Genomic DNA, 57671 nt, shown 5'->3' on the forward strand with positions numbered 1-57671 from the left:
ACTTCCAAAGAGAAGCAAAAAGAACCAGATGGAAAATCGGTTAACAATAGAAAGTTTCATGTGTTTGGTTTTACAATAGCTATTTCTAAAATCTAATAAATTTCATTTTGCTCGTCATTTGACCTACCCTCGCACCTCTTTGATATTATGTGCTTTGACAGAGATTTGATTGTTCATAGCAGGCTTTAATTTATGTACATCATCGCACTTGTTCCTCATTTAAGCTCCAAAATTAAGTCCTTAGACAAGCTCAGCGTCGAATTTAATGGCGTTTTCGCTATCGAAATCATTTCATACTACTTGCGACCTAATACGCTTTACTCTAGTAATGATCTAGGAACTCCTCCCCACTTTTCTTGCAGATTCCTAGCCTCGGCCTTAGTGATACTGATCACACTCCCATGCCTTGGGTTAAAGTCTTTGGTGAATGTTCCAGTAGTATCTGAAAAATTCACCAAATCGTTACTGATTTGATATTCATACCGCTGACTGGTGTAGAGGTCATACATCAAGAAATATTCCTCCTTGCCATTAAGTTTAAATACGGAAGAACCCTCCACCAAAGTGGGTTCGCCAGCATAGGCATCCAAGTATTTGAAATCCTCTTTCCATGGTCCTTGCAAAGATGTGCTGGTGGCTTGCTGAATTCCATTTTCAAACTCATAGCCCGTTTCATCTTTTGTATTGCCCTTAAAAAACAAGTGATATATTCCATCTTTCTCCACAATATCACCATCTATGGCACCGTATTTTGCACTGAACATCAATTCAGGGGGTGATTCAAAGCCAGTAAAATCTTCATTGGCATAAGCACTGTAAAAATCCAGTTTGTCATTGGTATAAAATCGAACAGTAAAATAAATCAGGTACTTTTTCACCTCAGGATCGTAAATGGTCTGAGGAGCCCAAACCCACTTAATCTCTTTAAACCGCTCCGGATAAGTCTTCTCCAAATCTATCCATGAAGGTGTCCAGTCCAGTAAATTATCCGATTTCATCAAAACAATTCCAGGATTGCTGTCCCAACCATTTTTCTTGGTAAACATATCAGTCGCTACCATGTAAAAATACTGGTCATTTGTTCCCCTTAAAATATGGGGATCGCGGATTCCGCCGGTCTGGGAAATCTTATCAGAAGCGATGATAGGCTCATTGTTATTAAGTGCTTTCCAGTGAACCGCATCATCACTAACAGCAAACCGCAATTGCTCTTGCTTTTCAGCTTCACCTGATCCTTCAAAATAAGCAAAAAGATAGCCATCGTATTGCTCCTTAGGGTCTGAACATGAAAACAAGAAACAAAGCCAAAACACCATAAAGCCAATGCGACTCTTTTTTGAATACGTACTTTTCATTTTATGGTCATTTTTAGTCAAAGTTCATTTCCAATCCCCAGTGATCAGCAAGTTTTTTTGCTTCCTCTCCAGTCAAATGGATAACCGCACCATGCTTGGGTGAAGAGAAATTAGTAGCCTTCATCACACCTTCATTGAAATGCCCAAGATCTTCAAAATGCTTAAAATCGCTTGTTTCACGAAAGCCAAAATTATGGGGCTGAATGCCATATATATCATACATCAAAACCCACTTTTTCTCACCAATTCTTTTCCAAACATTGGGAGCCTCACTGGCTTTCGGTTCTGAATCATACCAAATAGAATCATACTCATAGCCTTCATGAACTTGATCAGAAACAGCTTGTTTGATTCCCGGAATCCCATCATGCGGAGTATAAAACATGTGATACAGATCGCCTACCTTTGTGATGTCCGCATCGATATAACTTACTTCCTTTGGATACTGAAAAATCAGCCTTGGTTCGGTGATTAATTGATCAAAATCATCATTAACAAAACTGTAGTACATCTTATTAAGACCGTTTTTCCAGCGCATGGTATAGTACAGCATCAATTTCCCCTCTTCTTCATCATAGGTGGTTTCTGGGGCCCAGGCACACCCTATTGAGTCATACCCTTCAAACGCATCCGATATAATCACATTGGCTTTTGACCAGTGAATCAGGTCACTGGATTTCATCAATACAAACCCTCTATTATTGCCCCAGCCAAACTCTTCGCCCGGACGCTGCCATTCGCTATCCCGTAGTCCATCTCTTTGCGCAAAAATATGTAGATCTGTCATGGCCAGATAAAAATCACCATCAGGGCCGCGATAAATATGTGGATCACGAATACCTTTTTGTTCTGCTATGGTGTCACCAGCAATAACAGCCTTTCCATTGTTGATATCCGTAAAGGAATAGCCGTCTGCACTCAAAGCCATATGAAGGCTGTGATCATCATCTTTAAAATAGACCATTAAATAGCTGCTGAGTGCTTGATCCCTTGAGATACCAGGCTTTGGTTGAGAAGATGCTTGTTGATTCCCTTCTTTAGAATTCTGGGATTGACATTGAAAAAATAACAAGAAGAATATGGATAGCCATAGCGACAATCTTTTCATTATAGTTGTATTAAGGGTTTACAGTTTTAATTAATCTGATTATCCGCTAAGATGCCCGTAACCATACATCCTTTGCTGAGTGGTCGGAAGCCTGTCTAACTGCCACGTAGAACTGAAGTCTGAAGACCGAAGCAGTTGATACTTTATTCAAAAGGGTAGTTTCTACGCGCTTTTAATCTTTACTGGTAGAATTACGGATATTCATATTAATTAATTGTCAATTTAACACTTTATTGCAAAATTTCGACCAACCATCGATTAATTTATTCTAAAACTCCTTTTAAAACACCCTGCTGTACTGTACTGTTCTTTGCTTTATGACAGGGAAGGCACTATTTTGGTTACTTATTCATTAATTTATTTCCATATGAAAAAAATGAGTCTATTGTTTACCTTATACCTTATCAGTTTGTTACCGTCCTTCGCACAATTAGATGAGGTTTATCTATTTTCCTTTTTTATGGGCAATGGAGAAGACGGCCTACACTTGGCCTTTAGTGAGGATGGACTTCACTGGAAAGCACTCAATGACAATAAAAGTATCCTTCAGCCTAGAGCAGGAGGGGACAAACTCATGCGGGATCCATGTATCATCCGAGGTGGAGACGGTAAATTTCACATGGTCTGGACGGTAAGCTGGAATGAAAAAGGCTTGGGCTATGCCTCTTCTGAAGATTTGGTGCATTGGTCTGAACAACAATTTATCCCTGTGATGGAACACGAAAATGGTGCTCGAAATACATGGGCGCCAGAAATCATTTACGATGACAAAAAAGACCAATACATGATCTTTTGGTCCACCACCATCACTGGTCGCTATCCTGAGACCCAGGACAGTTTGGAAAGTGCCTACAACCATCGGATGTATTACACCACTACCAAGAATTTCAAAGAGTTCAGCAAAACCAAACTATTCTATGAGCCAGGTTTTAATGTGATTGACGGCACCATCATCAAGCATAAAGATGAGTATGTGATGTTTGTAAAAGATGAAACCCGCACGCCCCCAGCCAAAAACATCAGGGTGACCAAAAGCGATAAACTGACGAAAGGATACCCGAAAGCAGGACCTCCCATCACTGGCAACTACTGGGCGGAGGGTCCTACTCCACTTATGGTAGGCGACCGCTGTATCGTCTATTTTGACAAGTACAGAGACCATAAAATGGGAGCCGTTTCAAGTACAGATTTTGAAAACTGGGAGGATATATCTGATCAAATACATTTTCCGAAAGGAACCCGACATGGAACGGCATTTAAGATCTCCAATGAAGAATTTGAGAATCTAAAATCTCTTTTAAAGAACTAAAACTTACCTAATAAAGCCTTCTATTAAAAACGGCTTAATTATACCCATCTAAAAAGTCACTTCTACCACTCATTTTCGCTTTTTGATTTAAAAAAGTTTCATTCCCTTTCACAACCAAGAGTCTCCAGACCTTAACACCTATATTTTTAGTAAAAAACCTTCTCTTTTAGTTCATGCGTAAGTTACGCAATCGATTCCGTAAGTTTTTCACACCATCCACTTGACACGTGTAATTATATTCCTGATTTTACGATTAAAGCAGAATCTAAATAACCAAAAACCAATACAAACAGCTTTTAATTCTGATATCTTATCATTAATTAAAACTATCAACCTTTCAGATTTTCGATTGCTTTTCTGCTTCATTAATAATATTTAACATTAAACCCTACAATTATGACAACAAAACTACTGAAGACTATCAGTCTCTGTATGTTCCTGTTATGCCTACATTGGGCAGCTTGGGCTCAATCAGCTAAAGTGACAGGAAAAATCACAGAAGAGAATGGAGACCCTATCCCAGGAGCCACCGTTCTCCTTAAAGGCGGCAATTCTGGTACCTCGGCAGATATCGATGGAAACTATGAAATCGAAGTTCCAAAAGAGGGCACATTGATCTTCTCCTTTATCGGATATGAAAGCCAAGAAATTTCTATTTCCAATCAATCTATCATCAACGTAACCTTAGTTTCTAACGTTTCCGATTTGGAAGAGGTGGTAGTCATAGGCTACGGTACGGCCACTAAAAGAGATATTACGGGAGCAGTATCATCTGTAGTGGCAGACAAATTGGAAAACGAAAACCCCAACTCGGTACAAGATATTCTCCGGGGTAACGTAGCAGGACTGAATGTAGGTCTCAGCACTACTGCCAAAGGGGGCGGAAGCTTACAAGTACGGGGAAGGACTTCCTTAAATGCCGGCACCAGCCCTCTTTTAGTATTGGACGGAGCCATTTATTACGGGGAACTAGCGGACATCAATCCAAATGACATCCAATCCATGGAAGTCCTAAAAGATGCCAGTTCAGCAGCAGTATATGGAGCCAAAGCCGCAAATGGTGTCATCATGATCACCACCAAAAAAGGAAAGAAAGGAAAACCCAGAATCAAAATAAACTCGAACGTCGGAGTGGCTTCAATCGCTGCTGAGGAAAAAGTATATGGTCCACAAGCTTTCCTTGACTGGAGAACCGATGTATTTGAAAGTGCCAATGCTGGTGGCTTTGATCCTTATGAATTTTCTAATCCATCCACCCTTCCTCCTGATATTTCTGTGGAGGAATGGATGGCATATGATGGCTCTACTGGTGATCCAGAGACCGTTTGGCTTCAGAGAATTGGGCTTCAACCTATTGAGATTGCCAATTATAAGGAAGGTAAATCCGTAGACTGGTACAACAAATTATTTCAAAAAGGGCTGCGACAGGATTATACTGTAAGCATGTCTGGCCAAGGGGATGACATCACCTATTACTGGTCATTAGGATACCTGAACAACGAAGGTGTCGTAATAGGCGATGAATTTGAAACGATCAGAAGCCGCTTGAACCTAGAAGCTACAATCACCAATTTTCTGACAGTAGGGATGAACACCCAATTTGCATATCAAGACCAAAGTAGTGCACCAGCTGGGACGGGCAGCTACAATGATAACGGAATACCTGACGGATTAGGTTACTACACGGATTTATCACCATGGGGGAGTGAATACAATGAAGATGGGTCATTAAGATTCCGTCCAAACGAAGAACAAAGTGGAGGACGCCACCCCCTTTATGCAAGAGAATATATTGACAGGTTGGACAAAAATTTCACCCTCAACTCCACTCTTTATGCCTCCATAGAGTTACCATTTGGGTTTAATTTCAGAACCAATTTCACTCCTCGTTTCACCTACTATGAAAGGTATAATCACCAATCATCCGAACATGAAGATTGGGGCAGAGAAGGAGGTCTGGCATCTAGAAGACAAATGAAAACCCATTACTGGCAGATCGATAATATCCTAACGTGGAAGAAAACTTTCAACGATATCCATGACTTCAACGCCACTTTCTTGGCCAATGCCGAAAAGTACCAAAGTTGGGACAATACCATGAACAATGAAGGTTTCCAGCCCCATGATCGTTTAGGCTATCATAAAATAGATTCAGGTATTTTGCCCACTATCTCCAGTAACGATGAATACTCTACTGGGGATGCGCTTATGGGAAGGCTCTTATATACTTATGATAATAAATACTCTACCACGCTTTCAGTGAGAAGAGATGGATACTCGGCTTTTGGCCAAAGTAACCCAAGAGCCACTTTCTATTCTGCTGCTGTAGCTTGGACTTTTTCTGATGAAAATTTCGTGAATCTTAACTGGTTAGATTATGGAAAGCTTAGATTATCATATGGTAGCAATGGAAATCGTGATATCGGTAGGTATGTGGCACTTTCTGACCTTAATACCGGCAAATACTTCTACCAGAACCAAAGTGGAGAACTATACTTGGTCAATCAACTCTATGTCAACCGAATGAGTAATCCTAACCTTAAATGGGAAAGGACCAATTCCATCAACTTAGGATTAGATTTCTCACTTTTCAATGGTGTAATTGACGGAACGCTGGAAATGTACAAAATGTACACCCAAGATCTTCTCGTGGAGCGAAGTCTTCCAGACATTGTAGGATTCAACTGGGTTTATTCCAATCTGGGTCAGGTGGATAACAAAGGCTTTGAGCTTTCTCTATCCAGTACCAATATACAAAGGGAAAATTTCTCATGGAGAACACACGCCAATTTTCAGCTAAACCGCAATGAAATAGTAAGTCTTTATGGTGACACAGATGAAGAAGGCAATGAACTTGATGATTATGAAAACGGCTGGTTTATTGGCCAAGCCATAGACCGAAACTGGAACTACAAAACCGATGGTATATGGCAATTGGGCGAAGAAGACCAAGCGGAGGAATATAACTTGCAGCCTGGTGACTATAGACTTATAGATGTTAATCAAGATGGCCAATTTACGGAAATCGACGATAAACAATTTCTGGGTTATTCTGAGCCACGATTCCGATGGAGTTTAAGAAATGAATTTAAGTATAAAAACTTCGACCTATCTTTCATGTTTTATTCTTACTGGGGACATGATGGATCATTTAACAACCTAAAAAATAGGGCTAGCTTTTTGGACAGAAGAAACTCCTATGTCACTCCTTATTGGACAGAAGAGAACCCAAACAATGAATGGGCTAGGTTAGCATCTGATGATGCGGGAGTACCCTTTGACGTGTACCGCAAAAGATCTTTTATCCGATTTGAAAACATCTCTTTTGCTTATACCATGCCAAAGGCTTTGGTTGAAAAAGCAAAAATCGAAAATGTAAGGTTCTACTTCAACGTGAGAAACATAGGCTACTATGCACCACAATGGGATTGGTTTGATCCAGAAAACAGTGGTGTAACACCACGCTATATGACGCTGGGTGTAGACCTGACGCTGTAATCCAACTCCTTTTCACTCAAATGAACTAACAATGAATATTCAAAAATATAAATCATTTTATAAATCTTTGGCTATAATGGCTACTGGCGCCTTGGTATTCACTGGTTGCAGTGAAGAATGGCTGGATCCTAAGCCACTTTCATTTTACGCTCCAGAAAACACCTTCAATGAAGCCAGCGGACTTTGGGGGGCTATGGTGGCCTGTGAAAGAAACCTCAGGCATGAACTTACTGGGGATGGAGCACCTATATTGACAGAACATATCTTTTCAGAGGTGGCGGTAGAAGGAACCACTGACAAATCAGGACCTGCACAGGATATGAACAAACTTATCACTCCTGATGCCAACCTTAACAGTGTTAATACCAACCGCATCGGGTGGTATTGGTATGAAGGATTTAAAGGCATCAAGTATGCCAATGTGGTCGTATCACGTATAGACGAACCCAAAGATTATGAATCTGAAGATGAGAGAAATCATATACTTGGCACAGCCTATTTCCATCGGGCCATGAGGTATTATCGACTTACGCACCAATTTGGTGATGTCCCTTTGATACTGGAAGAAATCAACAGCCCAAAGTTGGACTTCTATTCCACTGACAGAGATGTCATTTTACAGAAGCTCAAAGAAGACCTAGAGTTTGCGGAGCAATATGTTCCAGATTATATGGACAGGGGCAGGGTTCCCAAAGGCGCAGTACAGCATTTATTAATCAAAGTCAACCTTGCCCTTGGTGAGTTTGATGATGCCATTGCTGTGGCCAATAGGCTGATTGACGGAGGAACCTATGAACTCATGACAGAGAGATTTGGTGCGGTAGACAATTATCCAGATCGAAATGTAATTTGGGATCTTCATAGACCCGAGAACAAGTCCATTTCAGCCAATAAGGAGGCAATCTTAATGGTAATGGATAGAATTAATGTGGATGGAAATTCTGATGGAATGAGCTCTATGAGACAGGCCGTTCCATTTTGGGGGTCTAATATCAACACCCCTACAGGAAATAAAGGTACTTCTGATGGTGCTAATATTGCCATAGATCAGGTGTCTACTTATGGCAGAGGTATCGGTAGACTCCGAGGAACATGGTACCATCAAAGCATGATCTGGGATGATGAAAATGACCTGAGACACGCTCCTGGCAACTGGATGACTATGGAAGACCTGGTATACAACAATCCTAATATCAAAGATAGTGATCCTTACTACGGAAAGCCGCTGCAAATGAGAAATGACCAAGGTATTGTTCTTCTGAATGACACCATTAGAAGTTGGTTCGATTGGCCGCATTATAAAGTTTTTATCCCAGATCCGGAAAATCTGCAACCAAGAGGGGGAAATAGTGATTGGTATATTTTCAGATTGGCCGAATCCTACCTTTTACGTGCAGAAGCTTATTACTGGAAAGGAGACTTACAAAACGCCGCAGCCGATGTAAACGCGGTTAGAACCCGTGCTAAATGTGATCCTTATACAGCTTCAGACATCAACATTGGGACCATTTTGGATGAGAGAGCGCGAGAGTTATTTTATGAAGAACCCAGGAAAACGGAGCTGACAAGAATTTCCTACATCTTCGCCAAAACCGGAAAAGCGGCGTATAACGGAAAGTCTTACAGTGAAGACAACTTTGCTGATGATAACTTCTATTATGATCGCATGATGGAAAAAACAGATTATTACAACAAGGGCGTATTCACTATCCATGGTGACACTTATACACTAAGTCCCTACCACGTGCTATGGCCAATTCCTGCTGATGCCATTAATTCAAACACCAGAGGAAGAATCAATCAAAACGAAGGATATGCTGGTTTTGAAAATAATATACCTCCTCTAACCACTATCGAGGAAACAGAATAAATCATCAAATCATAAACTTGAAACCTCCATTGGCTTAATTTTATTCAGGCCGATGGAGTGTTTTCATTTTAATAGTGGATCAGGTTTAATGCCGCTCACATAAAACATCTTAGTTATATTGTAATAAGCTATTAAAAAAATTAATTTGAAGGTCTAAAGACCTAATATACTATAGACCACTACCATGTCAAAAGAAAATAACAACAATAGAAGACAGTTTCTTAAATCCAGCTCTCTGTTGATGGCCACAGGGATTCTCTTTCCCAATATCAATTTTGGAAAAGCCCTTGATCCTGCAAGAGAAATCATTGGGCATGGGGATTTTAAGTACCGTGTAAAAAAACAATGGGGTAATCAAGACCCTACAAAAATCCCTGTCAAAGATTGCCATGAGATGGTTCAGGATAAAAAAGGCAGATTGATTCTCCTGACCAATGAAACAAAGAACAATATTATTTTCTATGACCGTTCAGGAAAAGTGCTTAAAACTTGGGGACATGATTTCCCTGGCGCCCATGGCTTAACTTTACACAACGAGGGAGGTGAAGAGTTCCTATATATCACTGACCATGACCGACACCAAGTCTTTAAAACCACATTGGATGGTAAAATCCTACTGACACTCAACTATCCTAAAGAAACTGGCGTCTATGAGAAGCCAGAACAATACCGCCCTACCGAAATTGCTATTGGTCCCACTGGAGACATCTATGTAGCAGATGGATATGGATTAAGTTACATCACCCAGTATTCTCCAAAAGGTGAATATATCCGCCATTTCGGAGGCAAAGGGGAAGATCAAAGCAACCTCAAACAAGCCCATGGTATCTGTCTAGATACCCGAAAAACTGACCAACCAGAATTGATCATCACTTCCAGATTGGCCCATGAATTCAAAAGGTTTACTTTGGATGGTAATCATTTGGAAACTGTTCCTGTAACTGGTTGTTGGATCAACAGGCCAGTGATCAAAGGACAAAACTTATATTTCTCTGTACTACGTACCGTAAGCAGGCAAGATTATGATGGACTCACCGTCGTCCTCGATAAAAACAACAAAGTTGTCTCTGCACCTGGAGGCTCTGCTCCCGAGTACATTGATGGCAAACTGCAAACCATAGTTTACGATGGCCACACATTTATGAACCCTCATGATGTATGTATCGACAATGATGGAAACATCTACGTCCCTCAATGGAACTCTGAGCACACCTACCCTGTACAACTTGAAAGAGTATAGTATAGTTTATTTAAATAACCGATTCTAACCGTGATCAACTTTAAGTCCTTCAAACGAATCATTCCCTTCGGCTTTACAGGAGCCATGGCCATTTTGGTTTTGGGTCTTTCCTGTAATGATCAGGAAGATGAAAAAGTGGACTTTAATGCCGAAGTGAGGCCAATCATCAATAACAAGTGCATTTCCTGCCATGGAGGTGTAAAACAATCCGGAAAATTCAGTTTACTTTTTGAATCCGAGGCACTAGCCGCCACCAAATCAGGTGAGCCTGCCATCGTCCCTGGCCATGCCGATGAAAGTGAGATGATCAAAAGAATTCTCCATGAAGATCCCGAGGTAAGGATGCCACCGGAAGGCCCACCACTTGATCCCAAGGAAATAGACATTTTAAAAAAATGGATCAATCAAGGAGCCAAATGGGAAGATCACTGGTCTTTCATTCCGCCAACGGATAAAGAAATCCCCGAAATAAGCGAATCAGGATGGACAGATAATCCAATCGATGCCTTTGTGTTGGAGAAAATGGAAGAAAAAGGACTATCACCTTCTCCACAAGCTCCCGCAGCGACCCTGGCAAGAAGACTGAGCTTAGACTTGACGGGGCTCCCGCCTACACCAGAAATGGTAAAAAAATTAGAAGAAAGTCCTGAATTGACGACATATGAAGAATTGGTTGATGAGCTATTGGCCAGTCCACAGTACGGTGAACGCTGGGCAGCCATGTGGATGGACCTAGCCCGATATGCTGATACCAAAGGTTACCAAAAAGACCGTCACCGCCCTATGTGGAAATTCCGAGACTGGGTTATTGATGCTTTCAATGCTGACATGCCCTTTGATCAGTTTACCATAGAGCAGATTGCAGGTGACTTGCTTCCAAACCCAAACAAGGATCAATTGATCGCCACTGGCTTCCATCGTAACACCATGACCAATGATGAAAGTGGTACCGACGATGAAGAATTTAGGGTGGCAGCAGTCCTGGATAGGGTCAACACCACTTGGGAAGTTTGGCAAGGCATTACATTTGCCTGTGTGCAATGCCACAGTCACCCCTATGACCCTATCAAACATGAAGAGTTCTATGAATTCTATGCCTTCTTCAACAATACGTCAGATGCCGACACCTGGACAGACAGCCCAACCATGCCTGTTTATACCAAAATCGAAGAGCAAGAACGGGCAAATATCCTACACTGGATTGACTCCGTAAAGAGTGCATCTCCAAAAACCAATTATCAATTTGCCCATCAAATCGAAGAAAAAGAAGCCGAATTAAAATCCATTCGACCCGACCCCTTGCCTGTCATGGAAGAATTGTCAGCTGATGAGCGACGACAAACCTTTGTCTTTGAAAGGGGCAACTGGATGGAACATGGCAAAGAAGTACAACCTGGAGTCCCTGGTTCCATGCCTAAATTTTCAGACACCCTACCCAATAATCGCTTAGGCTTGGCCAAATGGATTGTGAGTGACGACAACCCACTTACCGCTAGGGTAACAGTCAATAGAATTTGGGCCCAATTATTTGGACGAGGCATTGTAGAGACCCAAGAAGATTTTGGTTCACAAGGGTTTGAGCCTACCCATCCTGAACTTTTGGACTGGATGGCGGTCAACTGGATGAAGGAGCAGCATTGGCAACTTAAACCATTGCTGAAAATGATGGTCATGTCGGCCACCTATCGCCAGTCCTCCGAACTTAGCAAAGAGGCCTTGGATAAAGATGCCGCCAATTACTGGCTCAGCCGTGGCCCAAGAGTGCGCTTGACTGCCGAGCAAGTCAGGGACCAAGCTCTGGCTGTGAGTGGTTTGCTCAGCAAAAAAATGTTTGGGCCATCTGTAATGCCACCCCAGCCAGATGGTGTTTGGCAAGTCATCAACAACCCAGAAAAATGGATAGAAAGCAAAGGTGATGACAAGCACCGAAGAGGAATTTATACTTATTGGAGAAGAACAAGCCCCTATCCATCCATGGTCAGTTTTGATAGCCCCAGTCGTGAGTTTTGCGTCAACCGAAGGATTCGTACCAATACGCCATTACAAGCTTTGGTGACCATGAACGACCCTGTTTATGTGGAAGCGGCACAGGCCCTGGCCCTCAAAATGAAAGCTGCTGGCAGCACATTGGATGAGCAGCTGAAAGAAGGTTATGAATTGGCCCTGTTCAAGCAGCCGAAGCCTCAAGTGCTCAACTCTTTGAAAGAGCTCTATCAGACCGCATACCTACATTTTGAGGCCAATGGTGAAGGACTGGAAAACTTAGGAAAGCAAGAAACAGATCCATCTATCAATGCCCTGACCATGGTTGCCAATTCCATCCTTAATTTGGACGGTTTCATTACAAAAGATTAAGCAAAAAACTCTAAACACCCTGTCATGAACTTGTTTGAAGAAGTTATTTATAAAAATGCAGAACTGAATACAAGAAGACATTTTCTAAAAAAATGTCTCTCAGGTATGGGAGGATTGGCGCTTGGTTCACTTTTGGGAAGTTCATTGACTAGTTGTGGCAGCAATGATCCAACAGGTCAAATGGCTGACCTGAACAATCCCATGAAAGCCTTGCCCAGCCATTTTATCCCCAAGGCCAAAAGGGTGATTTACCTGCACATGGCTGGAGCCCCATCACAGCTGGAGCTTTTCGACTTCAAACCTGAACTACAGAAACTCAACGGACTTGATTGTCCTCCTTCCCTTTTGGAAGGAAAAAGGTTCGCCTTTATTCAAGGCACACCCCAAATGTTAGGCCCTCAATATCAGTTCAAGCAATATGGCCAATCTGGTGCTTGGGTATCTGACCGCTTACCTTACTTTTCCCAAAATGTAGATGATGTGAGCTTTCTAAAGGCCATGCACACTGATGAATTCAACCATGCTCCTGCCCAACTTTTGATGCAGACTGGCAGCGCGAGACTAGGCAAGCCAAGTATTGGTTCTTGGGTCACTTATGGGCTGGGATCTGAAAACCAAAACCTACCGGGCTTTGTGGTTTTTGTATCAGGTGGAACAACCCCTAGTGCGGGTAAAAGTATATGGGGAAGTGGCTTTCTCCCAACTGTTTACCAAGGAGTACAGTGCAGGTCCAAAGGTGACCCAGTACTCTATCTTTCTGACCCAAAGGGAGTCAGCAGGGAGTTGAGAGAAAAAACCATTGACATCATCAATGATATTAACCGTCAGCAATATCAGGAAGTGGGCGATCCAGAAATCATGACCCGAATTTCACAATATGAAATGGCTTTTAAAATGCAAGTGTCTGTCCCCGAAACCATGGACATTTCGGATGAGCCGAAATATATCCACGAAATGTACGGTACGGAACCTGGCAAATCATCCTTTGCCAACAACTGCCTTTTGGCAAGAAGGTTGGCTGAAAAGGGTGTACGTTTTATACAGCTCTACCATTATGGTTGGGATTCCCATGGCTCCAACCAAAAAGAATCCCTCCACCACGGCTTCAATGACCGCTGTCAGGAGGTGGACAAGCCCATGTCCGCACTGCTACAAGATCTGAAGCAAAGAGGATTGTTGGATGATACCTTGGTGATCTGGGGCGGAGAGTTTGGCAGAACACCCATGCGCGAAAACCGTGGCGGGAAAGAAATGAAATTTCAAGGCAGGGATCATCACTTGGAAGCCTTTACCATCTGGATGGCTGGTGGTGGTGTCAAGCCTGGCCTTTCTTATGGTGAAACAGATGAAATTGGCTATTATGGAATTAAAGACCGCGTCCACGTTCATGACCTACAAGCTACCATACTTCACCTTTTAGGTATGGACCATGAAAAATTGACTTACCAATTTCAAGGTAGGGACTTTAGGCTAACTGATGTACATGGAAATGTTGTCGAAAAAATCATTGCCTAGATATTCGCAACGGGATTATTCAGTACTACAGACTTTATTCCCAACTAATAGAAAAAGAAAGTTTTCAAAAGAAAAATACTTATATTAACTATCGAAAACCCCATACGAGACTTGCTTATAATATATTTTTGTTAAATTGCTATATCAACCTTTTTGTAGTGTAAGTCACAGGCGTTTGATTGGACTGATTTGACCAAGGGCTTTTATCTTGACACGCGTGACTCCACTTCAAAATCATGAAAGTTGAAATGGCTTTTGCAAAGCCCAAATATACATGAGCAACAAGAAACAAATAACATCCTCTTCTCCCTACTTAAAGGCTGCGGTTCTTTCTGTACTAAAATGGTGTTTTTGTTTATTCTTCCTTTTTAGTTTCGAAGTCCAAGCTCAAAAACACCTGAACCTGTATCAATTGCCCCTGGAAGGCCTGAGCGATGTGGAAGTTCAATCCATTTATCAGGATCATTATGGCTTTCTTTGGTTTGGTACAGCCAATGGGCTCAATCGATTTGATGGGCAAAAATACATTCATTTTTCATATCAGGACGGAAATGAAAGCAGCTTATCCAGCAATCAGGTGAATGCCATCATCGAAGATGGAAAAAACAACTTGTGGGTTGGGACTAAATATGGTCTCAACAAGTTTGATCGGAACACCAACACCTTTAAAAGGTACTTACCAGCAACCAATGACTCAAGTTCCATTCCCGGAAAAAACATTAAAGTACTGTTTCTTGACCAGTCCCAAAACCTTTGGATTGGAACCAATGAAGGGCTTTCCCAATATGATGCGGATGCTGATCAATTCATCAATTATTTCCATCAAGAGGGGAACCCTAACAGCCTGAGTGGCAACAGTGTCAATCAAATCATTCAGGACTCCAAAGGACGGCTTTGGGTTGGAACCAACTATTCGGGTGTTAGCCTTTTTGAACCCGAAAAGAATATTTTCATCAATTTCAAACATGAACCTTCAGATCCCGAAAGTCTTAGTGGAAACACCATCATTTCCCTTTTTGAGGATAGCTATAAAAACATCTGGATAGGCACCATCAGAAATGGACTGAACAGGTTTGATGAAAGCACCCATACTTTCAAACATTATTCTCAAGGGAGTCACAGAGGAAGCCTTGCTACCAACTCTATCTATTCCATCACAGAAAATATGGATAGGAACCTGATTATTGGTGGAATGCAAGGCGGAATGAGTATTTATAACCGCAATACGGATACCTTTGTCAGGTACAATACCAAGGGACAAATCAACCTCAAAGGAAACACCGCCAGTGTACTGACCGACTTTATCACCAAAGAAAAACAAATACTGATAGCAACCAGCAATGGCGGAGTAAATATCTATGATAACCACCCTAGTAATTTCATTACCTATCAGCAAAACCCAATTAATGACCAGGGGTTGAGCATTGATCATGTCACCGCTTTACTGACTGATGATCGTGGACTGGTTTGGATCGGCACCAACGGCGGTGGACTGAACCAATTTGACCCTGAAAGTGAAAAGTTTACCCACTTTCTCAAAAGCAACCAAAAGGGTTCATTGATGGATAACACCATCCTTTCCATTTCAAAATTCAATGGTAAAGATATTTTATTACTCAACACCCAGTTGAACGGATTGGCCACCTACAACAGGTCCAATGGCCAGTTTAGCAATATCGATATTTCGCTTACTAATGCACAGGAAACTAATATCATATCCATCGTGATCGACCAATTAAATAAAATATGGATCAGCACTGCTGAACAACTTTTTGTATTGAAAGATCTCAAGGCAAGTCCTGAAAAAATCATTCAGTTAAAAGGAGAAGGAGACGAAACCTTCTCAAGCTTACTGGAAGATAAGAATGGGAACTTACTGGCTACCACCAACCTGGGCATCTACCAGATCGAAAACACGTCAGCTTACCCTAGTTCTTTCCTGCCTTTTCCAAAGTCTCCCAATCAAAACTTTAACATAAATGGAATAACAGAAGACCCAAAAGGACAAATTTGGATCTTCACTCAGCAAGCGGGAATTTGGCGTTTGGAGGAGAAAAAATTCATCCAAATCCCAAGTGGATCCCTTGCCCAAAAACAAATCAGCAACCTGTTTTTCATTGATGAGGCCCTATGGGTTACGGCTGACAATGGCTTATTTCGCTGTAAACTTAACAATGACTCCATCAACATTGTCAATCATTATACACCTACAGACGGTTTGCCCAATAGTGTTTTTTCCAGAGGAGCGGTGGCCGAAAGTAAAGATGGACATTATTTCTTAGGCAGTTTGGGAGGCTTGAGTTCCTTTCATCCTGACAGCCTTCAGACCAACCCCAACATTCCTCCCATTGTGCTGACCAGTTTATCCATTGACAATAAAAAAGTCCCACAGGGAACCAAGGGGATAATGGAAAGGGAAATCAACCAAATGGAACAGATCATACTTCCAGAAGGCAGCAATGATTTCAGTTTGTCCTTTGCCAGTCTGAACTATATCAAGCCTGAAAAAAACCAGTATGCGTATAAATTAGAAGGGATTGATGAAGACTGGACATATACTACCCATACTTCGGCCAACTATGTCGATTTACCACCTGGAAGTTATACCTTTACAGTCAAAGGCAGCAATAATGATGGTTTGTGGAATGAAAATGGCCGATCCATCATAATCAAAGTCCCGGGAAGCTCCTATTTTAGCTCTTTTTGGCTGGTAGGTTTATTTATCCTTTTAGTCCTTTCAGGTGCTTTTATCTTTATCACCAAACAAAAACTTTCTCAACCCGACATTATTGTACCTCAAAAACACCCAGTCCCAAGACCAGTTTTGGAAGAAGGTGAAATAAGATCATTGGAAAGCAAGGAAGAGTCATCAGATGACTTCTTTGAAAGGGCCAAAGCCATTGTTTTGGACCACCTTCAGGAGGAATCATTTGATGTGAATATGCTGAGTCGGGAACTAGGAACCAGTCGTACCCAGCTTTACAGAAAATTCAAAGAAAACAATGGGGAAACAGTTTCTTCCTTTATTAAAGAAATCAAACTCAATAAAGCCCATCAGCTCTTAACCACCTGTCAATTTACCATCACGGAAGTATTCCAAATGTCCGGCTTCAAATCAGCTTCTCACTTCAGTAAATCCTTCCAATCAAGGTTCGGACAATCTCCTTCTGAATTAATGACCCAACACAAAAGAAAAACCAAGCAAACAAGCCATTCCTAACCAAAAGCTCCCAAAAAGTACATTTGGAACAAATAAACAAGTGATTTGGGACAATAAGGAAAGCATTGAAGGGGAAAATTAAACATATTTGTTCTTATATATAAACTGTCAACATCAGGCAAGGTAAGTCCTTTTCTTTTGATGAAAATTGGATATCGAGCTTGGTAACGAGAGTGGCTAATCTTGATCATTCAAATTTTAAAATGACTTGACCTGATGCCATTTTCATCAATGTGTAGCAGACCGTTTGTAAAAAAAACATGCATCTTTTTCCCATGATATGAGAAGATATTTAATCGTACTGACTTGTTTAATTTATGCAGGAATGCTGAGTATAGCATCTTGTGATCATCAAGAAGAAAAAGTGGACTTTAATGCTGAAGTCCGCCCTATCCTAAACAGCAAGTGTATTACTTGCCATGGAGGGGTAAAACAATCTGGTGACTTTAGTTTGCTTTTTGAATCTGAAGCTTTGGCAGCCACTAAATCCGGACATCCTGCCATCATTCCAGGTGATGCAGAAGGAAGTGAGATGATCAAAAGGATTTTGGAGGATGACCCAGAGCAGCGGATGCCTCCAGAAGGTCCAGCACTTAGCAAAGATGAAGTCAATATTCTAAAAAAATGGATCAACCAAGGCGCGAAATGGGAAGACCATTGGTCATTTGTCGCACCAGAAAAACCTGAATTGCCTAAGGCTGACCTACAAGAATGGGAAGAAAATCCAATTGATCACTTTGTATTGGAAAAAATGGAAGAGAAAGGGCTTTCTCCTTCTCCACAGGCTGATGCCAACACTTTGGCAAGAAGACTGTCCCTTGACATTATTGGGCTTCCGCCTACTCCAGAGATGGTCCAAAAACTAAATAATGACCCTTCACTGGAGAATTATGAAAGTCTAGTGGATGAACTTTTGGATGCCCCACAATTTGGAGAAAAATGGGCTTCCATGTGGTTGGATTTGGCCCGATATGCTGACTCCAAGGGCTATGAAAAAGATATGCATCGAGATATGTGGAAATACAGGGACTGGGTCATTAAAGCCTTTAATCAAGATATGCCTTTTGATCAGTTTACCATAGAGCAGTTGGCCGGAGACTTATTGCCCAGCCCAAGCAAAGACCAATTGATCGCCACAGGTTTCCACAGAAACACCATGACCAATGATGAAGGAGGTACTGATGATGAAGAGTTTCGTGTTGCTGCAGTTTTGGACAGGGTAAACACTACCTGGGAAGTTTGGCAAGGTATCACCTTTGCCTGTGTCCAATGCCATAGTCACCCCTACGACCCCATAAAACATGATGAATACTATGAGTTTTATGCCTTTTTCAATAACACCGCCGATGAAGACAGTTATCCCGTTGAAAAACCTGTCATACCAGTATATACCGAGGTGGATAACCAAAAAAGGGAAAAGCTTCTCAACTGGATAGACTCAGTCAAATCCCACAAAGTGAATTACCAGTTCGCCTCTACAATCAAAGAAAAAGAAGCAGAACTCAATGAAATCAAGCAATACACCTTACCGATTATGCAGGAACTTCCCGAGGAAGAAAGAAGGAAAACTTTTGTTTTTGAAAGAGGAAACTGGACTACCCATGGGAAGGAAGTGACTCCAGGTGTGCCTGGCTCCATGCCCAATTTGGAATCCAATACCAAACCTGACAGGCTTGCCATGGCCAAATGGCTGGTGAGTGAAGAAAACCCATTAACTGCTAGGGTGACGGTCAACAGGATCTGGGGACAGTTATTTGGAAAAGGCATCGTGGAAACCCAAGAAGATTTCGGTTCTCAGGGAATTGAGCCTACCCATCCCGAGTTATTGGACTGGTTGGCCATCGAATGGATGCAAAAAGACCAATGGCACCTGAAGGCATTGATCAAAAGAATCGTGATGTCAGCCACCTATAGACAATCCTCAGAGGTAAGCCCGAAAACCCTTAAAATGGACGCTGCCAATGACTATTTATCCAGGGCACCAAGGGTGAGGCTATCTGCTGAGCAAGTCAGGGATCAGGCCTTGGCGGTCAGTGGCTTGTTGAGTGATAAAATGTACGGGCCCTCCGTGATGCCATACCAGCCAGAAGGTATCTGGCAAGCCGTATACAATGGTAGTTCATGGGAAAAAAGCAAAGGAGAAGACCAATACAGAAGAGCCGTCTACACCTACCTGAGAAGGACCAGTCCATATCCATCTATGACGGCTTTTGATGGGCCTAGCCGAGAGTTTTGTGTCAATCGAAGAATCGACACCAATACACCCCTACAAGCCTTGGTTACCCTAAATGATGCTGTATTTGTAGAAGCAGCACAAGAGGTTGCCAAGAAGATGTATAAAGCTGCAGACCAGACCAAAGATCAAATTATCTATGGTTACGAACTCGCACTTTTCCAATCTCCATCAGAAGAAGACATGAAGATCTTGATGGAACTTTATACCAATGCCCATTCTCATTTTGAGACTACTGGGGAAGGTCTGGAAAACATGGACAATAAAACCACTGACCCTGCATTGAACTCGCTTACCGTGGTGGCCAATGCCATATTGAATTTGGACAAGTTCATCACCAAAAACTAAACTCGCTAACAACTGATATCATGAATATATTTGAGGAAGAACAATATAGACAGGCCGAACTCAATACCCGTCGACAATTCCTAAGGAAATGCATCTCAGGAATGGGAGGAATTGCTTTAGGTTCCTTAATGGGCAGTGCCCTGACCAGCTGTGGAAGCGACTCCACCAGCTCAGGACTGGTTAGAAGCAGTGATAATCCAATGGGAGCCCTTCCCTCCCACTTTTTACCCAAAGCCAAAAGGGTTATTTACCTCCATATGGCAGGGGCTCCTTCCCAGTTGGAATTATTTGACTACAAGCCTGAACTTCAAAAACTGGACGGGCTGGATTGTCCTCCATCTCTTTTGGAAGGAAAAAGATTTGCCTTTATCAAAGGCACTCCTAAGATGCTCGGCCCTCAATTTAACTTTGCCCAGCACGGCCAATCAGGGGCTTGGATGTCTGACCGCCTTCCCCATCTTTCAGGCTGTGTGGACGACATGACCTTCCTCAAGGCCATGCACACCAATGAATTCAACCATGCTCCTGCCCAGCTGCTGCTCCAAACCGGCAGTGCCCGATTGGGTAAGCCCAGCATGGGGTCTTGGGTCACTTATGGGCTAGGTTCTGAAAACCAAAACCTTCCTGGGTTCATGGTCTTGGTATCCGGAGGGAAAACCCCTAGTGCCGGTAAAAGTATCTGGGGCAGTGGATTCTTACCTACCGTCTATCAAGGGGTACAATGCCGCTCCAAAGGTGATCCTGTACTTTATCTTTCTGATCCAAAAGGGATGAGCAAGGCTTTGCGAGAGCAGTCCATCCAGGCCATCAACAAGCTCAACCAAAAGCAATTTGAGGAGATCGGAGATCCTGAAATCATGACCCGTATTTCGCAGTATGAAATGGCCTTTAAGATGCAAACTTCTGTACCAGAAACCATGGATATCAAGGACGAACCAGAATACATCCATAAAATGTACGGTACCCAACCTGGCCAATCCTCCTTTGCCAACAATTGTCTTTTGGCTAGGAGGCTCGCAGAAAAAGGGGTCCGCTTTATCCAGCTTTACCACTGGGGATGGGATGCCCACGGAGCTGCTAAGAGTGAAGCGATCAACCATGGTTTCAAAGAGCGTTGCCATGAGGTAGATCAACCCATTGCAGCCCTACTGAAAGACCTCAAACAAAGAGGCCTTTTAGATGACACCTTGGTGGTATGGGGTGGCGAATTTGGCAGAACACCGATGAGAGAAAACCGAGGTGGTAAAGAAATGAAATTTGTAGGTCGTGACCATCACTTGGAAGCTTTCACTACTTGGATGGCCGGTGGCGGTATCAAACCAGGCATGACCTATGGTGAAACTGATGAAATTGGCTATTATGGTATCAAAGACCGTGTACATGTCCACGACCTTCAAGCAACCATCCTGCATCAGTTGGGACTGAACCATGAAAAGCTCACCTACCATTTCCAAGGTCGGGACTTTAGGCTGACCGATGTACATGGGGAAGTGGTGAAAAAAATCATTGCCTAATTGAACTATAATGACCTTGAATAGTATCTTCATCGACTGATAACAATATTCCCATAAGCATGAGAAAGACCGTTTACCTATTATTGATTTTTCAACTGATTACCATTCCTATTTTATATGCACAAGGTGTGGGTGCTGCTGCAGAAGAAACTTCAGACCTATGGTTGTTTATCGGCCGCTTCCACCCTTTGATCGTACATTTGCCAATTGGTTTTATCATGCTTGCTTTCCTGATGGAAGTCATGGCGAGGTGGCCCAAATTCAAACATTTGGAACAAAGTGTTTCCTTTGTCCTGACCTTGGGTATATTGAGTTCGGTCGGTGCCGCGGTCTTTGGCTATCTGCTTTCCCTCAGTGGGGAATACCAAGGCAGCACCTTGGATTGGCACCTATGGCTGGGCTTGTCCACCTTGGGTTTTGCTATTATTGCCTTGGTGTTAAAAGTAAAGCAGGCCAATACTGCCTACTTCACCTTTCTATCGGCCAGTGTCATTTGCCTGACCTTGACAGGTCACCTTGGCGGTAACCTCACCCATGGTTCGGATTATTTGGTACGCTACATGCCCAACAGCCTTAGGGCCATGACGGGTATGCCACCCAAGCCAGAGAGCAAGCGCAAACCCATTACCAATCTGGAAGAAGCCATTGTCTTTGATGACCTGATCAAGCCCATCACGGACAACAGCTGCGAAAGCTGCCACAATGCCGAAAAGACAAAGGGAAACCTTAGGCTGGATACCAAAGAAGGATTCCTTAAAGGGGGTGAAAATGGCCCATCACTGGTGCCCGGACAAGCAGCCCACAGTGAGCTGATCAAAAGGGTTAAACTCCCCAAAGACCATGAGGATGTGATGCCTCCTGAAGGTAAAAAGCCCTTGACCAAAGAGGAAATTGCCCTGCTGGAATGGTGGATCAATAATGATGCTTCCTTTGACAAAAAAATCGCCGAAGTGGAAGTCCCTGATGATATCAAGGAAATCCTTGATGCCTTGGTTAATCCACAGCAATCCAGCTTGAGCCCTCTTTATGCCATGGAGATCAAGCCTGCTTCTAAAGATGAGGTAGAAACACTAAAAGATATGGGTTTTTCCGTTTCTCCTATTTCTGCCGAAAGCCCATTTATCCAAGTGAGTTATTTGATTTCAGGACAACCTCTGAACGAAGAAAGCATAAAGGCCCTAAAAAAGGTGGCCAAGCAAACCACTTGGCTTAATCTGGGCAAGGCAGCCTTGGCAGATGGGCAGAAATTCACCTTCCTGAAAGACTTCAACCACTTGACCCAGTTGCATTTGGAAAAAACTGCCATCACGGATGAAGAAGTAAAGAACCTGGTCCAAATGGAATTTCTGGAATACCTGAACCTGTACAACACCGCCATTACGGACAAAAGTGTGGAACCTCTCACCGCTCTGAAAAGGTTAAGAAAGATCTACCTTTGGGAGACCCAAGTGAGTGAAGATGGAAAATCTTCCCTGCAAAAGGCCATCCCTGAGTTGGCCATTATCGCTGATGGACTTCCCCAAAACTTTGATGTCCCTTTGGACTCCCTCAATGACAGTACCGTCATTGCCGCCAAATAATTGAATACTTTGAATAGCGCTAATAGCCATTGATTACCAAAACATGAAGAAGAAAAACCAAGTTGACCGAAGGAATTTTATAAAATCCAGCTCTGCCCTAGTAACCTCCAGCTTTTTACTGCCCAATATCAATTTTGGAATGAGCAAAAACCCAGAAGATGAAATCATCGGGCATGGTGACTTCAAATACAAAGTCAACAAAAACTGGGGCACACAAGACCCCGCCAAGTACCCTGTAAAAGACTGTCATGAGATGGTACAGGACAAGCAGGGCCGATTGATCCTGCTTACCAATGAAACCAAAAACAATGTCATCTTCTATGACCGCTCCGGTAAAATCCTCAAAACCTGGGGCAATGACTTCCCGGGTGCCCATGGCCTGACCTTGCATGAAGAAGGTGGAGAGGAATTCCTTTATATCACCGATCATGACCGTCATCAAGTTTTTAAGACGACCTTGGACGGTAGGATCCTTTTGGTATTGGACTACCCCAAAGAGACAGGCATGTATGAAGGGCCCAGCCAATACAAACCTACCGAAACCGCTATCGGCCCCAATGGCGATATCTATGTCGCAGATGGTTATGGCAAAAGCTACGTCATCCAATACTCCCCCAAAGGAGAATATATCCGTCACTTTGCCGGACAAGGCAATGGAGAGGCGCAGGTCAAGCAAGCCCATGGCGTATGTTTGGATACCCGAAAAGGAACACCTGAGCTTTTGGTCACTTCCCGTGCAGCCCAGGAATTTAAGCGCTTCAACCTGAATGGTGAACATTTGGAAACCATCACCACACCCGGTGCCTGGATCTGTCGTCCGGTGATCAAAGGAGACAACCTTTACTTTGCCGTGATTGTCTCCAAAAGCTGGGAGAATTACGATGGCTTTGTGATGGTCTTGGACAAAGACAATAAAGTGGTGTCTTCACCAGGTGGTACCAAGCCTACCTATGTAGATGGCAAGCTTCAAGTCAGCGAACATGTAGGCCAGACCTTTATGAATCCCCATGATGTTTGCATTGACCAAGATGAAAATATCTATGTCCCCCAGTGGGCCTCCGAAAAAACTTACCCGATCCTATTGGAAAGGGTTTAAACCATTACTTATTAAAATAAGTTGGTCCTCGCTTGCAGCGAGGACCTTTTTATCATTGCGTTTGCAAAATCGGGTGAGAAAAAACCGGTTTAGCTTGGAGATACTGCATAGAGGATCAAGGGAGCTTCTTTTCCTTTGAGAGGAATACTTCCCATCTGCTCAAAGTGGAAAGTATTAGTTTCCAAGTCTTGCTTTAGCAGGCTTGAAATCAACAGTTCTTGTCCTAGGACATTGCATTGGCCTTGGATACGGGCGGCGGTGTTGATGGTATCACCGTGAAAGGCAATTTCTTTTTTAAATTTCCCTACCTCGGTCATTGTCACCACACCCGCATGAAGACCTGCTTTGAAATGGGGCAGGCAACCGTACTGTCGATGATAATAATCCTGCTTGGTCGCCAGTTGCTGCTTAAAGTTAAAAAAGGCTTTCAGGCAATTTTGGTATTTAAGCCCATCCTCTAGCTTCCAGAAGAGGATTGCTTCATCACCCACATATTGATAGATCTCCGCATCATTTTCAGCCACAATGCCCAGGTCATTGAAACAGTCCTGAATTAATTTGCTGTATTGAATATGCCCTAGCCTTTCGGCATGTGTGGTGGACGATTGAAGGTCCAAAAACATAAAGATCCGTTCTACTTCCCTTGGGGTATAGAATTTTCCCCGAAATAGTTGCCACAGGTTATCCCCTCCAAAATAAAGCTGGACTTGTCGAAGGGCAAACATCAGCCCATCGACCACCACAATATAAAAGTAGATGGCAAAGCTTCCCGGTTCGAAAGCAAATTCCAAATAGCTGATTTCCTCACCAAAAATCCAATAGGCCAAGGAAACCATAGCCCAAAGAAATAAGATGACATAACCGAGCCTTGCTGCCAAAAGGCCCTGCAGGGACATTTTCATATAGCCATGCTTTTCGGTTAAAATCTGGGCAAAACCTGAAAGAGCTCCAAAGATCATCCCACCGATCAAGGACACCCAAATGGCTTTGCCCAACTCAAATTTTACCGAGCCCAACTCCTCCGTACCTTCTCCCCGCACAATACTCAAAAAAATAAAGGCCAGACACCACCCCAATATATACTGTCTTTTAATGGCCCACTTTCGTTTGTTTCGAAATTTCATTTATTGTTTTTTTGGGTGGAGGAGAATGAAATGGGTTTTTAGTTGAATTTACTTTTAAAACTTTTCACCCCAAACCAGTGACCGTTCTTAAAAAGGTTTTTTAAATCAGTACATCTGAAAAGCTTCCCCCAGCAGGACACATTAATAATATAAGGATTTAAGCATCCGAGTTGCCAACTTGGGTAAACGAGAATGTGCTAGAGATAAGAATCATGGGGAATAATTCTAAATTTTAAACCTTGATCAAATGGACTTCTCATATGCCTCCTTGATCCAGCCCTTCAGTTCTGCATCTACCTCCGCCACCTCTAATAGCTGCACACGATGGGTGCACATGGTCCCAAAAGGGCCCGAATCGCCCAACCTCTCGGTGGTGGGCTGATCTTTTAACTTAAAGCCCAAATCAATTCTGGTTTTGGTAGCAGGCTTGATCAAGATAAATTGTCTTTTTCGAATGATGCTGACACTTCCCTTTTTGGGCGTGATGGTGACATCTTCTCCCAAGGTTTTGACATATTTGATTAGGGCCTGATAAATCGGCAACAATTCCTCTTTGCCTTTGTATTGGGCGGTAACCAAATCGTCTTCGGATGCCGCTTCATCTTTTGACAGCGTCACGATAGTATTGGCAAAACCATGTGTCACCTGATGTTCCTTCTTTAAGTATTGGACTGCTTCCGAATGTTTGGAAAAGGATTTGTCTTTCAAAATCTCCAACCATTCAGTCAGGGATTTGCCTGTTTTTTCAGGCATATTATCGATCATTGTTTGCAGGGCTTTTTCCATTACAGGTGTTTTTGTGCTACCAAAAGTCATTTTAGGTATATTAAAATTAATGATTTCGGTGAAAACCATAGGCTTTTGTGGTGATTAAAAATTTAAAAAAGCATGCCAATTCTTCTCTTTAAGATTTCAAAACTGGCCCTCATGAGTAAAAAGGATATTCAAATTTGTGTTTTCTTTTCGTTTCTAGAAAAAATACTGATAATCAAATAATTAGACTTCTTAAATTGAGGACTTTCTATTGAATCGATATAGTCTTGCCAATCTTGGTAAGAAAAAAACAACTTATAGTGTATTTTTTACACTTAAAATTTTATTTTCTCATTTCCTGTGCTAATTTTGGAAAGGTATTCGATTAACAAACCCCTATTTTCAAATAACCCCTAATCATGAAGATTAAACATTTTCTGCTTACAAGCTTAGCTGTGGCTGGTTTTTCCTTTCAGGCCACCGCCCAAAAAGCCAGTTTTGAAGTTAATCCTCCTCTTCCTGGCAATCCTGTCATCACTGAAAAATATACCGCTGACCCAGCTGCCATTGTTTATGGGGATACGGTGTTTCTTTATGTCGGCCATGACCAGGCACCACCAAGAAAAAATTTCTATGAAATGCATGAGTGGCTGATCTATTCTTCTACGGACATGGTCAACTGGAAAGAGAGAGCCGCTGTAAATGTAAAGGAAACCTTTGACTGGGCAGCGGATGATGCCTGGGCTGCGGAAGTCATAGAAAAGAATGGGAAATTTTATTGGTATGTGACTGTTTCCCATAAGGAAATTCACGGCAAGGCCATTGGCATTGCAGTAGCGGACAGCCCAATAGGGCCTTGGAAGGACGCCCTGGGACATGCTCTGATTACGAATGACATGACTACGGACGCCAAAATAAGTTGGGACGACATTGATCCTACGGTCTTTATCGATGACGATGGATCCGCCCACTTATTTTGGGGAAACACCATTTGCTATTATGCCAAGCTTAAGGACAATATGCTGGAATTGGACGGTGAAATCATGCAGGTTCCATTGCCTAATTTTACCGAAGCCCCATGGGTACACAAAAAAGGCGATAACTATTACCTTTCCTATGCCTATCAATTCCCTGAAAAAACGGCCTATGCCATGAGCAAGAGTATCAATGGTCCTTGGGAATATAAAGGCATTCTCAATGAGGTAGCAGGCAACAGCAATACCAACCACCAAGCCATCATAGAATACAAAGGAAAGGACTACTTCATCTACCATAATGGCAGTATCCCAACAGATGGTGGAAGTTTTAGAAGATCAGTGTGTGTGGATTATCTCTACTATAATCCTGACGGCACCCTGAAGCGGGTCGTTATGACCTCTGAGGGAGTGGAGCCTGTAGAATAATACTATATTAAGGCAGTATCCAAACGGGTACTGCTTCTTATTTATTTGCCTGAAATATATCCATAAATGACACTTTGCTTAAAGTTAGAATTGTCTTCATTGAGCCACTCTTCAAAAAGACGGCGGCAAAAGCCCCCTAGATCGTAACTCAGGATTTCTTCAGGCTTTACCCATTCAAATTCTTCCGCTTCATCATTCAGCACCACCTCAAAACTATCTGTCCTGCAGGTATAATCGATAAAAATAAAATGCCTTTCATCCTTAAAATGATCTTGAAGCACACTTTCCTGAATACTTAACAGCCTCAAATCATACACATCCAGACCAGTTTCCTCCTTGATTTCCCGCTTGAGGGCATCTTCCATCCTTTCCCCTTTTTCAATATGCCCCCCAGGGATCACATATTGGTTGTTCCATTTAGCAGATTTACAAAGTAAAATCTCATTTTTAGGGTTAATAATCACCGCTCCTACGGTCGGTTCCGGATATATTGACTCCATTTTTTATTGGCTTTAATACGCTTGCACAAAGCTAAAGCTTCTCAAAAAGAAAACCACAGCAAGGAGAAATTTATCTCCCTACTGTGGCTTATGGTTGGGTGGTTTTAAAAGCGGTTTATTTTACACCAAAGTGGTATTCGATTCTATGGGTATAAGTTTCTCCCGGATTCAACCTTGCAGAAGGGAAACTCTCTTCATTAGGGGAATTCGGATAAGTTTGTGGTTCCAGGCAAAGTCCATAATACTGGTCATATGTCACCCCATCTACGGTGATGGTACCATCAAGGAAGTTACCACTATAAAACTGAACTGCTGGAGAATCTGCATATAACTCCATTACCCTTCCTGATCCAGCATGATACAATTCCGCCATTTTGGTCATTTGACCATCGCTTTCACTTTTCAAGACAAAGTTATGATCATAACCACCTGGTACTTGATCAATACGCTCACCTATCTTATGTGGTGTCGTGAAATCAAAAGGAGTCCCTTCGACCGGAAGCACTTCTCCTGTTGGGATCAAAGTCTCATCCACAGGCGTATAATGATCTGCCCAGATCGTCAACTCATGGTCAAGGATCGTTTCCTTCAACCCACTAAGGTTAAAATACCCATGGTGTGTCAAATTCACGACAGTTGCTTTGCTGGTCACTGCTTCAAAATCCACAGACAGCTCATTGTCATTGTTTAACTCAAAGGTGACGATGGTAGTCAATTCACCAGGGTAACCTTCTTCACCATCAGCACTCACATAGGTCAAGGTCAAACCTGCCTTGGAATCATCTTTGACTACTTTTGCATCCCAAAAGACTTTGTTAAAACCTTTATCTCCACCATGAAGATGATTTTCGCCATCATTGGTGGCCAAGGTATATGCTTCACCGTCTAAGGAAAATTCACCCTTGGCAATTCTATTGGCATATCTTCCTACAGTAGATCCGAAATAATTGGTACTGCTGCTGTATCCTTCTAAGTCCTCATAGTGCAGCACTATGTTTTCCAACTTTCCATCCTTGTCAGGAACAACTAACCGTGAGATGACACCTCCATAATTGGAAATGTCCACTTCGATTCCATTGGCATTTTTCAGGGTATAGATTTGTGCTTCTTTGCCTTCCACAGTGGCATTGGAAACACTAACATTCAGGCCACTGACTTGGTCTACCACTTCTTCTTCCGAGGTAGACTCTTCATTTTCAGATGATTTTGGGGAACAGGCGTAAAAAGAAAGTGCTCCTGCAAGCACCATCACGCCAAGTAAGTTTGACTTTAATAGGTTCATAGAGTTTATAAGTTATTGATAATTAACAACCCTGCCCGTAATAGGCATCTTTTCCATGCTTCCGTTCAAAGTGCTTTTTGATCAAAGCATCTTTCAAACGAGGTGCATTAGGGTTAATTTGAAGGGTAAGATAAGCCATTTTTGCTACTTCCTCCAAGACTTTGCTATTATAAACTGCCTTATCAGCATTTTTGCCCCAAGTAAAAGGCCCATGGTTTCCTACCAAGATCATTTCCACTTCTTGATAGTCCAGTCCTTTCTCCGCGAAGCAGTCTAAAATCTGCTTTCCGGTCATGTGTTCGTAATCTCCCGCGATCAGCTCATCAGCCATGGGAGGGGCACACGGAATATCCTTGGTCAGGTGATCCGCATGGGTGGTACCAAAAATAGGAACGTCCATTTGTGCTTGCGCCCAAGAAACTCCATAAAGTGAATGCGTATGCACTATCCCTCCGATGTGCTCCCACTCCTTGTACAAGTAAGCGTGAGTTTTCGTATCGGAAGAAGGCCTTAGCACTCCCTCCACTATCTTAGCTTCAAAATCACAAATTACTATATCTTCTGCCTTTAGTTTTTCGTAAGGTACGCCACTGGGCTTGATGGCAAATACGCCTTCATTTCTGTCCACTGCACTAACATTTCCAAAAGTATATACCACCAAATCCAGCTTGGGCAGCTGCATATTGGCTTCGTAACATTCTCTCTTTAGCTCAATAAATTTACTCATTGGTTAATTGGTTTTTATGGGTTAATCCTGCTGTGAACCAACAGGTCAAACAGATGCTCAATTTAAAAATAATATTTGTATTTATTACACTTATTAATTTCAAAGATGCTTGCATGAAAGATAAACAAAATGAGCATTTTTATTTTGATGTGATTAAAACCGTTATCATCATTTAATTTACAGGTATAAATACATTAATTTAGGTATTGATTTTATTGCCTCCAATGACAAATTTTACACATGCTTATAACTTTAAGATTTGGTATCTTTTTTAGCCTTATTCTCTTTTATACTGGTGTACAGGCACAGGAAACTTTTCCTGTATTCAGAAAATATGGTGTTGATCAAGGTATCAAGCAACCCTTTCCTTATGACATCCTCCATAGCACATCTGGTTACGTCTGGATAGCAGGAGAAAATGGTCTTTGGAAATTTGATGGTAATTCCTTTCATGCTTATAGCCATGATGTGGAAGACAGCAGCTCCTTGGGCTATGATTTTATCTGGGTACTTTTTGAAGACAGCCAGCAAAACATCTGGGCAGGGACCTATGGCGGTGGAGTCAGTCGATACAATCCCAAATTGGATAATTTCACAAACTTTTCCTTTGACGAACAGGACTCTACGAGCATAAGTGATGATCAGGTCCGGGGGATTGCAGAAGATCCTCAGGGAAATATTTGGTTGGGCACGGATAATGGTCTTTCTATGTTTGACACCACCACCCATAGATTCACCAGATTTGGTGTAAAAGATGGACTTCTTAGTACTACAGTACGACAAATCAAACTTTCCAAGGACAAAAAGAGACTCTTTATTGCTACGGGTGGGGGACTGAATATACTGGACCTGAAGTCCAAGGAGTTCTCAAGTGTAATCCATGAAGAAAGCAATCCTAATAGCTTAAGCCACTTTTACCTTTACGACCTGCATGAATATCCACAAGGAACCCTATGGTTAGGCACTGGTGATGGCCTTGATAAATTAAACTTACAAAGCGGAAAAATAACACACTATAATTCCAGCTCCAGCCCAGAGACCATTAGCCATGATGTGATTTTTTCCATTAGTGACCACAATGATCACCCAGACAAACTTTTTGTAGGCACCCTTAGTGGCCTAAATGTGCTTGACCTAAAATCAGGAAAAACGGAACGCATTGTATCTGAACGAACCAACCCTAACAAACTACAGGGAGATAATATTTACAAAGTAGCTCCAGGAAGAGATGGCAGTATTTGGGTGGCAGTTTATAATGAAGGGATTTTTCAGTATCATCCCCATTACCATAAGTTCAAATCCGAGAAATTGGTCAAAGAAACTACGGACAAGTACTTTTCCAGGGTCAGCAGTATGATCAGGCATGATAAGGATGAATATATTTTTACGACCTATTCTGGTTTATTCGTCAAGAACTTTGATACTGGAAAGATGACACAATATACCATTCCAACAGGAGATCAAAACAGTGTCAACAGGCTGGCCATGATCACCCGCATTTCAGAGAACACCTACTGGATTTCTACTTGGGGGCATTTCATCTATGAATGGAACCACCTGACCAAGCAACTGAAACCCCTCCCACATGCAACACCTAAAGAGGATTTCTTGCCAGAATTTAACCTTCCTATTATGTGCGATAGTCAACAGCGTGTGTGGATAGGGAATTCTGAAAAAGGGCTGTTCCTCTGGAACCCGGAAACCAAAACCGCAGACCCATTTCCCATTCGTGAAAATTTGGTCAATGATGGTAACCATGATGAATTTATCTCTTATATATTCGAGGACAGTAAGCAAAGAATTTGGGTAGGCAGCCGTGGAGGGCTCAACTTGCTAAATGAGGATAAGACCTTTACCAAGTTTATCCACGAAGAGGGTAATTTCAACAGTTTGAGCAGTAATAAAATCAACCATATTTCCGAGGACCACAAGGGTAACCTTTGGATAAGTACTGAGCTAGGACTTAGCAAATTGGATTTCCGGGACAGTACCTTTAGCAATTTCTACCTCAAAGATGGGCTTCCCTCCAATGTTATCAGCTCCACTGTTGAGGACAATTTGGGAAACATTTGGATCGCCACAGCTGAAGGAATTTCCATGCTCAATCAAAATGGAACCTTCAGGAATTATAACAGAGAAGATGGTCTGATGGACAACTATTTTATTTTTAGAGCTGCGTATAAGGATACTGAGGGAAAGATTTTCTTTGGCTCTTCCAGTGGTTTGGAATATTTTGATCCTTTACAAATCCCTGAAAACACTCAAGAAAATAAGGTTAAAATTACAGGTATTGACTTGTTTAACAGCCCACTCTATCCATGTGATTCCACTGGAGTTTTATCACAAGCAGTTCCTTATACCGATGAAATAACACTGGACCATAAACAGTCCGTAATTTCTTTCCATTTTACAGCCATTAATCATATAAATGGACACAAAAACAAGTTCCGGTACAGACTCCGAGGCTATGATGAATCCTGGCGCCCTGTCACTGAAAGTCGCTCTACCACCTATACCAACTTACCATCAGGTGACTATACTTTCCAAGTGATGGCTTGTAATAATGACGGGATTTGGTCGGAGCAAAGGGCTTCTTTGGGACTCACCATTTTACCCCCCTGGTATGATACTTGGTGGTTCAAGACCAGCTTTACCGTTCTTTTTTTAGTGGGGGTTTTATATCAATACCAACGCATCTCAAGACACAAAGAAAGGCTTGAAAACCAAGTCGCACAGCGAACTTCAGAAATCAAGCTTCAAAAAGAGCAAATTGAAGCGCAACATGCGGTACTCCAAGATAAAAACATAAGGATTGAAAGCCTCTTGAGGGAGTTAAATCACCGGGTAAAAAACAACCTACAACTCGTTTCAAGCATCCTCAACCTTCAAAGCCGGAGTGTCAAAGACAAAAACGCAAAAGTTGCTTTGATCGATGGACGGATGAGAATGCAAGCACTTTCCTTGCTTCACCAAAAACTTTACGTTACGGATGTTGACTCACAGGTAAACTGCAAAAACTACATCAAGGATTTGTTTGACCAGATTGAAGCCGCTTTCAAAAGTCAGTTCAAATCTTTCAGTTATGACTTTGAGGGAGATGACTTTTCACTGGGACTGGACAAAGCTATTCCGCTGGGATTGATCCTAAACGAATTGATTACCAATTCTTTCAAGCACGTCCAAAAAGAAGAAATACTCATTTACCTTCGTCTAAAAATCAAAGGCGAAGAAATCGTTCATTTTACATTTTCCGATAATGGAGAAGGACTAACAGAACCCATTATCCTACAGTCTGAATCTTTCGGGCTGAGCATGATCCGGTCTTTGGTAGAACAGCTTAATGGAAAATTGGACATCGCAGAAGGTGATGACACTCAAATTCATATTATATTCAAAAAGGCATAATTAGATGACAAGTACCAGAAAAGTTTTAATCATTGAGGATGAGGTTTTGATCGCCAAGGACCTTTCCTATATACTCGAAGACATAGGCTATGAGAATGTGGGGATTGCCAGTACTGGAGCCAAAGCTTTGGAGCTTTTTAGAAACCATAAGGTAGACTTGGTCATCAGTGATATCAATATCAATGGGGACATGGACGGTATCGACACGGTGAAGGCCATCCTTGAATTTAAAGAAGTTCCCATTATCTACATTTCTGCCTTCTCAGATACCAAGACTGTCCAACGTGCCATCGAGACCTCTCCCTCATCCTTTCTTACCAAACCCTATAATGAAAGAAGTGTCCAAATTGCCATCGATTTGGCTATGGCGAATTTTAACAAGACCCAACAAAATTTGGAAAACAACGAGGTCTTTCAGCAGCTCACCCAAAGGGAAAGGGAGATTATTTTGTTGATTGCAGAAGGAAAAACCAGTGCAGAAATAGCCGATCAGCTGTTTATCAGTCCCACCACTGCTGCCAAGCACCGAAACAATATTCTTGCAAAAACCGGCTGCAACAACACCTCGGAAGTCATTAAATTACTTTACAGTTGATTGATGTATTAGAAAAATTTACTCCTTCAACTCCAGCTTCAAATACTTGATACGCTTTCTCTTCCATGTATAACTGATATGAACTTCCCCATTCGCCCCTTGGATAATGGCAGGATAGCTAAATTCCCCTTCAGCTTCTTTTTCCAAAGTATAGATATCTTCCCAATTCACCCCGTCGTCGGACATTGCCAAGCGAAGTTCATTTCTTCCATCCGACCAGTGTTCTCCGCTGGCCGTTGGGTTATAAACCAATAAAAACTTACCATTGGATAGGGTAACGGCGTCAGTACCACTGTTGGGGTTAAGGACTTTGGTTTTTTCTAATGGTGTCCAGGAAGCTCCCTGATCGGAAGACCAAGCTGTGATGATATAATCCTGTTTACTTCTACACAACACCTGCAAGCGACCATCCGCATGTTCTAAAATACTGGGCTGGATCACATCATATTCTCCACCTTGGTCAATATCCACCTTCTTCCATCTTTTTCCTAAATCCTTGGAAATTTCAATATGAGCCCTCCATCCCTTTCCATCCTCCACACTCGATGGCGACAATACAGTCCCATTAGCCAATTGAATGGGCTTATTTTTTATAGGCCCCAGAAATCCATCTGGTAGCTTTACGGATTTGGACCAAGTCTTCCCTTGATCTGAGCTGGTTTTATACCTTCCCCACCAGGTTTGAGGAGAAGGTCCCTCTTTATAAAACAACATCAGCTCGTCGGTTGAAAGCTTAAAAAGGACTGGATTCCAGGTAGGGTAGCTCAAGGTATCATTTACTTTTCCATCTGCTACTTTCTCCGGAAAGGTCCATCCACCTTCTCCCCTTTTCGCTGTCCAGATAGCTACATTAGGATGACGCTCATATTCACCCCCAAACCATGCAGCCATGATTGCTCCATTGGAGAGTTCCACCAAAGTGGAAGCATGGCATTCTTCAAAAGGTACCTGATCAAAAATAAACTCTGAATGTATAATTTTCACTTGACTTTGACTGTAGCCCACTATTGATCCTAAGAAGAACAGCACAGTCATTAAATGTTTTTTCATCCTTTAATTTAATATAAATCAGGGAACTACCATCCAAGTCAGTTATTCGGCTTTCTAAATTATAAACTCACCATCGCTTTGATCACTTTATTGGCAGGGTCTAGCCAAGAGGAAAAATCTTCTTTCACCTGATCAAATGTCACCCTATGAGTAATATAAGAAGCCGCTTTCACCTGTTGGTCTTTCAAGGCTTTCAACACCGCATCAAAGTCTTCCCTAGTGGCATTTCGGCTACTCATCAAAGTGGACTCTCTTTTATGAAATTCTGGGTGGCTGAACTCTATTGGGCCTTTTTGCAGCCCCACCAGCACATACCTTCCTCCATGGGCCATCAGTTCAAATCCATTGTGAATGGCAATAGCGCTGCCAGTAGCATCAATCACCGACTCTGCAAAGCTTCCACCAGTAATCTTGGCAATTTCGGACTTATAATCTCCTTTGGCATTGACCGTATGGTCTACCCCAAGAACTTCTCTGCAAAAGGCCAATCGATCCTCATTGATATCCATTGCAATGACTTTTCCTCCTGCAATTCTAGCAAATTCCATCACGCCAAGTCCAATTGGACCTGCTCCCATCACAATAACAAACTCCCCTTCAGAGACTCCTGCCCTTCTCACACCATGCGCCCCAATGGCCAAGGGTTCCGCCAAAGCCAATTGATCTAAGTCCAATCCTTCTTGCTTCACCAATGCAGTAGATGGTACAGTGATAAATTCTTTCATTCCACCATCTTCATGGACCCCAAAAACACTGATTTTGGCACAGCAGTTAGGCTTTCCTGCTTTACAAGCTACACACTCCCCACAGTTAAAATAAGGAATAATGGTCACCAAATCTCCAGGAGAAAAGCCCTGCACTCCATCAACAGCTACCAACTCACCAGCCAACTCGTGCCCTAAAACCCTTGGGTAGCTAAAATAAGGTTGGGTACCTTCAAAGGCATGTAAATCCGTACCACAAATCCCTATTCTTTTGATCTTAATAATGGCTTTCCCGGGGCTGATTTCAGGCTGAATTCCTTCCCCATACTCAAATTCCCCAGGCTCTGTGCATGTCAAAATTTTCATTTCTGTTCTTGTTTAATTCTTTCGATTACCTCTTCATCCTTTAACGTGATGCAAAGTTCAGCGAAATTAAAGCAATACTATCCTGTGGCTTCAGGCTTATAAAGTACCTGAAGCTATTTCTTTCTTGTGTTTATAATGGTAAATCCCATATGCCACCACTACCAAATAACAACAAGCCGGCACAAAAAATGAAAGGTGGATACTGTCCAAACTATCCGAAACCAAACCTTGGATAACTGGGAAAACGGCCCCTCCAAGAATGGCCATAATCAAGCCAGAACCTCCTAGTTTGGTATCTTTTCCCAAACCTTCGGCTCCAAGTCCATAAATAGTAGGGAACATCAAAGACATGCAGCCGGAAATCAATACCAACGCAATAGCACCAACCATTCCATGACCAAAGATCACCACTAACGTCAGCGATATGGCCAACAATGCCGAAATCGCCATCAACAAACTAGGCCTCACATATTTCATCAGTGCCGTAAATACAAAACGGTTTACCGTAAAGAGGATGATTGCTGCCATATAATAATCTGAAGCATCACTTTCATTCAGGTCCAACTCCAGCATAATGTACCTGATCGTGTAAGACCAAACACCGATTTGCGCCCCTACATAGAAAAACTGGGTAAGCACACCAAAAACATAGTTCTTGTTCGCCATCAATCGCTTAAAACCATCTTTTAAAGAATCCTGTCCCTCATTCTCTGAGGCAGTTGGCATTTTAGTGAATTTGATCAGCACCCAAACCAGTACTAAAAAAAGAGCCACTCCAACATAGGTACTCATTACCGCATCCAGCTCAGCCTGACGCACTTGCTGAAGCTGATCGGCGGTCATTTTACTTCGTTCATCCGCCTCCGCTACATTAAGCTGCGACAGGATAAAAAGCTTGCTGAGCAACACCCCTATGATTGACCCTACTGGATTAAAAGACTGCGCCAAATTCAGTCTCCTGGTAGCAGAAGACTCTGGCCCCATCACCATGATGTATGGATTGGCAGAAGTTTCCAAAATGGACAAACCACCTGCCAGCACATAAAGGGCGAAAAGGAAGAAACCATAAGACATCAAAATGCTAGCAGGATAGAACAACAATCCTCCGACAGCGAAAAGCCCTAAGCCTAAAAGGACACCAGACTTATAAGTATATTTTTTGATGTAAATGGCAGCTGGTAAAGCCAGACAGAAATAGGCCCCATAAAAAGCCATTTGAATCCAGGAAGTCTGGGTATCTGTCATGCTGAGGATTTTCTTAAAAGCCGCCAATAGCGTGTCCGTCATGTTATTGGCTAATCCCCAAAGTAAGAAGAGACTGGTCAGCAATATAAATGGCCAAAGTGTCGCTTTTGATACTAAAGCCGTTTTTGATTGGTTATTCATCGTATAAATTTATAAATGGGTAGATTGATAATTATAAGTTAAACTGGACTGTAATCGTGCAACAAACCTCTATTTTTTAGCTCCGCCCAAAATTCATTAGGAAGCTTATTCATGGTTGAATCCACATTTCTCTTCACCTTTTCAGGTTCAGTGGTACTTAAAGCGACGCTTGTAACTCCAGGAGCTGAAAGTCCAAATTGTACGCAGGCATGCGCTGGAGTAACTCCAAGTTCTTTGCAGGCCGCAAAAAACTTTTCCCTCCATTCAAACTTGGCTATATTTTCAGGGCTATCCGGCTTGATTAACTGATAGTCGTAGTAGTCTCCTCCAACCAAGAATCCGGATTGGAAGACTGCTGAATTAAGAATTCCAACACCATCATTTGAAAGCTGCTGCATAAAGGCCAAAAGGTCTTGCGGATGCGAGATAATGGTCATACTATTGGCAAACATCACCCAATCCAGCTTGATGTGCTGATAGATTCTTGGAATCACCTTCCAATCTTTAGCGCCTACACCGATCCCTTTGACCAAGCCTCTTTTCTTCAGATCTTCCAAAGCCCTATAGGCTTCCAGAATATCTTCAAAGAGCGCTTCTTCTTCTTCTTTGTTATTAGCTTTAGCCAAGTATTCATCTGGATCATGGACAGAGGCCAATTGGGTGGAATAACCTTGCAAAAGTTCATTCCCCTCTTCGAAGCACTCTAAAATACCCTCGTAGCTGATTTTTTGCACCGCATCATGCTTCAGGTCTCTCCAAATTCCTTTCTCAAACTGGGGTTCATCACCGACCAATGGCGCTCTGACCCAGCCTAATTTATTGCTTACCACAACCTGATCTTTGGGGACTTCAAGGGCATTCAAAGCTGCTCCCAAGGATTCCAATGCCAGGCCGGCACCATATTTTCCTGCGGAATCAAAAAATGTCTGGGGTTGCGTATAGCGGATGCTTTCCTTTACAATTTCTTGTTTTACTTCAGGGGCCAATGCTGTAAACAAATTGCCTAATGCACTGGTGCCGAAAACTATTGCAGGGACTTTTATCCCGGTATTACCTAATGGTTTTAATGTCATTCTTTTTACTCGTTATCCTGGGAAAAGGAATCCAAGATAAATAATATTTCCGTCAAAAAAACACTTCTAAATCTTTGCATAAGCCTTACATTACCTGCAAAGGTTTGTGCAAAGCTTTGCAGGTAAAATTAATTTTGAATTTATTTGAAAGATGAAAAAGAAAAGGGTCACTTTAAAAGATATTGCTGCTGAACTTAAGGTCAGCATTTCTACAGTGTCCAGGGCACTAAAAGACCATCCGGATATTGACAAAACCCTGACAAAAAAAATCAAGGCACTGGCCCAAAAATGGAACTATATCCCCAATCCCTTGGCCATGGGACTATTGAGACAGCAAACTCAGGTCATCGGTGTAATCGTGCCTGATTTGGTAACCTATTTCTTTTCCTCAATCATTTCAGGGATAGAAGACGAATTGCAGCAGGCCGGATATTACATTATCATTTCTTCCTCCAAAGAATCGATGGAAAAGGAAATAGAATGTGTCCACAATCTTTTAAACCTTAGAATAGATGGCTTGATTGTTTGTCTGGCTCAAGACAGTAATGATACGGCTCACTTTGAAAAGGTGTTGGATCACGATGTTCCTTTGGTGTTTTTCGACAGGGTTTGTTTGGAAAAAAAGGTATCTACAGTGGTTGTGGACAATGTATCCATGGCCAAGGATATCACTACTCACTTGTTTGAGAATGGAGCTAGGAAAATCGCCCATATCACCGGACCAAAGCATTTGAATATTGTGAAGGAAAGAACTGAAGGATATTTAAAAGGGCTTGAGCAAGTAGGTTTACTACTAGATAAAAAACACCTTATCCATACAGATTTATCTCCAAATAATGCCGCTAAAGCCATCCGTGGGCTCTTGTCCTTGCCTAGTAGACCTGATGCGATTTTAGGAGTCAATGATACGGTCATCTTCGCAACTATGAAAGAAATCAAAAACCGCAATTTGAAAATTCCAAAAGATATTCTTTTAGCTGGCTTTTCTGATGAGTTTCATGCAACCGTAGTTGAACCTAACTTGACTTCTGTGGCTCACCCTACCCATGATATCGGCCGCAATGCAGCCAAGTTAATCTTAGAACAAATTCAAGAAGGGAGATCAATCCAGAAAAAAATCATCCTCAATACGGAGCTTCATGTCCGGGAATCCTCAACTCGGCATTAAAATAAATCGGGAATAATCCCTCATAATATAACTATTAATAGTCGAAACCAAACTGAACATAAACTACTGAATATCAATAAACAAAACCCTATTGAATTTGAGGAATTTTATGTAAATTCAATTGCCTTTTAACCTATGCTTTCATTCTTGTACTAATCGAATTTTCATCCACAAAATGGTACAACTATGAAAAAATCACTTTCTCTGATCGGACTTTTACTATACTTCTCTTATGCCCTAGCAGTGGACTTCAGGCCAGGATCAAGCATATTCGTTATTAATTATCAAGGAACTGAACTAAAAAATCGACCTAACCAAAATGCCAAATCCATTACATCCCTTCATGTGGGTGATCAAGTGGAAATCATTCAAAACACACTCAAGTCGGCTGATTCCAGATATTTTGCTATGATGAAACTCAACGGAGTTTGGTTAGAGGTAAAATCAAACAATGGCCTGAAAGGATATATCTTCAGCGGTGATGTAAGTAACATTCCTCCTATAGTTAAACCTGCAAGCGATGAGCTGCTCAATATTGATTTGCTTGGCCAAATCATCAATACTTACAATGAGATCAATCAAGTTAATCTATATGGAAAACAATATCAAATTGAAAGTGAAGTGACGCAGTTTGAGCATTGTACATACACTGTTTCCAATTATGATGGCTGCTATTCACTTATCTATTCTTTCTCTACAATGTCCTTTCATGAGGTGTTTCATCAAATGAGAAATATGTTTTTGGACTATAATCAAGAAACAGGAAAAATCCTCTTCCCCAAATTGATACGCAGATCGGAGTCAGAGTTTGTTTTTAACCAGCCAGGATCAGCTAATGAAATTAAGATTGTGCTGCAAAAAAATGGAGTGATTGACATTCAGCAAATTCTATGTTCATGATCTAATATTAAGGCTCTACAACCCCCTACCACTGGTTCAATATATTTTTTGTATATTGAATCAAAGGACATTGTGTCCTTTCACCAAACTATTATTTTTCCGCCTGCTTGTTACTTCTCAGGAAGTCTGCTGTATTCAATTGGTCAGTCATCTGATAAATTAAAGCCTGTTTTTTCAATCATCACATAAAATCATGAATCATCCAGGTACAAATTCGAATAAGAGTTATGATCAGCAAAAATTGATCAACATGGCCATTGGCTTTGCATTACTGGTGGCTTTGATCGTTGGGGCATGGCTGTTGTCCAAATATGTAATTGATGCCATAGAAAGCCAAAACATGAATTTACTCTTTAAAATCATTGGCTTTATCGTCTTTTTGGTACCGGGTATTTTCTTCTATTTGTACTTGGCCAAGGCTGGCAAAAAGGATAACCTGGAGCTTAAAAGTATCCATGAAGAACGGCAGGAAATCAAAGGAGAAATCAAAGATAAAAGCCAAATCAATGTCATTGACTCCATCAGGTTAAGTTTAAACAGACTTCAGGAATATTATACCATCAACACCAGTCAGGCCAGAAGGAGCTTTACTTTCATTTTGATAGCCATAGTCACGGGTTTGGGCGTTTTGATCATTGGCATCTTGTATTTCTATGTCGATTCTAAAAATGTAACCCTTACCGCCATCAGCTCTATCTCAGGTGTCTTGATCCAGTTTATTGGAGGGGCTTATTTTTTGATGTACAAAAAGAGTCTGGCCCAGCTGAACTATTTCTACCAGCAATTGATCATCAACCAAAATACCATGTTGGCCATAAACCTAACGGACTCTATTTCTGACGAGGCCAAGTCCATAGAAATGAAACAAAAGATCATTGAGGCCTTACTCAAAAAAGGTATTGATGAAATTGAAGCGATGAACACTACAACCATGCAAAATAAATAATCAAAATATCTTTTTATAATATTAAGATCATTAGCTCTTTATTTTCCACAGTAGACAAAAAAACTTAATGGAAAAATCCAAAACCCTTGTTCCCCATAAAGATATAGAACATGCAGAACCTTCCAAACTAGAGAAATACCTAGGCGAATTTGTATATGGGGGAATAGATGGTTGTGTGACTACTTTTGCCGTGGTAGCAGGATCTGTCGGAGCAGGATTGGACAGCGCCATTATTATCATCTTGGGTTTTGCCAACTTATTGGCAGATGGATTCTCCATGTCAGTGGGAGCCTATCTATCCTCCAAATCTGAACGGGACAATTATTCTAAACATCGCAAGCGAGAATATTGGGAAATCAAACATATGCCAGAAGACGAAAAAGAAGAAATCCGGGTCATCTACCAAGAAAAAGGTTTTGATGGAGAATTACTGGACCAAGTAGTAGAAACCATCACCAGTGACCGGGACCGCTGGGTCGATGTCATGATGAAGGATGAGCTAGGGATGATGAAAGACCATAAATCACCTTTGATCATTGGTTTTGTCACTTACATTTCATTTATTTCTATTGGGCTAATTCCCTTATTATTTTATGTCTGGGATTATTTCCAGCCGATTGAACAAGACTTATTCCTACTGACTTCGTTGCTCACGGGACTTGGGTTTATTATTATTGGCTTACTCAAAACCTATGTCAACGAAACCAAAATGTGGAAAGGAGCATTGGAGACCCTATTTCTAGGCGCCATTGCAGCTGTAGTTGCTTATTACGTAGGGGACATTTTAGAGCAGCTTCTCTCTAAATAAATAACAGCCAGCGCTAAATTCACTCCTCTTGAGCTAGGATATGGGTTATGCTTGCTAAGATTAGTAAAGGAGGATAAATCAACCACAAAGACTGAGTGTGGGCTTTTTTTGATACCTTTGCATGTTGGTCATTTCCATTATCAAGCGATGCTTTTTTCTATAGACAAAAAAGCTCCCAAACTCCTAGGATTTTGTTGATTCAAACACAAAAATGGAAGTTGCCCACTACTATTATTATACATCAACGGAGAATCTTTAAGATCCTCCCTATATCAAAAAGCATGAAATTTGACGACCTGAGGATCATTCCTCCCATATTAAAAGCATTAAAAGAAAAAAACTATTCTGAGCCTACTTCTATCCAAGAACAGGCCATTCCATTGATCCTAAATGGAAATGATGTCTTGGGCTGTGCGCAAACCGGAACCGGAAAAACCGCCGCTTTTGCAATCCCAATTATCCAACACATCCACCAAGCACCCTATGCGACCGACCCATGGCCTAAGATTCGCTCCCTAATAGTAACGCCTACCAGAGAACTTGCGATCCAAATTGGAGAAAATATTGATCAATACGCCAAACATACCAAAGTCAAGCATGCGGTAATATTTGGTGGGGTCAAACAAGGTAAGCAAGTAGAAAAACTAAAAAAAGGAGTTCATATATTGATTGCAACTCCAGGTAGGCTACTTGACCTCATTGACCAAGGGCATATCAGTCTAAAATCCATTGACCTGTTTGTGCTTGATGAAGCTGACCGAATGTTGGACATGGGATTTATCAATGACATTAAGAAGCTGTTGAAAATCCTGCCTACCAAAAGACAGTCCCTCTTCTTCTCGGCCACGATGCCGGACAATATTTTGAGTTTGTCCAAACAGATTTTGCAGCAACCTCAAAAAGTAGAAGTTACTCCTGTCTCAAGCACCGCAGAGACTATTCAACAATACATTTACTACACCAACAAAAGCAGCAAAAAAGCCCTTCTTCTACACATTTTGGAAGAAAAAGAAATGAACCAAGTGCTGCTATTCTCAAGGACAAAACATGGTGCAGACAGGATTGTAAAAGACCTTAAAAAGAAAGATATACATGCCGCAGCCATCCATGGCGACAAGGCCCAAAACCAAAGACAGAAAGTCCTCAAGGATTTTAAAGGGGGCAAAATCAGGGTTTTGGTGGCCACAGATATCGCTGCTAGGGGCATTGATATTGATAAACTCAAATATGTGATCAACTTTGATATTCCTGATGCTGCTGAAACTTATATTCACAGAATCGGCCGATCAGGCAGAGCCGGAGAAGAAGGGATCGCCATTTCAATGAGTGAGCCAGAAGAGAACGGCTATGTGAAAGACATTGAGAAATTGGCCAATATGCGCATCAAGGTGATCGATAAACATCCATTCCCGCAAACGGAAAAGCCCATGTCGGCCCAAGAGAAAAAAGAATTCAATAAAGAAAAACAAAGACGAAAGCAGGAATTCTTTGCCAACCGTAAAAAGAGTGGTGGAGGTTCTGGAAGAAGATAAACAATAGACATGCTTCTACGCAAAAGTCAAGGGCTAGTCCTTTCGAACTTTATCGATTGGACTAGCCTTTTTTAGTTTCACTGACTCCATAAACGATGGTCTAAAGATAATTTCAAGTATAATCTACCCTCCTTTTTCCAAAAAAACATTACATTAGGTTAAGCTAGCAAAAACCTATGAATCAAGAAGAAGGAGACATTTCTACGATTTTATCATCCCTCCAGAAATCCTGGGAAAACTTTCTAGAAAACATTCCAGGAATCATTCTAGGGCTCATCATTATTATTTTAGGTTACCTCATTGCAAAAAAAATCGGCATACTGACCCAACAAAAAATCTCCCGAAAATCCAGCGACCCCTTGATGAGTAAATTTTTGGGCAATGCGGTCAAGCTTGGTTTATTTACATTGGCCATCGTTTGGGCCATGAACATTGCTGGACTTGGGGCAGTCACCACTTTCTTGCTGACCTCCCTGGGAGCTTCTGCGATTATCATTGGCTTTGCTTTCAAAGACATCGGTGAAAATTTCATCAGTGGTATCATCCTCGCTTTTAACCGCCCCTTCAATGTCAACGATACGGTAGAAATCGGTGAACTCTTTGGCAAAATCAAATCACTGGAATTCCGGTACACTAAACTAAAGACCTTTGATGGTCGTGATGTTTATATTCCCAATAGCGATGTGCTCAAAAAGCCCGTGATCAACTACACTGAGGACGGTTTCTTCAGATGGGATTTTGTGGTGGGCATTGCCTATGAAGATGATGTAGACCGAGCCAAAACCATCATCATGGAAACTGTCAACAGCCATCCTTCCATTGTGCAGGATGGTGTTCATGAAAATTACGTCGCAGAAGATGCCTTGGCCACCAGCACTGTAAACCTCAAAGTCTTTTTTTGGGTCAACACTTTTGAATTTAGAAAAGAGGCCGTTATGGTCAAAGGAGAAATCATCAAGCGTGTCAAGCAGGCATTAGAGGCCAATGGATTCTCGCTGCCAAGCGATATTATTGAAGTGAAATTATACGGCAGTCAAAAAGAGCTGCCTATCAAACTGCTAAAAGACGAAAACGGCAAGTCAATTTAACCTCTTTATGCAATAGGAATCGTTATAACCTGTCCCGTTCACTGTCGGTAAGAACTGAAACCACAAGAAAATCAGGCTGTTTGGAGATTGAATCATCCGCCGCGGCGGATGGTGAACCTGTCCACCACTAGGCATAATCGAAAACAGCAGCAAAGCGACTGATTTTGAAGTAGTTTCAGATCGAAATACTTGTACGCCGCGGCGTAGATAGGCTAATGCTCAATGCAGATTTAAAAAAGAATAACCCATCTTGATTAAAAATAAAAATCCCATTGCTTCAAACACAACGGGATTTTTTTACTATTTGGCGAGCAAAAGTCATTAATTTTAATTGACCAATGCTTCTGACTTTTTACCTTCCACAAAGTCACCGAAATCTGCATATTGTTGATACAGTTTTTCGTACACTTTTACATTTTCCGCAATAGGCTCATAGACTGCATCGAATCCATTGGTCATCGCCGCAATTGCCGCTTCGGTGGTAGGATGAATACCTGCAGCTACAGCAGCATACATCGCTGCGCCTAAAGCAGGGGCCTGATCAGAAGTCGCAATTTTAATAGGCATGTTCAAGACATCCGCCATGGTCTGCATAACCAATTTGGACTTTTTGGCCACACCGCCCATACCGATGACCGCATCGATTTGTACACCTTCTTCCCGGAAACGGTCTACTATCTTTTTGGATCCAAAACAGATAGACTCTACCAAAGCTTTGAACACCCTAGCCGCGTCAGTTCCCATACTCAATCCCATCAAAGCTCCTTTCAATCCTTGATTGGCATCAGGAGTCCTTCGGCCATTGACCCAATCCAAAGCTACTGGAGCCGTATCAGTCAAAGGGATTTTCAATGCTTCTTCGGAAAGTTTGATCAGTAATTGACTGTAAATTTCTTCAATTAATGCCTCTTTTTGTTCTTGATCCAATTGTTTACTCTCAAGGATCAGATCCGCGGTAGGCTTTACCACCAAATTCTTGAACCATGCCAAGACATCTCCAAAGCCAGACTGTCCCGCTTCCAAACCAACCGTACCGGGAACCACAGAGCCATCCACTTGGCCACAAATCCCCTTTACCAAATTATCTCCTATCGCATCATAGGAAGCTACCATAATATCACAGGTAGAAGTACCCATTACTTTTACCAAAGTATTCTCCGTCACTTCTCCACCAACTGCTCCTGCATGGGCATCGAAAGTCCCTACTGCCACCACAGTATCAGTATTTAAGCCCAATTTCTTAGCCCATTCAGCACTGAGCTTTCCAGCTGGTAAATCAGATGTATAAGTTTCGGTGTAAAGCCTATCTCTCAACTCTGCTAATCTCGGATCCAATTTGCCCAAAAACTCTTTGGGAGGCAATCCGTTCCAGCTTTCATGCCATAAGGCTTTGTGACCCGCCGCACATCTGCTTCTCATAAAGGTCAATGGATCGTCCGAACCAATCAATTCCGCAGTAATTACATCGCAATGCTCCATCCAAGAGTAGGCTGCCTTGGCAACTGCCTCATCCTCTCGAATGACATGTAGAATTTTTGCCCAAAACCACTCTGATGAATAAATACCACCTTCGTACTTGGTGTAGTCTTCTCCTCCCCAAGTTCTCGCCAACTCATTGATTTCATTAGCCTCTTTAATGGCAGTATGGTCCTTCCAAAGCACCATCATGGCATTCGGGTTTTCTGCAAAATCGGGAGTAAATGCCAGCGGCTTTCCCTTTGAATCCACCGCCATTGGTGAAGAGCCGGTTGTATCTACACAAATCCCTTTAATTTGAGAGGCAGGGACAGCAGACTCTTTTACTACTTGCTTAATGGTTTCTTCCAAACCCTCCAGATGATCCAATGGGTGTTGGCGAAATTGGTTGTGCACCGGATCGCAATATTTTCCTTCTTTCCAACGTGGATACCAGAATACATGACTGGCCTTCACTTCACCGTTTGCCGTATTGACAATCACTGCCCTGACAGAATCAGATCCATAGTCCAGGCCAATGACAAAATTTTCACTCATGGTTTTATTATTTGAGATTATTACCAATTGATGGATAACAGATGAATCGAGCCTTAAGCATTTCCATCTATTTACTGATCCAAATTAACCTATTTTACACGAAGCACTATCACGGACTTTGCTGGTACTTTTACTTTAAGTACATCTTTACTCCATTTAAAATCATCAAAGGCCTTGATGCTAACAACCTCTGTTTTCTCAAAAGAATTATGAGAACTTAATGCAGGAGCAGTCAAATATCTTCCGCTAACATCCTTCGCATCGGTTCCGTGAAGGAATACATCCAAATCTATAGCCTTGTCCGGGTCTATGTTTGCAATGCTGATATTTACGGTTCCATCTTCTGAAAGTGAAGAGGAAACATTCAAGGCTTCCATCTTAGTATTTCCTGCTTCAACCATATCTGACTGCACATAACTAGGTAATAATGTAGCGTCCATGTGTGGCTTGTACAAATCAAAAACATGATAGGTTGGTGTAAGCAACATCTTATCTTCCTCTGTTAGGATAACAGCCTGAAGTACATTTACCGTTTGAGCCAGATTGGCCATATGGACGCGGTCAGCATGCTTGTTAAACGTATTCAGGGTAATTGCAGCGACAAAAGCATCCCTTAAGGTGTTTTGTTGATACAGGAAACCAGGATTGGTGTTAGGTTCCACATTATACCAAGTGCCCCACTCATCCACGATCAACTTAACTCGCTTACGCGGGTCATATTTGTCCATGATCGTTTCATGTCTGTTCAGCAACTCATCCATAAAGGCTGCTTTTTGCAAGGTCACCAAGTATTCCTCCTTGGAGAAATCGGTAGAAGAACCTTTGTCCCCCCAGCTGCCTGGAACAGTATAATAGTGCAATGACATGGCATCCATCATGTGCAATGGGATATTTTGCATCAATACTTCTGTCCAGTTGTAATCTGTTGAATTGGCACCGCCCGCTATTTTATACAGATCGGCTCCTGGATAGTCTCTTGCAAAGGTAGCGTACCTTCTGTATTCATTGGCATAATATTCTGGCGTCATATTACCTCCACAGCCCCAACTTTCATTCCCAACGCCCCAGTATTTGATTTGCCATGGTTCTTCTCTTCCATTTTTCTTTCGTAAATCTGCCATTGGACTTACTCCATCGAAGTTGATATATTCTACCCATTTCGACATTTCTTCTACTGATCCGCTTCCGACATTACCGGTGATGTATGGTTCAGTTCCTAAAAGTTCTACAAACCCAAAAAATTCATGGGTTCCGAAAGAGTTGTCTTCTGTAACGCCTCCCCAATGCGTATTGATCATTTTTGGTCTTTCACTTTTCGGGCCAATGCCGTCCGTCCAATGGTACTCATCAGCAAAACAGCCTCCAGGCCATCTCAGATTGGGGATATCCAAATTTTTCAGGGCTTCAAAAACATCCTTTCTGTAGCCATTGATATTTTCAATTTCCGAGTCCGGCCCTACCCAGATCCCACCGTAAATACATCGACCCAAGTGCTCACTAAAGTGGCCATAAATATGCCGGCTTATTTGGGTTTTTCCCTGGTCAGCATTAATGACCAGCTTGTTTTGAGCCAATACTGTGAGACCAGGCAGCATCATTGTTGCCATCATCAGTCCTCCAAGTAATGTTTTCTTCATGATATTATGAGGTTTATTGGTTATTAAGTGTCTAAATTACATTTTTTATTTTAATTGAAAAAGTACTCTTCAGAGTACCATTCAAAAACAATAGGGATATCTGTGTAAAATCATCCCATTAAATAGGCTTCGTAATTTCTATCAGCCTATTCTCTCAAGGTCAAATTTTAAAGAGAATTGTAACAAGCCATAACGATCAATCAAAAGAAACCTTAGGCCAACCCTCATCATCCCAAGAAATGGACTTGATAAATAACCGTGGACGACCATTTTCCTTTGCATCATAGCCATGAAAAACCAAGTAGTCTTTGTCTCCAAAAGTATAGGTTGAATTGTGTCCCACACCATACCAGTTATCATTCCCCTCCAACAAAAGTGATCCTCCACCATTATACATACTTCTCCCCTCTTTATCCAAATAAGGTCCTTTGATGTCTTTTGATCTTCCTACCACCATTTTATAGGTACTCTTTTCACCTCTACAGCATAGATCAAATGATACGAAGAGGTAATAATAACCATTTTTTTTAAAGATAAAAGGCGCTTCTGCTGCCGCGTCTCCGGGATCTCTTTCATCCATTTCAAAGGTTCTTTGCCTTCTCACCAAGGTGTACCAGTCCTCTGGTCCATTTTTCATAGACAACATGTCTTCACTAAGCTTTACCAATTTCAACCCTTCCCAAAAAGAGCCAAAAGTCATCCATCTATCACCTTGCTCATCCGCAATGATATTCGGATCTATGGCATTCCACATATCACGTCCGGGTACACTTTCAATCACAATTCCATGGTCTTCCCATTTGAAATCCGAAGCATCAGGATCCAGGGTTTTAGTGGTGGCCACACCGATGGCAGAAGTATTCTTGGCAAAAGAAGAAACTGAATAATACAAGTAATACTGCCCATTGTGAAAGGATATATCTGGGGCCCAAATGTGGTTTCTAAAATCTGGGACAACATCATTGGCCCAAGTAGGTGCTTCTGCAAAAACCGACTCCCTTCTTTCCCAGTTTTCCATATCTTTTGAAGACCATACAGCAATACCCCTTCCGGTACAGAAAAGATAAAAAGTATCCCCTTCTTTGATCATGACCGGATCATGCACCGATATCGTCTGGGCATTTGCATTAAAAAAGGTCAATACGACCCAAATCATTCCTAAAATATACTGTTTCATATCATTAACTTTTAAAAAAGGAATTCAGCCCCTCAATAAAAAGAGACTGAATTCTTCATTGGTTAAATAGGTATGTACAATGGTTGACATTTATAGTCCAACATTTCCCACCTGAGAATAAAGTTGCTCTTGAATACCTATGGTTTTCACCCCTACCCGTACGTAAACATCGCTACGACCTGCTAAGCCACCGGGTATGGGCACATCAACACTTACTGGAGTACCTAACGTTATATCTCCTCCAGCAACGATGGATGCCCCTTCATTTCTCACGGCGTCAGTCAGGGAAGTTCTTCCCAAATATATCCCAGCAAATTCCAAAGCATTATTGGTATTGACACCATTCACTGTAAAATTCACCGTCATGGTACTTCCATTGACGGTATAAGTAGGCTCTGAAACAGTATAGTAGGGATCCACCTCTACATCAATCATTTGTGAACCTCTCACCTGCACATCAATGGAATCCGTTCTATCCAACCACGGTCCATTGCCCCGTATCAAAGTCATTTTGTAATCACCATCAAACAAAACGGCCGAAAACGTGCCATCTTGCGCTACATAAACTGGAATCTTTTGGAAAAGATCATATCCATGTTGCCACAGTTCTAGCTGTACACCTTGGCTTCTTAGGCCCAAAGGCTCTCCTTCATAAACGATTCTTCCGCTCAAAGTAGACTTGGGTTCTTCAAAGTTGTCATAATCACAGCTGATGGCTACAATGCCCAAGAATAGCAGAAGGCATGATTTTATTATATTTAATTTCATAGTTTCTACGGTTTAGTGGAATGGATTTCTAACTAGTTTTGGATTGGCATCGATCAAGTTCTGGCCAATAAGAGAATAGTAATTCCCTAATTGAAAGAATCTAGGAGCCCTAAACCTTGGTGCCACTGATTTCACAAAGATATATTGACCATCCCTTGCATCTCCAGGTCTTATCACCCTATAAGGATACAAACTGTAAATCATACTTTCTGGATTGGAGGTATTTCCAGACCATTTTTCATGGGCTACTCTCCATCGTTTGTAATCCCAGACTACATGATCCTCGAATGCCAGTTCCACTCTTCGTTCATGTCGGATATCTTCCATGGTCAAACTTGTTAAACTATTCGCACCAAAACCAGCTCTTACTCTCAAAGTATTGATGTATCCCAATGCTTCTGCAGACTCTCCTAATTCAAACGCAGCTTCTGCCCCATTGAGGTAAATTTCAGCCAAACGGAATCTAACCCACCACACATCACTTCGGATACCTCTTGTACTTGCCCCCGCAGCATTATCCACATATTTTCTCAAGTAGAAGCCTGTGTTGGTGACTTCTTGAATGGATCGGTGGGGACCACCTGCCGCAGTAAACAATTCACCATCGGAATATTCAGTACCCAATCCACTTGACTCCATCAAATCATATCCACTTCCATTCCACACAGCCACACCTGCTTGCATAAACACTTCCTGACCTCTAAAGCTAGCGCCTGGATAAATGATGGTTCCATAAAGCCGTGCATCCTTATTGGCAAAGATATCTTCTACATTATCATAATAAATATAATCCGAATCGTCATTGGTCCTAGTTCTCAATTCTCCAGAACTTCCATCCAAATATTCATAATCCTCCACTAAATTCAATGAAGGAGTTATCGCTGAAGACCCTAGGTTATCCTCCCGTACAGAACGAGCAATATTATCATAGGTAAAGCCGTGTCTTTTGTCAGCAGCAATCAGGAAGTCTTGTGCCCAAATTACTTCTGGGTTACCATTCTTATTGATAATGGCCTCGTAGAAATTTTCACCCAAATCTGGATTGGCATTGTAAAGGCTATAGCCACCTTGTTGGAGTATCTCTCGAGAAGCATCCAGAGACTTGCCAAAATACTCGTTTGCTCTACTTGGAGAAATACCTACCTCTCCACCAGGCAAGGTAATAGGAGTAGGCATTTGCCCATTGTATTTCGCCAATGACCCAGCGTACAAAGCGGCCCTACTGATTACAGACAATGCTGTAAACCTATTTGCCCTGGTAGCTGAACCACCATTACCGATAGTGGGAAGAATCGCTTCCATTTCACTAATTATAAAGTCATAAACTTCCTCTTCTTTGTTTCGAGGAAATTGCAAATAGCTTGGATCTCCACTAAAATCATAAATTAGTTCTTCGGTGATAATCGGCACGCCGCCCATCCTTTTAACATGTTCAAAATAAACATAGGCTCGGATGAATCGAAGTTCGCTGATAAATTGGTTCTTTTGATCTTCTGGTAGTTCGGAAAGTTCTTGAAGTTTATCTATAGCCAGGTTAATGTCCCGGATAAAACCGTAATCCCATAAGCCCCATCGACCATAATCATAAGTCACCAAGTTATTCAACCAGTCATTACCGGAATAGCCTGACCACATGGCTTCATCATAAGCGGCATAATCTACCCATCCTCCCGTCAAAGTAGTATGGGCGGGCAATCTGTCGTAATAATTTGAAATTACCCCCAACACCAAGTTGCCGTCATTCCATACTTGATCATCTGTCAAGATATTGGTCGGCTCGCGATCTAACCAATCTGTTTCACATGAGGTAAGCAGTAATCCAACCATTACCGCCGCCAGTGTATATAATTTAATTATTTTCATTATTTCGGGGTTTATAGGGTGATGCTAAATCCAAAGTTAAACAAACGCTGCTGAGGATATACCAAACCATTGGCTGCTCCAATTTCCGGATCTACACCAAATTCCTTGGTATTATCAATTGAGAAAAGATTGGTTCCATTGGCATACACTCTCAATGCATTGATTCCATACTTTTCAAGGAACGATTCCGGCACTCTGTAACCAATTTCAAGATTACGCAACCTTAGGTATTTCACATTGGTCAACCAGAATGTATTATGTCTGTACAAGTGATCTGCGCCAAATCTTCTGATGGCAGGATAAGTACCGGGCACCCACTCGCTATCAGCATTATAAAGGTCTTCATGATGCCATCTGTCCTCAAACATAAAATCAGGTGAAACACCATTGTTTTGGAAAGGATACCTCAACTCCCAGTTTCTGGTAAAAGTCTGCATGGAAGCTCCAGCAAAGCTAAAGTACAACTCAAAGCCCTTATAGCTCGCTGAACCATTCATACCAAAACTCACATAGGGATTGGATCCTTCTGCGTAACCTATTGGTCGCTCGTCCATACCATTAATCAAACCGTCACCGTTAACGTCTTCATAGATAAAATCGCCCGGTAATACATTTCTGTTTCCTTGACCATCAATATCCACGGGATAGTTTTCGATCTGCTCTTGACTTTCAAATCTGCCCATCACTTGATAGCCCCAATTGATATTGGCCCACCTACCTTCCTGATCAGTTCGATATTCATTCCAGGAATTACCAAATCTAGGTTTATACCTTTCGATAATTTTTAGCCTGGAGATAGTTCCATTGGCACTTAAAGAGAAATCTACTGCTCCCGCTTTTCCAGTATAGGTAACGATACCTTCTATACCTCTGTGCGCATCTGATTCTAAGTTTTCGGAGGGAAGGGTATACCCTACCTCTGCAGGTAAAAGCACATCATACCGGCCTGCTGGAAGCCCCGTTCTTCTCCTTTCAAAAACATCACCTTGAACAAAGAGTTTACTATTGAATAAATAAGCATCCAGTCCAAAGTTAATGTTGGTATTGGTAATCCAGGAGAGGTTCGTCACCGGTAAGCCCCTTGGATCAACACCCGGCACAAACGAACCATTCAATACCGCACTACCACCGGCAGTCGGAATAAAGTTGTAGCCCGCATAATAGCTAAAAGGATCTACGATAAAGTTATTGCTGCCAATAAATCGATCATTACCCGTTTGACCATAAGAGGCCCTTATTTTTAAATCGCTTAATACTTTTCCTTTGGCATTGGTCATGAAAGATTCGTCAGAGATTTTCCATCCTGCTGAAATACCTGGAAAGAAGCCAAAGCGTTTTCCCTCAGCAAACAAAAAGGATCCATCATACCTACCCAAAAGCTCAACCAAGTATTTTTCTTTGTAGTCATAGTTAATCTTTGCCAAATAACCCTCTCTAGCTTCCTGATAAATTTCATCGATCAACAGATCCTGATCGGCAAATGACATGATCGGAATATAGTTGTTTGGTGGCACCGTATGAACAACCATATAATGTGACTGCTGATCCCAACGTTCGTAACCAGCAATAGCGGAAACACTATGATCTCCAAAGTTCTTTCCATAATTAATTTGGAACTGGCCGACGCGGTCTACCGTATTACGCTTTCTTCTTTCCCTCCATGGGTTTTGGTTTCCCCACTCAGGACGGGTTTCATAGATACCTGTATCTTCATTATAGATATACCCATCATAGGTATACTCAAAACCATCAAAATCCAAAGTGGTGTAATTGTAGGAATAAGTTCCCTTCATGGACAGCCCAAAATCAAATTCGTACTGCGCATAGAAATTACCTTTGATTCCTCTCCAAATTTCGTCTACATACCCCGTGACATCTTTAGTGTAGGTAGCAGGATTCACATTGATGTTATGAACATCCCCGTTCACATAATTTGGATTGTCATTGGCATAAGGACGTTCGGTTGGCCACATGGTGAAAATACTTAGGAACGGATTGAAATAATCATCCAACCCTGGTACTCCCACTTGCTCCCTATTTTCAATTCTACCACTGATCTGTGTGCCTACTGTTAAACCATCGGCCAAAGTCATGTCGATGTTCGACTGAAAGTTCGTTCTTTGGAACAAATAATCATCGATCAAGGCATCCTGGTTCAAATGGGACAAAGAGAAGTAATACTTCGTGTTTTCAGAGCCTCCTATTGCACTACCATTTAGGGAATACTGAGGCACATTTGGTTTCATGATAAAATCATAAAAATCAAAACTCTGGTAACCTTTCTCTGTTCCTTGTTGCCACTTCTGTAATTCCTCTGGCGTGATGCTCGGCGAACCTCCCAGATTTACTTCTGACTCTGCATTAGCACGTAAAAACTGGTAAGCATTGGCTGGCTGAGGATATCTGGTAAAATTCTGAAGGCCATAATAACCTGATAAGTTGATCTCTGCTTTTTGGTTGACCTTACCCTTTTTTGTGGTTACCAAAACCACACCATTAGCTGCTCTCATTCCGTAAATGGCGGCAGAAGCATCCTTTAGCACGGTGATACTTTCTATATCGCTCTGCCCGAGGTTGTTGAATTGAGCTGCATCGGAAGGAATCCCATCAATCACAAATAAAGGTTGCCCCATATTCCGGATTTGGATGGAAGCACTGGAACCTGGCCGGGCATCACCTTGCCTTGCCGTCACACCTTGGATTTTACCTACCAAAGCCTCAGAGGTAGTTACTGATGGGGTCTTGATCAGATCATCAGCTTTCACTTCACCAACAGCACCTGTAATGGTACCCTTTTTCTGTACACCGTAACCTACTACCACTACCTCACCCAAATCACTTAGGTTTTCGACCAAGGTAATGTTAATGTTACTTCGATTACCGACTACTGCATCTTGAGGTTCAAATCCCAAATAGGAGAATACTAAAACACTTTCTGTAGAGGGCACATCCAATTGGAAATTACCATCCAAATCAGTGGCTACTCCAATGGTTGTACCTTTGACAATCACTGATACTCCAGGTATTGCATTGCCTTGTTCATCCACCACGGTACCTGAGACAGTGATTTCTGCCGATTCTTTGAAAGTAAGTTTTGATTTTGAAACGAAGGAATTGTCGACGGACGTCGACCCAAAAGCTGGTACTTGCTGGAACAAGAAAATGCTCAGCAAAAGAAACACAGCAAGATTTCTGTGTAAATCTTCATAATTCATATTAAAGGGGTTTATTGATAATTAATTTTAACGAATAAAATCACTCACCTGCCTAAAGCAGATACCGGACGCAACGAACTTAACACTAACCACTTATATGTCTTGTCCAGAAACAAAAAAACGGTTAAGTGTATTAATTACACCAATTAATTTTTCGAATATTAGACAATAATCAGCATCAATGCAAAATTTAAATGTAAATTTTACACTAAATACTACTGGACATTAAAAACAAGGATTTCAAAAAAGAAATTAAAACCGGCTTATTGCATTATAATCATTAAAAAAAACTTTAAATTTTAACAATAACCTATCACACAGGGCCATATATTGAAAAAACATAAAACAGATTCATTTCCGCAATCGATTGAAAAAATCATTTTTTTAAAGCTCAAAAAAGAGCAGGAAAAATTCCTGCTCCAAGAAAATGAAATAAAAAAGGGAGCTAAAAGCTCCCTAAATATTACTCTTCAGAGTAAATCTGACTCGGCCATTTATCATTGCTGATGTTGATGTCCGGTATCACTTTATCTGGGTCAATTTCAATGCTCTTAACCTCTTTATCGGTTTTGTACAAATGGTTCCACTGGTCACCTCTTTGCCAAATCTCTACAGGAAGGGTAAATCTTTCCGTGCTATTATCTACAAACGTCACTTCTATAACCACTGGCATTGGGATTCCGCCTTTGCTTGACAATGCTAACACATAGTTTCCTCCGTAAGGATAGACACCGTCTAATGACAAGTCAATATTTTCATTTCCATAGAACCAACCTTTCCAGAACCAGTTCAAATTCTCTCCAGCTACATTCTCCATATGATTAAAGAAATCAGTCGGCTGTGGGTGCTTGAACGCCCAAGTGTTGATGTATGATTTGAATGCATTGTCAAATCTCTCATGTCCCAAGATATATTCTCTTAACATGATCAAACCAATACCAGGTTTCATGTAAGCTGTCATACCAAGATTATTGACATTTACCACATCTGGATAAGTATCTATCCCCTCTCTGGTTTCTCTGTTGAAATAAGCGATGTACTTTCTGGTTTGATTCAGGTCTGAAGGATATTCTCCGTCATTGAAAGCCAAAGTACTGTAATGGTTGATAAAGGTATTGAAACCTTCATCCATCCATGGGTACAATCTCTCATTGCTTCCTACAATCATCGGGAACCAATTGTGACCAAACTCATGGTCAGTCACACCCCAAAGAGACTCTCCTTTGCTTTTATATCCACAAAAGTTAAAGCCAGGATATTCCATTCCTCCGATATCAGCCGCTACGTTGGTTGCAGTTGCGTAAGGGAATTCATACCACATTTCGGAATAATGCTCGATTGAAGCTTTGCTGTATTCTGTGGACCTTGTCCAAGCTTCAATGCCATCACTTTCCTTTGGATAAGCAGATTGAGCGAGAATGGTTTTTCCACTTGGCAAGTTGATTCTTGCCGCATCCCAAATAAACGCTTTAGAAGAAGCAAAGGCTACATCTCTTGAATTCTCAATTTTAAACTTCCAAGTCAATGTACCATCCTGCTTCAACCTTGTAGATGGGTCAGCAACTTCCTCCGGCTTCAAGATATAAACAGTAGTATCACTCTTCATGGCTTGATCCATCCTGTTCTGCATTTCCTTTGACATTACCTCAGACGGATTCAACAGCTTACCAGAACCTACTACGATATGATCGGCTGGAGCAGTAACTGCATATTCAAAATCCCCATATTCTAGATAGAACTCGCCTGCACCCAAATACGGTTCTGTATTCCATCCTTTTACATCATCAAAGACTGCCATTCTTGGATACCATTGAGCCAAAGCATAAATAGTTCCTTCCTCCACGTCCAATCTCCCCATTCGATCCATTCCTTTTACAGGGATTTTGAAGCTGAAGTCCATTTTAATGGTAGCTTCACCGCCTTTGGCAGGTAGTGGCTCCGAAAAGA

General features: G+C 41.8%; 39 protein-coding genes (2 of these 39 cut by a window edge). 20 read left to right on the plus strand and 19 right to left on the minus strand.

Annotated elements, in window-relative coordinates; translation table 11 throughout:
- The 3 genes from IFO69_RS05400 to IFO69_RS05410 all read right to left on the minus strand — a co-directional run.
- Window positions 1-60, minus strand: the 5' end (the start) of a protein-coding gene (locus IFO69_RS05400) for a glycoside hydrolase family 43 protein (RefSeq protein ID WP_192009066.1). It extends 921 nt beyond the left edge of the window; the window shows 60 of its 981 coding nt (coding positions 1-60); its start codon is at window positions 58-60; the stop codon falls past the left edge of the window.
- 257 nt (window positions 61-317) lie between these two features.
- Window positions 318-1355, minus strand: a complete 1038-nt coding sequence (locus IFO69_RS05405; protein ID WP_192009067.1) for a glycoside hydrolase family 43 protein — start codon at window positions 1353-1355, stop codon at window positions 318-320.
- Window positions 1356-1368: 13 nt separating this feature from the next.
- Window positions 1369-2463 (minus strand): glycoside hydrolase family 43 protein, encoded by a 1095-nt coding sequence (locus IFO69_RS05410; protein WP_225444014.1) that lies wholly within the window; start codon window positions 2461-2463, stop codon window positions 1369-1371.
- A gap of 367 nt (window positions 2464-2830) precedes the next feature.
- Between IFO69_RS05410 and IFO69_RS05415 the strand changes: the two genes are divergently transcribed.
- The 11 genes from IFO69_RS05415 (at window position 2831) to IFO69_RS05465 (ending at window position 24241) form a co-directional block, all read left to right on the plus strand.
- Entirely contained in the window at window positions 2831-3772 is a 942-nt protein-coding gene (locus IFO69_RS05415; RefSeq protein WP_192009068.1) for a glycoside hydrolase family 43 protein, read from the plus strand.
- Between the two features lie 396 nt (window positions 3773-4168).
- Window positions 4169-7270 (plus strand): SusC/RagA family TonB-linked outer membrane protein, encoded by a 3102-nt coding sequence (locus tag IFO69_RS05420; protein ID WP_225444015.1) that lies wholly within the window; start codon window positions 4169-4171, stop codon window positions 7268-7270.
- Window positions 7271-7301: 31 nt separating this feature from the next.
- Window positions 7302-9140: a RagB/SusD family nutrient uptake outer membrane protein gene (locus tag IFO69_RS05425; RefSeq protein ID WP_192009069.1), complete on the plus strand. Its 1839-nt coding sequence runs from the start codon at window positions 7302-7304 to the stop codon at window positions 9138-9140.
- Window positions 9141-9324: 184 nt separating this feature from the next.
- Window positions 9325-10380, plus strand: a complete 1056-nt coding sequence (locus tag IFO69_RS05430) for an NHL repeat-containing protein (RefSeq protein WP_192009070.1) — start codon at window positions 9325-9327, stop codon at window positions 10378-10380.
- A 30-nt stretch (window positions 10381-10410) separates the two neighbouring features.
- Window positions 10411-12735 carry a PSD1 and planctomycete cytochrome C domain-containing protein gene (locus tag IFO69_RS05435; protein ID WP_317173430.1) on the plus strand — a complete coding sequence of 775 codons (2325 nt, stop codon included), beginning with the start codon at window positions 10411-10413 and terminating at the stop codon, window positions 12733-12735.
- A gap of 24 nt (window positions 12736-12759) precedes the next feature.
- Window positions 12760-14250, plus strand: coding sequence for a DUF1501 domain-containing protein (locus tag IFO69_RS05440; protein WP_192009071.1), 1491 nt, complete (start codon window positions 12760-12762; stop codon window positions 14248-14250).
- 274 nt (window positions 14251-14524) lie between these two features.
- Window positions 14525-17470: a two-component regulator propeller domain-containing protein gene (locus IFO69_RS05445; RefSeq protein ID WP_192009072.1), complete on the plus strand. Its 2946-nt coding sequence runs from the start codon at window positions 14525-14527 to the stop codon at window positions 17468-17470.
- Between the two features lie 280 nt (window positions 17471-17750).
- Window positions 17751-20051 (plus strand): PSD1 and planctomycete cytochrome C domain-containing protein, encoded by a 2301-nt coding sequence (locus tag IFO69_RS05450; RefSeq protein WP_225444016.1) that lies wholly within the window; start codon window positions 17751-17753, stop codon window positions 20049-20051.
- Window positions 20052-20071: 20 nt separating this feature from the next.
- On the plus strand, window positions 20072-21565 hold the full coding sequence (locus IFO69_RS05455; RefSeq protein WP_192009073.1) for a DUF1501 domain-containing protein: 1494 nt from the start codon (window positions 20072-20074) through the stop codon (window positions 21563-21565).
- Window positions 21566-21624: 59 nt separating this feature from the next.
- Complete coding sequence (locus IFO69_RS05460; protein WP_192009074.1) at window positions 21625-23145, plus strand: c-type cytochrome domain-containing protein; 1521 nt, start codon at window positions 21625-21627, stop codon at window positions 23143-23145.
- A 43-nt stretch (window positions 23146-23188) separates the two neighbouring features.
- Complete coding sequence (locus tag IFO69_RS05465) at window positions 23189-24241, plus strand: NHL repeat-containing protein (protein WP_192009075.1); 1053 nt, start codon at window positions 23189-23191, stop codon at window positions 24239-24241.
- An 89-nt stretch (window positions 24242-24330) separates the two neighbouring features.
- On the opposite strand, the gene IFO69_RS05470 is transcribed toward IFO69_RS05465, so the two are convergent.
- Both IFO69_RS05470 and IFO69_RS05475 read right to left on the minus strand, forming a co-directional pair.
- A complete protein-coding gene (locus tag IFO69_RS05470; protein WP_192009076.1) occupies window positions 24331-25365 on the minus strand; it encodes an adenylate/guanylate cyclase domain-containing protein in 1035 nt (344 codons plus the stop codon).
- 243 nt (window positions 25366-25608) lie between these two features.
- Window positions 25609-26151, minus strand: a complete 543-nt coding sequence (locus IFO69_RS05475) for a DUF4287 domain-containing protein (protein WP_192009077.1) — start codon at window positions 26149-26151, stop codon at window positions 25609-25611.
- Between the two features lie 386 nt (window positions 26152-26537).
- Between IFO69_RS05475 and IFO69_RS05480 the strand changes: the two genes are divergently transcribed.
- The gene (locus IFO69_RS05480; RefSeq protein ID WP_192009078.1) at window positions 26538-27521 is read left to right on the plus strand and encodes a glycoside hydrolase family 43 protein; all 984 of its coding nucleotides are present in this window, start codon (window positions 26538-26540) and stop codon (window positions 27519-27521) included.
- A gap of 41 nt (window positions 27522-27562) precedes the next feature.
- Here IFO69_RS05480 and IFO69_RS05485 read toward each other — a convergent pair whose 3' ends face one another.
- The 3 genes from IFO69_RS05485 to IFO69_RS05495 form a co-directional block, all read right to left on the minus strand.
- Entirely contained in the window at window positions 27563-28021 is a 459-nt protein-coding gene (locus IFO69_RS05485; protein WP_192009079.1) for an NUDIX domain-containing protein, read from the minus strand.
- A 115-nt stretch (window positions 28022-28136) separates the two neighbouring features.
- A complete protein-coding gene (locus IFO69_RS05490; protein WP_192009080.1) occupies window positions 28137-29303 on the minus strand; it encodes an aldose epimerase family protein in 1167 nt (388 codons plus the stop codon).
- A 22-nt stretch (window positions 29304-29325) separates the two neighbouring features.
- A complete protein-coding gene (locus IFO69_RS05495) occupies window positions 29326-30030 on the minus strand; it encodes an L-ribulose-5-phosphate 4-epimerase (RefSeq protein ID WP_192009081.1) in 705 nt (234 codons plus the stop codon).
- A 240-nt stretch (window positions 30031-30270) separates the two neighbouring features.
- On the opposite strand from IFO69_RS05495, the gene IFO69_RS05500 reads away from it, so the two are divergent.
- Window positions 30271-33435 (plus strand): ligand-binding sensor domain-containing protein, encoded by a 3165-nt coding sequence (locus tag IFO69_RS05500; protein WP_192009082.1) that lies wholly within the window; start codon window positions 30271-30273, stop codon window positions 33433-33435.
- A 4-nt stretch (window positions 33436-33439) separates the two neighbouring features.
- Window positions 33440-34030, plus strand: coding sequence for a response regulator transcription factor (locus IFO69_RS05505; RefSeq protein ID WP_192009083.1), 591 nt, complete (start codon window positions 33440-33442; stop codon window positions 34028-34030).
- 18 nt (window positions 34031-34048) lie between these two features.
- On the opposite strand, the gene IFO69_RS05510 is transcribed toward IFO69_RS05505, so the two are convergent.
- The 4 genes from IFO69_RS05510 to IFO69_RS05525 all read right to left on the minus strand — a co-directional run bounded on the left by IFO69_RS05510 (window position 34049) and on the right by IFO69_RS05525 (window position 38609).
- Complete coding sequence (locus IFO69_RS05510) at window positions 34049-35080, minus strand: sialidase family protein (RefSeq protein ID WP_192009084.1); 1032 nt, start codon at window positions 35078-35080, stop codon at window positions 34049-34051.
- A 59-nt stretch (window positions 35081-35139) separates the two neighbouring features.
- Window positions 35140-36150, minus strand: a complete 1011-nt coding sequence (locus tag IFO69_RS05515) for a zinc-binding alcohol dehydrogenase family protein (protein ID WP_192009085.1) — start codon at window positions 36148-36150, stop codon at window positions 35140-35142.
- Between the two features lie 96 nt (window positions 36151-36246).
- Complete coding sequence (fucP, locus tag IFO69_RS05520) at window positions 36247-37536, minus strand: L-fucose:H+ symporter permease (protein ID WP_192009086.1); 1290 nt, start codon at window positions 37534-37536, stop codon at window positions 36247-36249.
- Window positions 37537-37574: 38 nt separating this feature from the next.
- Window positions 37575-38609: an aldo/keto reductase gene (locus IFO69_RS05525; RefSeq protein WP_192009087.1), complete on the minus strand. Its 1035-nt coding sequence runs from the start codon at window positions 38607-38609 to the stop codon at window positions 37575-37577.
- 151 nt (window positions 38610-38760) lie between these two features.
- Here IFO69_RS05525 and IFO69_RS05530 point away from each other — a divergent pair, with 151 nt between their 5' ends.
- From IFO69_RS05530 to IFO69_RS05555, 6 genes are all read left to right on the plus strand, one after another.
- Window positions 38761-39777 (plus strand): LacI family DNA-binding transcriptional regulator, encoded by a 1017-nt coding sequence (locus tag IFO69_RS05530; protein WP_192009088.1) that lies wholly within the window; start codon window positions 38761-38763, stop codon window positions 39775-39777.
- A 186-nt stretch (window positions 39778-39963) separates the two neighbouring features.
- Complete coding sequence (locus tag IFO69_RS05535) at window positions 39964-40677, plus strand: SH3 domain-containing protein (protein WP_192009089.1); 714 nt, start codon at window positions 39964-39966, stop codon at window positions 40675-40677.
- A gap of 193 nt (window positions 40678-40870) precedes the next feature.
- Window positions 40871-41623 carry a TRADD-N-associated membrane domain-containing protein gene (locus IFO69_RS05540; protein WP_192009090.1) on the plus strand — a complete coding sequence of 251 codons (753 nt, stop codon included), beginning with the start codon at window positions 40871-40873 and terminating at the stop codon, window positions 41621-41623.
- Window positions 41624-41690: 67 nt separating this feature from the next.
- Window positions 41691-42431, plus strand: a complete 741-nt coding sequence (locus IFO69_RS05545) for a VIT1/CCC1 transporter family protein (protein ID WP_192009091.1) — start codon at window positions 41691-41693, stop codon at window positions 42429-42431.
- Between the two features lie 281 nt (window positions 42432-42712).
- Complete coding sequence (locus tag IFO69_RS05550) at window positions 42713-43963, plus strand: DEAD/DEAH box helicase (RefSeq protein WP_192009092.1); 1251 nt, start codon at window positions 42713-42715, stop codon at window positions 43961-43963.
- A gap of 176 nt (window positions 43964-44139) precedes the next feature.
- Window positions 44140-45051, plus strand: a complete 912-nt coding sequence (locus tag IFO69_RS05555) for a mechanosensitive ion channel family protein (protein WP_192009093.1) — start codon at window positions 44140-44142, stop codon at window positions 45049-45051.
- Window positions 45052-45378: 327 nt separating this feature from the next.
- Here IFO69_RS05555 and IFO69_RS05560 read toward each other — a convergent pair whose 3' ends face one another.
- From IFO69_RS05560 to IFO69_RS05590, 7 genes are all read right to left on the minus strand, one after another.
- A complete protein-coding gene (locus IFO69_RS05560; protein WP_192009094.1) occupies window positions 45379-47064 on the minus strand; it encodes a ribulokinase in 1686 nt (561 codons plus the stop codon).
- Window positions 47065-47153: 89 nt separating this feature from the next.
- Window positions 47154-48701: an alpha-N-arabinofuranosidase gene (locus IFO69_RS05565; protein WP_192009095.1), complete on the minus strand. Its 1548-nt coding sequence runs from the start codon at window positions 48699-48701 to the stop codon at window positions 47154-47156.
- Window positions 48702-48897: 196 nt separating this feature from the next.
- Entirely contained in the window at window positions 48898-49878 is a 981-nt protein-coding gene (locus IFO69_RS05570) for an arabinan endo-1,5-alpha-L-arabinosidase (RefSeq protein WP_192009096.1), read from the minus strand.
- Window positions 49879-49968: 90 nt separating this feature from the next.
- Entirely contained in the window at window positions 49969-50646 is a 678-nt protein-coding gene (locus IFO69_RS05575) for a DUF3823 domain-containing protein (RefSeq protein ID WP_192009097.1), read from the minus strand.
- A 12-nt stretch (window positions 50647-50658) separates the two neighbouring features.
- The gene (locus tag IFO69_RS05580) at window positions 50659-52509 is read right to left on the minus strand and encodes a RagB/SusD family nutrient uptake outer membrane protein (protein WP_192009098.1); all 1851 of its coding nucleotides are present in this window, start codon (window positions 52507-52509) and stop codon (window positions 50659-50661) included.
- Window positions 52510-52520: 11 nt separating this feature from the next.
- A complete protein-coding gene (locus tag IFO69_RS05585) occupies window positions 52521-55724 on the minus strand; it encodes a SusC/RagA family TonB-linked outer membrane protein (protein ID WP_192009099.1) in 3204 nt (1067 codons plus the stop codon).
- Window positions 55725-56187: 463 nt separating this feature from the next.
- Window positions 56188-57671 carry the 3' portion of a M1 family metallopeptidase gene (locus tag IFO69_RS05590; protein WP_192009100.1) on the minus strand. The gene runs 472 nt beyond the window's last position, so the window shows 1484 of its 1956 coding nt (coding positions 473-1956); its start codon lies off the right edge, out of view — the gene reads right to left on this strand; the stop codon is at window positions 56188-56190.

The organism is Echinicola arenosa (genome assembly GCF_014841125.1).
GTDB classification, from domain to species: domain Bacteria; phylum Bacteroidota; class Bacteroidia; order Cytophagales; family Cyclobacteriaceae; genus Echinicola; species Echinicola arenosa.

Excerpts from the sequence above, each read along its gene's own strand:
- IFO69_RS05405 (WP_192009067.1), bottom strand. The coding sequence starts at position 1,355 with ATGAAAAGTACGTATTCAAAAAAGAGTCGCATTGGCTTTATGGTGTTT.
- IFO69_RS05410 (WP_225444014.1), bottom strand. The coding sequence starts at position 2,463 with ATGAAAAGATTGTCGCTATGGCTATCCATATTCTTCTTGTTATTTTTT.
- IFO69_RS05415 (WP_192009068.1), top strand. The coding sequence starts at position 2,831 with ATGAAAAAAATGAGTCTATTGTTTACCTTATACCTTATCAGTTTGTTA.
- IFO69_RS05420 (WP_225444015.1), top strand. The coding sequence starts at position 4,169 with ATGACAACAAAACTACTGAAGACTATCAGTCTCTGTATGTTCCTGTTA.
- IFO69_RS05425 (WP_192009069.1), top strand. The coding sequence starts at position 7,302 with ATGAATATTCAAAAATATAAATCATTTTATAAATCTTTGGCTATAATG.
- IFO69_RS05430 (WP_192009070.1), top strand. The coding sequence starts at position 9,325 with ATGTCAAAAGAAAATAACAACAATAGAAGACAGTTTCTTAAATCCAGC.
- IFO69_RS05440 (WP_192009071.1), top strand. The coding sequence starts at position 12,760 with ATGAACTTGTTTGAAGAAGTTATTTATAAAAATGCAGAACTGAATACA.
- IFO69_RS05445 (WP_192009072.1), top strand. The coding sequence starts at position 14,525 with ATGAGCAACAAGAAACAAATAACATCCTCTTCTCCCTACTTAAAGGCT.
- IFO69_RS05450 (WP_225444016.1), top strand. The coding sequence starts at position 17,751 with ATGAGAAGATATTTAATCGTACTGACTTGTTTAATTTATGCAGGAATG.
- IFO69_RS05455 (WP_192009073.1), top strand. The coding sequence starts at position 20,072 with ATGAATATATTTGAGGAAGAACAATATAGACAGGCCGAACTCAATACC.
- IFO69_RS05460 (WP_192009074.1), top strand. The coding sequence starts at position 21,625 with ATGAGAAAGACCGTTTACCTATTATTGATTTTTCAACTGATTACCATT.
- IFO69_RS05465 (WP_192009075.1), top strand. The coding sequence starts at position 23,189 with ATGAAGAAGAAAAACCAAGTTGACCGAAGGAATTTTATAAAATCCAGC.
- IFO69_RS05470 (WP_192009076.1), bottom strand. The coding sequence starts at position 25,365 with ATGAAATTTCGAAACAAACGAAAGTGGGCCATTAAAAGACAGTATATA.
- IFO69_RS05475 (WP_192009077.1), bottom strand. The coding sequence starts at position 26,151 with ATGGAAAAAGCCCTGCAAACAATGATCGATAATATGCCTGAAAAAACA.
- IFO69_RS05480 (WP_192009078.1), top strand. The coding sequence starts at position 26,538 with ATGAAGATTAAACATTTTCTGCTTACAAGCTTAGCTGTGGCTGGTTTT.
- IFO69_RS05485 (WP_192009079.1), bottom strand. The coding sequence starts at position 28,021 with ATGGAGTCAATATATCCGGAACCGACCGTAGGAGCGGTGATTATTAAC.
- IFO69_RS05490 (WP_192009080.1), bottom strand. The coding sequence starts at position 29,303 with ATGAACCTATTAAAGTCAAACTTACTTGGCGTGATGGTGCTTGCAGGA.
- IFO69_RS05495 (WP_192009081.1), bottom strand. The coding sequence starts at position 30,030 with ATGAGTAAATTTATTGAGCTAAAGAGAGAATGTTACGAAGCCAATATG.
- IFO69_RS05500 (WP_192009082.1), top strand. The coding sequence starts at position 30,271 with ATGCTTATAACTTTAAGATTTGGTATCTTTTTTAGCCTTATTCTCTTT.
- IFO69_RS05505 (WP_192009083.1), top strand. The coding sequence starts at position 33,440 with ATGACAAGTACCAGAAAAGTTTTAATCATTGAGGATGAGGTTTTGATC.
- IFO69_RS05510 (WP_192009084.1), bottom strand. The coding sequence starts at position 35,080 with ATGAAAAAACATTTAATGACTGTGCTGTTCTTCTTAGGATCAATAGTG.
- IFO69_RS05515 (WP_192009085.1), bottom strand. The coding sequence starts at position 36,150 with ATGAAAATTTTGACATGCACAGAGCCTGGGGAATTTGAGTATGGGGAA.
- fucP (WP_192009086.1), bottom strand. The coding sequence starts at position 37,536 with ATGAATAACCAATCAAAAACGGCTTTAGTATCAAAAGCGACACTTTGG.
- IFO69_RS05525 (WP_192009087.1), bottom strand. The coding sequence starts at position 38,609 with ATGACATTAAAACCATTAGGTAATACCGGGATAAAAGTCCCTGCAATA.
- IFO69_RS05530 (WP_192009088.1), top strand. The coding sequence starts at position 38,761 with ATGAAAAAGAAAAGGGTCACTTTAAAAGATATTGCTGCTGAACTTAAG.
- IFO69_RS05535 (WP_192009089.1), top strand. The coding sequence starts at position 39,964 with ATGAAAAAATCACTTTCTCTGATCGGACTTTTACTATACTTCTCTTAT.
- IFO69_RS05540 (WP_192009090.1), top strand. The coding sequence starts at position 40,871 with ATGAATCATCCAGGTACAAATTCGAATAAGAGTTATGATCAGCAAAAA.
- IFO69_RS05545 (WP_192009091.1), top strand. The coding sequence starts at position 41,691 with ATGGAAAAATCCAAAACCCTTGTTCCCCATAAAGATATAGAACATGCA.
- IFO69_RS05550 (WP_192009092.1), top strand. The coding sequence starts at position 42,713 with ATGAAATTTGACGACCTGAGGATCATTCCTCCCATATTAAAAGCATTA.
- IFO69_RS05555 (WP_192009093.1), top strand. The coding sequence starts at position 44,140 with ATGAATCAAGAAGAAGGAGACATTTCTACGATTTTATCATCCCTCCAG.
- IFO69_RS05560 (WP_192009094.1), bottom strand. The coding sequence starts at position 47,064 with ATGAGTGAAAATTTTGTCATTGGCCTGGACTATGGATCTGATTCTGTC.
- IFO69_RS05565 (WP_192009095.1), bottom strand. The coding sequence starts at position 48,701 with ATGAAGAAAACATTACTTGGAGGACTGATGATGGCAACAATGATGCTG.
- IFO69_RS05570 (WP_192009096.1), bottom strand. The coding sequence starts at position 49,878 with ATGAAACAGTATATTTTAGGAATGATTTGGGTCGTATTGACCTTTTTT.
- IFO69_RS05575 (WP_192009097.1), bottom strand. The coding sequence starts at position 50,646 with ATGAAATTAAATATAATAAAATCATGCCTTCTGCTATTCTTGGGCATT.
- IFO69_RS05580 (WP_192009098.1), bottom strand. The coding sequence starts at position 52,509 with ATGAAAATAATTAAATTATATACACTGGCGGCGGTAATGGTTGGATTA.
- IFO69_RS05585 (WP_192009099.1), bottom strand. The coding sequence starts at position 55,724 with ATGAATTATGAAGATTTACACAGAAATCTTGCTGTGTTTCTTTTGCTG.